The 56,225-nt window shown below is 56.0% G+C and carries 57 protein-coding genes and 1 tRNA gene (1 of these 58 running past the window's edge); 40 read left to right on the top strand and 18 right to left on the bottom strand.

The annotated features are described in order from the left end of the window. From secY to rplQ, 6 genes are all read left to right on the top strand, one after another. Window positions 1-181 carry the final stretch of a preprotein translocase subunit SecY gene (gene secY, locus AC2FH8_RS18160; RefSeq protein ID WP_271951986.1) on the top strand. The gene continues 1,184 nt to the left of window position 1, outside the view, so only the last 181 of its 1,365 coding nucleotides appear in the window; the start codon falls outside the window, past its left edge; its stop codon occupies window positions 179-181. Beyond that, the gene (locus AC2FH8_RS18155; RefSeq protein WP_496690417.1) at window positions 178-822 is read left to right on the top strand and encodes an adenylate kinase; all 645 of its coding nucleotides are present in this window, start codon (window positions 178-180) and stop codon (window positions 820-822) included. Before secY ends, AC2FH8_RS18155 begins: the two co-directional genes overlap by 4 nt. 200 nt (window positions 823-1,022) lie before the next feature. Beyond that, window positions 1,023-1,391: a 30S ribosomal protein S13 gene (rpsM, locus tag AC2FH8_RS18150; RefSeq protein ID WP_142639766.1), complete on the top strand. Its 369-nt coding sequence runs from the start codon at window positions 1,023-1,025 to the stop codon at window positions 1,389-1,391. Between the two features lie 14 nt (window positions 1,392-1,405). Next, a complete protein-coding gene (rpsK, locus tag AC2FH8_RS18145) occupies window positions 1,406-1,795 on the top strand; it encodes a 30S ribosomal protein S11 (protein ID WP_037311698.1) in 390 nt (129 codons plus the stop codon). A 115-nt stretch (window positions 1,796-1,910) separates the two neighbouring features. Beyond that, window positions 1,911-2,927 (top strand): DNA-directed RNA polymerase subunit alpha, encoded by a 1,017-nt coding sequence (locus AC2FH8_RS18140; RefSeq protein WP_142639763.1) that lies wholly within the window; start codon window positions 1,911-1,913, stop codon window positions 2,925-2,927. A gap of 117 nt (window positions 2,928-3,044) precedes the next feature. After that, window positions 3,045-3,467: a 50S ribosomal protein L17 gene (rplQ, locus tag AC2FH8_RS18135; protein WP_142639761.1), complete on the top strand. Its 423-nt coding sequence runs from the start codon at window positions 3,045-3,047 to the stop codon at window positions 3,465-3,467. Between the two features lie 104 nt (window positions 3,468-3,571). On the opposite strand, the gene AC2FH8_RS18130 is transcribed toward rplQ, so the two are convergent. After that, window positions 3,572-4,171 carry a TetR/AcrR family transcriptional regulator gene (locus AC2FH8_RS18130; protein WP_496690416.1) on the bottom strand — a complete coding sequence of 200 codons (600 nt, stop codon included), beginning with the start codon at window positions 4,169-4,171 and terminating at the stop codon, window positions 3,572-3,574. A gap of 657 nt (window positions 4,172-4,828) precedes the next feature. Between AC2FH8_RS18130 and AC2FH8_RS18125 the strand changes: the two genes are divergently transcribed. From AC2FH8_RS18125 to AC2FH8_RS18085, 9 genes are all read left to right on the top strand, one after another. Then, complete coding sequence (locus AC2FH8_RS18125) at window positions 4,829-6,211, top strand: trypsin-like peptidase domain-containing protein (RefSeq protein ID WP_281973751.1); 1,383 nt, start codon at window positions 4,829-4,831, stop codon at window positions 6,209-6,211. Between the two features lie 4 nt (window positions 6,212-6,215). Then, a complete protein-coding gene (locus AC2FH8_RS18120) occupies window positions 6,216-7,529 on the top strand; it encodes a replication-associated recombination protein A (RefSeq protein ID WP_496690415.1) in 1,314 nt (437 codons plus the stop codon). 109 nt (window positions 7,530-7,638) lie between these two features. Beyond that, window positions 7,639-8,682 (top strand): RluA family pseudouridine synthase, encoded by a 1,044-nt coding sequence (locus AC2FH8_RS18115; RefSeq protein WP_281973760.1) that lies wholly within the window; start codon window positions 7,639-7,641, stop codon window positions 8,680-8,682. Next, window positions 8,679-9,350, top strand: a complete 672-nt coding sequence (locus AC2FH8_RS18110; RefSeq protein ID WP_281995978.1) for an HAD-IA family hydrolase — start codon at window positions 8,679-8,681, stop codon at window positions 9,348-9,350. The genes AC2FH8_RS18115 and AC2FH8_RS18110 overlap by 4 nt, the downstream gene beginning before the upstream one ends. A gap of 4 nt (window positions 9,351-9,354) precedes the next feature. Beyond that, window positions 9,355-10,062, top strand: coding sequence for an ATP12 family chaperone protein (locus AC2FH8_RS18105; protein ID WP_281973748.1), 708 nt, complete (start codon window positions 9,355-9,357; stop codon window positions 10,060-10,062). Window positions 10,063-10,268: 206 nt separating this feature from the next. Next, window positions 10,269-11,285, top strand: coding sequence for an amino acid ABC transporter substrate-binding protein (locus AC2FH8_RS18100; protein WP_142639749.1), 1,017 nt, complete (start codon window positions 10,269-10,271; stop codon window positions 11,283-11,285). A gap of 127 nt (window positions 11,286-11,412) precedes the next feature. Further along, window positions 11,413-12,681: an amino acid ABC transporter permease gene (locus AC2FH8_RS18095; protein ID WP_142639747.1), complete on the top strand. Its 1,269-nt coding sequence runs from the start codon at window positions 11,413-11,415 to the stop codon at window positions 12,679-12,681. A gap of 1 nt (window position 12,682) precedes the next feature. Further along, window positions 12,683-13,987 carry an amino acid ABC transporter permease gene (locus AC2FH8_RS18090; RefSeq protein WP_142639745.1) on the top strand — a complete coding sequence of 435 codons (1,305 nt, stop codon included), beginning with the start codon at window positions 12,683-12,685 and terminating at the stop codon, window positions 13,985-13,987. A 12-nt stretch (window positions 13,988-13,999) separates the two neighbouring features. After that, the gene (locus AC2FH8_RS18085) at window positions 14,000-14,791 is read left to right on the top strand and encodes an amino acid ABC transporter ATP-binding protein (protein WP_142639743.1); all 792 of its coding nucleotides are present in this window, start codon (window positions 14,000-14,002) and stop codon (window positions 14,789-14,791) included. Between the two features lie 47 nt (window positions 14,792-14,838). On the opposite strand, the gene AC2FH8_RS18080 is transcribed toward AC2FH8_RS18085, so the two are convergent. From AC2FH8_RS18080 to rpmH, 12 genes are all read right to left on the bottom strand, one after another. Continuing rightward, window positions 14,839-15,336 carry a SixA phosphatase family protein gene (locus AC2FH8_RS18080; protein WP_271951999.1) on the bottom strand — a complete coding sequence of 166 codons (498 nt, stop codon included), beginning with the start codon at window positions 15,334-15,336 and terminating at the stop codon, window positions 14,839-14,841. Then, window positions 15,333-16,007: a ferredoxin gene (locus AC2FH8_RS18075; RefSeq protein ID WP_496690414.1), complete on the bottom strand. Its 675-nt coding sequence runs from the start codon at window positions 16,005-16,007 to the stop codon at window positions 15,333-15,335. Before AC2FH8_RS18075 ends, AC2FH8_RS18080 begins: the two co-directional genes overlap by 4 nt. 20 nt (window positions 16,008-16,027) lie before the next feature. Continuing rightward, window positions 16,028-16,891, bottom strand: a complete 864-nt coding sequence (gene argB / locus AC2FH8_RS18070; protein ID WP_142639737.1) for an acetylglutamate kinase — start codon at window positions 16,889-16,891, stop codon at window positions 16,028-16,030. 61 nt (window positions 16,892-16,952) lie between these two features. Further along, window positions 16,953-17,606, bottom strand: a complete 654-nt coding sequence (gene yihA, locus AC2FH8_RS18065; RefSeq protein ID WP_142639735.1) for a ribosome biogenesis GTP-binding protein YihA/YsxC — start codon at window positions 17,604-17,606, stop codon at window positions 16,953-16,955. Then, window positions 17,603-18,340, bottom strand: coding sequence for an MOSC domain-containing protein (locus tag AC2FH8_RS18060; RefSeq protein WP_496690413.1), 738 nt, complete (start codon window positions 18,338-18,340; stop codon window positions 17,603-17,605). The genes yihA and AC2FH8_RS18060 overlap by 4 nt, the downstream gene beginning before the upstream one ends. Next, window positions 18,337-20,166 (bottom strand): membrane protein insertase YidC, encoded by a 1,830-nt coding sequence (gene yidC, locus AC2FH8_RS18055; protein WP_496690412.1) that lies wholly within the window; start codon window positions 20,164-20,166, stop codon window positions 18,337-18,339. Before yidC ends, AC2FH8_RS18060 begins: the two co-directional genes overlap by 4 nt. Window positions 20,167-20,289: 123 nt before the next feature. Continuing rightward, entirely contained in the window at window positions 20,290-21,834 is a 1,545-nt protein-coding gene (locus AC2FH8_RS18050; protein WP_496690411.1) for a putative bifunctional diguanylate cyclase/phosphodiesterase, read from the bottom strand. A gap of 73 nt (window positions 21,835-21,907) precedes the next feature. Continuing rightward, complete coding sequence (gene ttcA, locus AC2FH8_RS18045) at window positions 21,908-22,801, bottom strand: tRNA 2-thiocytidine(32) synthetase TtcA (RefSeq protein ID WP_271952009.1); 894 nt, start codon at window positions 22,799-22,801, stop codon at window positions 21,908-21,910. A gap of 44 nt (window positions 22,802-22,845) precedes the next feature. After that, a complete protein-coding gene (locus tag AC2FH8_RS18040) occupies window positions 22,846-24,453 on the bottom strand; it encodes an acyl-CoA dehydrogenase family protein (RefSeq protein ID WP_496690410.1) in 1,608 nt (535 codons plus the stop codon). Window positions 24,454-24,519: 66 nt separating this feature from the next. Next, entirely contained in the window at window positions 24,520-24,756 is a 237-nt protein-coding gene (gene yidD / locus AC2FH8_RS18035) for a membrane protein insertion efficiency factor YidD (RefSeq protein ID WP_281973741.1), read from the bottom strand. Then, entirely contained in the window at window positions 24,753-25,178 is a 426-nt protein-coding gene (gene rnpA, locus AC2FH8_RS18030) for a ribonuclease P protein component (RefSeq protein ID WP_271952015.1), read from the bottom strand. The genes yidD and rnpA overlap by 4 nt, the downstream gene beginning before the upstream one ends. Before the next feature lie 25 nt (window positions 25,179-25,203). Beyond that, complete coding sequence (rpmH, locus tag AC2FH8_RS18025; protein WP_005632162.1) at window positions 25,204-25,338, bottom strand: 50S ribosomal protein L34; 135 nt, start codon at window positions 25,336-25,338, stop codon at window positions 25,204-25,206. A 296-nt stretch (window positions 25,339-25,634) separates the two neighbouring features. On the opposite strand from rpmH, the gene AC2FH8_RS18020 reads away from it, so the two are divergent. The 4 genes from AC2FH8_RS18020 (at window position 25,635) to AC2FH8_RS18005 (ending at window position 29,329) form a co-directional block, all read left to right on the top strand. Then, window positions 25,635-26,366, top strand: coding sequence for a TVP38/TMEM64 family protein (locus tag AC2FH8_RS18020; protein ID WP_282027691.1), 732 nt, complete (start codon window positions 25,635-25,637; stop codon window positions 26,364-26,366). 2 nt (window positions 26,367-26,368) lie between these two features. Continuing rightward, window positions 26,369-27,787: a dihydrolipoyl dehydrogenase family protein gene (locus tag AC2FH8_RS18015; protein ID WP_496690409.1), complete on the top strand. Its 1,419-nt coding sequence runs from the start codon at window positions 26,369-26,371 to the stop codon at window positions 27,785-27,787. 18 nt (window positions 27,788-27,805) lie between these two features. Next, a complete protein-coding gene (locus tag AC2FH8_RS18010) occupies window positions 27,806-29,188 on the top strand; it encodes an ATP-binding protein (RefSeq protein ID WP_281973738.1) in 1,383 nt (460 codons plus the stop codon). A 64-nt stretch (window positions 29,189-29,252) separates the two neighbouring features. After that, a tRNA-Arg gene (locus AC2FH8_RS18005) sits at window positions 29,253-29,329 on the top strand. Window positions 29,330-30,094: 765 nt separating this feature from the next. On the opposite strand, the gene AC2FH8_RS18000 is transcribed toward AC2FH8_RS18005, so the two are convergent. Continuing rightward, the gene (locus AC2FH8_RS18000; protein WP_142639713.1) at window positions 30,095-30,982 is read right to left on the bottom strand and encodes a LysR family transcriptional regulator; all 888 of its coding nucleotides are present in this window, start codon (window positions 30,980-30,982) and stop codon (window positions 30,095-30,097) included. A gap of 122 nt (window positions 30,983-31,104) precedes the next feature. On the opposite strand from AC2FH8_RS18000, the gene cuyA reads away from it, so the two are divergent. After that, window positions 31,105-32,118: a D-cysteate sulfo-lyase gene (cuyA, locus tag AC2FH8_RS17995; RefSeq protein ID WP_496690408.1), complete on the top strand. Its 1,014-nt coding sequence runs from the start codon at window positions 31,105-31,107 to the stop codon at window positions 32,116-32,118. 3 nt (window positions 32,119-32,121) lie between these two features. Then, window positions 32,122-32,823: a cysteate racemase gene (gene cuyB, locus AC2FH8_RS17990; RefSeq protein ID WP_496690407.1), complete on the top strand. Its 702-nt coding sequence runs from the start codon at window positions 32,122-32,124 to the stop codon at window positions 32,821-32,823. Between the two features lie 62 nt (window positions 32,824-32,885). On the opposite strand, the gene AC2FH8_RS17985 is transcribed toward cuyB, so the two are convergent. Beyond that, on the bottom strand, window positions 32,886-33,764 hold the full coding sequence (locus AC2FH8_RS17985; protein ID WP_246097333.1) for a LysR family transcriptional regulator: 879 nt from the start codon (window positions 33,762-33,764) through the stop codon (window positions 32,886-32,888). Window positions 33,765-34,038: 274 nt separating this feature from the next. Between AC2FH8_RS17985 and AC2FH8_RS17980 the strand changes: the two genes are divergently transcribed. The 5 genes from AC2FH8_RS17980 (at window position 34,039) to AC2FH8_RS17960 (ending at window position 38,924) form a co-directional block, all read left to right on the top strand. Continuing rightward, window positions 34,039-35,004, top strand: a complete 966-nt coding sequence (locus AC2FH8_RS17980) for an ABC transporter substrate-binding protein (protein ID WP_142639707.1) — start codon at window positions 34,039-34,041, stop codon at window positions 35,002-35,004. A 67-nt stretch (window positions 35,005-35,071) separates the two neighbouring features. Continuing rightward, window positions 35,072-36,127: a quaternary amine ABC transporter ATP-binding protein gene (locus tag AC2FH8_RS17975; RefSeq protein WP_271952026.1), complete on the top strand. Its 1,056-nt coding sequence runs from the start codon at window positions 35,072-35,074 to the stop codon at window positions 36,125-36,127. After that, window positions 36,124-37,665, top strand: coding sequence for an ABC transporter permease (locus AC2FH8_RS17970; protein WP_271952028.1), 1,542 nt, complete (start codon window positions 36,124-36,126; stop codon window positions 37,663-37,665). The genes AC2FH8_RS17975 and AC2FH8_RS17970 overlap by 4 nt, the downstream gene beginning before the upstream one ends. Then, window positions 37,662-38,381: an alpha/beta fold hydrolase gene (locus tag AC2FH8_RS17965; protein ID WP_271952030.1), complete on the top strand. Its 720-nt coding sequence runs from the start codon at window positions 37,662-37,664 to the stop codon at window positions 38,379-38,381. Before AC2FH8_RS17970 ends, AC2FH8_RS17965 begins: the two co-directional genes overlap by 4 nt. A gap of 276 nt (window positions 38,382-38,657) precedes the next feature. Beyond that, window positions 38,658-38,924: a hypothetical protein gene (locus tag AC2FH8_RS17960; RefSeq protein WP_281995970.1), complete on the top strand. Its 267-nt coding sequence runs from the start codon at window positions 38,658-38,660 to the stop codon at window positions 38,922-38,924. Between the two features lie 218 nt (window positions 38,925-39,142). On the opposite strand, the gene AC2FH8_RS17955 is transcribed toward AC2FH8_RS17960, so the two are convergent. Next, window positions 39,143-40,447 (bottom strand): adenylate cyclase, encoded by a 1,305-nt coding sequence (locus AC2FH8_RS17955; RefSeq protein ID WP_281995969.1) that lies wholly within the window; start codon window positions 40,445-40,447, stop codon window positions 39,143-39,145. Window positions 40,448-40,582: 135 nt separating this feature from the next. Between AC2FH8_RS17955 and AC2FH8_RS17950 the strand changes: the two genes are divergently transcribed. From AC2FH8_RS17950 to AC2FH8_RS17930, 5 genes are all read left to right on the top strand, one after another. Continuing rightward, window positions 40,583-40,861 carry a hypothetical protein gene (locus tag AC2FH8_RS17950; RefSeq protein WP_496679028.1) on the top strand — a complete coding sequence of 93 codons (279 nt, stop codon included), beginning with the start codon at window positions 40,583-40,585 and terminating at the stop codon, window positions 40,859-40,861. Window position 40,862: 1 nt separating this feature from the next. Further along, entirely contained in the window at window positions 40,863-42,500 is a 1,638-nt protein-coding gene (locus AC2FH8_RS17945; protein WP_496690406.1) for a sulfatase-like hydrolase/transferase, read from the top strand. 102 nt (window positions 42,501-42,602) lie between these two features. Next, window positions 42,603-44,270, top strand: a complete 1,668-nt coding sequence (locus AC2FH8_RS17940) for a sulfatase-like hydrolase/transferase (RefSeq protein ID WP_142639690.1) — start codon at window positions 42,603-42,605, stop codon at window positions 44,268-44,270. 60 nt (window positions 44,271-44,330) lie between these two features. Then, window positions 44,331-45,575 (top strand): DUF3179 domain-containing (seleno)protein, encoded by a 1,245-nt coding sequence (locus AC2FH8_RS17935; RefSeq protein ID WP_142639689.1) that lies wholly within the window; start codon window positions 44,331-44,333, stop codon window positions 45,573-45,575. Window positions 45,576-45,645: 70 nt separating this feature from the next. Beyond that, window positions 45,646-46,398, top strand: a complete 753-nt coding sequence (locus AC2FH8_RS17930; RefSeq protein ID WP_496690405.1) for an outer membrane protein — start codon at window positions 45,646-45,648, stop codon at window positions 46,396-46,398. A gap of 597 nt (window positions 46,399-46,995) precedes the next feature. On the opposite strand, the gene AC2FH8_RS17925 is transcribed toward AC2FH8_RS17930, so the two are convergent. After that, window positions 46,996-47,916 carry a LysR family transcriptional regulator gene (locus AC2FH8_RS17925; protein WP_496690404.1) on the bottom strand — a complete coding sequence of 307 codons (921 nt, stop codon included), beginning with the start codon at window positions 47,914-47,916 and terminating at the stop codon, window positions 46,996-46,998. 100 nt (window positions 47,917-48,016) lie between these two features. Between AC2FH8_RS17925 and AC2FH8_RS17920 the strand changes: the two genes are divergently transcribed. From AC2FH8_RS17920 to AC2FH8_RS17880, 9 genes are all read left to right on the top strand, one after another. After that, window positions 48,017-48,976: a tripartite tricarboxylate transporter substrate binding protein gene (locus tag AC2FH8_RS17920; RefSeq protein ID WP_496690403.1), complete on the top strand. Its 960-nt coding sequence runs from the start codon at window positions 48,017-48,019 to the stop codon at window positions 48,974-48,976. A 70-nt stretch (window positions 48,977-49,046) separates the two neighbouring features. After that, window positions 49,047-49,514, top strand: a complete 468-nt coding sequence (locus AC2FH8_RS17915) for a tripartite tricarboxylate transporter TctB family protein (protein WP_496690402.1) — start codon at window positions 49,047-49,049, stop codon at window positions 49,512-49,514. Window positions 49,515-49,520: 6 nt separating this feature from the next. Next, complete coding sequence (locus tag AC2FH8_RS17910; protein WP_496690401.1) at window positions 49,521-51,035, top strand: tripartite tricarboxylate transporter permease; 1,515 nt, start codon at window positions 49,521-49,523, stop codon at window positions 51,033-51,035. Then, window positions 51,028-52,134 carry a lyase family protein gene (locus AC2FH8_RS17905; RefSeq protein ID WP_496690400.1) on the top strand — a complete coding sequence of 369 codons (1,107 nt, stop codon included), beginning with the start codon at window positions 51,028-51,030 and terminating at the stop codon, window positions 52,132-52,134. Before AC2FH8_RS17910 ends, AC2FH8_RS17905 begins: the two co-directional genes overlap by 8 nt. A gap of 115 nt (window positions 52,135-52,249) precedes the next feature. After that, the gene (locus AC2FH8_RS17900; RefSeq protein ID WP_271952836.1) at window positions 52,250-52,840 is read left to right on the top strand and encodes a TetR/AcrR family transcriptional regulator; all 591 of its coding nucleotides are present in this window, start codon (window positions 52,250-52,252) and stop codon (window positions 52,838-52,840) included. Next, window positions 52,837-53,100 (top strand): hypothetical protein, encoded by a 264-nt coding sequence (locus AC2FH8_RS17895; RefSeq protein ID WP_496690399.1) that lies wholly within the window; start codon window positions 52,837-52,839, stop codon window positions 53,098-53,100. Before AC2FH8_RS17900 ends, AC2FH8_RS17895 begins: the two co-directional genes overlap by 4 nt. A 9-nt stretch (window positions 53,101-53,109) precedes the next feature. Continuing rightward, window positions 53,110-54,273, top strand: a complete 1,164-nt coding sequence (locus AC2FH8_RS17890) for an aromatic ring-hydroxylating oxygenase subunit alpha (RefSeq protein WP_496690398.1) — start codon at window positions 53,110-53,112, stop codon at window positions 54,271-54,273. An 84-nt stretch (window positions 54,274-54,357) separates the two neighbouring features. After that, window positions 54,358-54,843, top strand: a complete 486-nt coding sequence (locus AC2FH8_RS17885; protein ID WP_496690397.1) for a hypothetical protein — start codon at window positions 54,358-54,360, stop codon at window positions 54,841-54,843. Window positions 54,844-54,850: 7 nt separating this feature from the next. After that, window positions 54,851-55,909, top strand: a complete 1,059-nt coding sequence (locus AC2FH8_RS17880) for a 2Fe-2S iron-sulfur cluster-binding protein (protein ID WP_496690396.1) — start codon at window positions 54,851-54,853, stop codon at window positions 55,907-55,909. 23 nt (window positions 55,910-55,932) lie between these two features. On the opposite strand, the gene AC2FH8_RS17875 is transcribed toward AC2FH8_RS17880, so the two are convergent. Beyond that, a partial coding sequence (locus AC2FH8_RS17875) for a transposase (RefSeq protein WP_496690395.1) occupies window positions 55,933-56,225 on the bottom strand: 293 nt, incomplete at its 5' end.

The raw sequence follows: 56,225 nt of genomic DNA, 5'->3' as shown, positions 1-56,225 counted from the left end.
GTTTGCCATTCCGTTCTATTTCGGTGGTACTTCGGTTCTGATTATCGTCTCTGTGACCATGGATACGATCCAACAGGTTCAGAGCCACCTGCTGGCGCATCAATACGAAGGGCTTATCGAAAAGTCCCAACTGCGCGGGAAGGGTAAGAAACGCGGCAGGAAGGGACCCGCTCGTCGATGAACATCATTCTTCTGGGCCCCCCGGGGGCGGGTAAAGGAACGCAAGCGCGTCATCTTGTTGAAACACGCGGCATGGTGCAGCTGAGCACCGGAGACATGCTGCGCGAAGCCAAAACCTCGGGCACCGAGATGGGCCTGAAGGTCGCAGCCATCATGGATGCCGGCAAGCTGGTCACCGATGAGATTGTCATCGGCCTGATCGAAGAGAAGCTGACCGCCGAATCCGGTGCCGGTTTCATCTTTGACGGTTTTCCCCGCACATTGGCACAAGCCGACGCATTGGCGGCTTTGCTGACCAAGCTGGGCCAGTCACTACACACTGTGATCGAGATGCGGGTGGATGACGATGCCCTGGTGGATCGGATCACCGCACGTTCGACCTGTTCGGGCTGTGGCGAAGTTTATAATGACAAGACCAAGCCGATCCCGGCAGATGGTCGCTGCACCAACTGTGGTGAGCAAAAAGAGTTCACGCGTCGCGCCGACGACAACGAAGACAGCCTGCGCACGCGGTTGATGGAGTACTACAAAAAGACGTCGCCGCTGATTGGTTATTACTACGCCAAAGGCGATCTTCGCCCGGTCAATGGGTTGGCCGATATCAAGGAAGTGACTGCGTCGATCGAGGCCGTACTCGGCTAGCTCCAATATGGCCTTGACGCCAAGCGCAAAAGCCCATATCGACCCCCATCCCTAAAGGGAATCAAGATCGCAGGCAGGATTCGTCCTAACTGCCCCGACCACCTCGAATAATACTGGGCCCTCTGGCGTCACTGCCACGGTCAAGTGTTGTGAAAAAAGGTTCCGGAGCTACGGAACCGCAACAAAAAGGAAAGTGACACGTGGCACGTATTGCCGGCGTAAACATCCCGACTGCAAAGCGGGTACCTATCGCCCTCACATATATCACCGGTATCGGCAACACCTCGGCGCAGGCCATCTGCGAAGCCGTAGGCATTGAAGCGCACCGTCGCGTCAATGAGCTGTCGGATTCCGAAGTTCTGGCCATCCGTGAACATATCGACGCTAACTTCACCGTTGAAGGTGACCTGCGTCGTGAAGTTCAGATGAACGTCAAGCGCCTGATGGATCTGGGCTGCTATCGCGGTCTGCGCCATCGTCGTAACCTGCCCGTTCGCGGTCAGCGTACTCACACCAACGCTCGTACCCGCAAAGGCCCCGCAAAGGCCATTGCCGGTAAGAAGAAATAAGGGGGGTCTGACTGATGGCACGCGAAAAGACTCGTACCAAGAAAAAAGAGCGCAAGAATATCGCATCGGGCGTCGCCCATGTGAATTCGACCTTCAACAACACCAAGATCCTGATCTCGGACGTGCAAGGCAACGCCATTGCATGGTCGTCGGCCGGGACCATGGGTTTCAAAGGGTCGCGTAAATCTACTCCGTATGCTGCTCAGATGGCTGCGGAAGACGCAGGCAAGAAAGCACAGGATCACGGCGTCAAGACGCTGGAAGTCGAAGTTCAGGGCCCCGGTTCGGGTCGTGAATCGGCTCTGCGTGCATTGGCTGCAGTGGGCTTCAACATCACGTCGATCCGTGACGTGACCCCGATCGCTCACAATGGTTGCCGTCCGCCGAAGCGCCGCCGCGTCTAAGCGAATTAGAATTGAGCTGGGGCCCGCATTTTCGCACGGCCCCAGCACGTCATTTTGAACCTCGGGCGTCTGCACCTTGTTGGTCATGGGGCGCGGACAGGAATGGAGGGATTACATGATCCACAAGAATTGGGCAGAATTGATCAAGCCAACCCAGCTGGAAAGCAAGCCGGGCAACGACCCTGCGCGCCAGGCAACGCTGGTTGCAGAACCGCTGGAGCGTGGCTTTGGTCTGACTCTGGGCAACGCTCTGCGCCGCGTTCTGATGAGCTCGCTGCAAGGTGCGGCCATCACCAGCGTTCAGATCGACAACGTCCTGCACGAATTCAGTTCGGTTGCAGGCGTGCGTGAAGACGTCACCGACATCATCCTGAACCTCAAGCAGGTCGCTCTGCGCATGGAGGTCGAAGGCCCCAAGCGTCTGTCGATTAATGCAAAAGGTCCGGCAATCGTCACCGCAGGGGACATCAGCGAAAGCGCTGGCATCGAGGTTCTGAACCGCGATCACGTCATCTGTCACCTGGATGATGGTGCCGACCTGTTCATGGAACTGACCGTCAACACCGGTAAGGGCTATGTCTCGGCTGAAAAGAACAAACCAGAAGACGCACCTATCGGCCTGATCCCGATCGACGCGATCTATTCGCCGGTTAAAAAGGTCGCCTATGATGTTCAGCCGACGCGTGAAGGTCAGGTTCTTGACTATGACAAGCTGACCCTGAAGATTGAGACTGACGGTTCGATCACCCCCGAGGACGCGTTGGCCTATGCCGCACGCATCCTGCAGGATCAGCTGTCGATCTTCGTCAACTTCGATGAGCCGGAATCGGCTGGTCGTCAGGACGAGGATGATGGTCTGGAGTTCAACCCGCTGCTGCTGAAGAAGGTAGATGAGTTGGAACTGTCTGTCCGTTCGGCAAACTGTCTGAAGAACGACAATATCGTCTACATTGGCGACCTGATACAGAAGACCGAAGCCGAGATGCTGCGCACCCCGAACTTCGGCCGCAAGTCGCTGAACGAGATCAAAGAAGTGCTGTCCGGCATGGGTCTGCACCTTGGCATGGATGTCGAGGATTGGCCACCTGACAACATCGAAGATCTGGCGAAGAAATTCGAAGACGCGTTTTAAGCGCGTCTTCCCAATGCCCGCGCTTGCGGGGAATGCACGGGCATTCATGCCCCAAGGAGAGTCGGTGACACGCATCGCCGGCCAGACAAAGCAAAACGCTAAAGAAGGAACTAGAAAATGCGTCACGCACGTGGTTACCGCCGCCTGAACCGTACTCATGAGCACCGCAAGGCTCTGTTTGCGAACATGGCTGGCTCGCTCATCGAACATGAGCAGATCAAGACAACTCTGCCCAAGGCAAAAGAACTGCGCCCGATCGTTGAAAAACTGATCACTCTGGGCAAGCGCGGCGACCTGCACGCCCGTCGTCAGGCCGCATCGCAGCTGAAAGAAGACAAAGACGTCGCAAAGCTGTTTGAAATCCTGGGCCCCCGTTATGCCGAGCGTCAGGGCGGTTATGTCCGGATCCTGAAAGCAGGCTTCCGCTATGGCGACATGGCCCCGATGGCGATCATCGAATTCGTTGACCGCGATCTGGACGCCAAAGGCGCTGCAGACAAAGCGCGTACCGCCGCCGAAGAGGCCGCAGACGAAGAATAAGAATGCCTGGCTTTCATGTGAAAACCCCCGTGTCTCGGACGCGGGGGTTTTTCTTATGGAGCCAGTCGCAAGTCCGCTCTGCTCATGGTATGTGTCAGCTTTAGTCAGGGCCCGAGAAGCGTTTGCAAATGTCTGGTTGCTGCTTCTGCGCGCCTTGCCAATGTTCCCGGATCGGGCTTTTCTGTGCGCCCGATCGCGCGCTGGATCTGAAGATCACCAATCAACAATCCCAAATACAAATCAACCACGTCCGATATATCGTTGCTGACTAGCTCTCCATTGGTTCTGGCAGCTTCAAAAAGCTGTGCCAGGAGAGGGGAAATCGTTTCCCGACCTGCCTCTGACAAGGCTTTACCTAGTTGGCCGGTTGCGTCAGCTGCGGCCGCGCGATTCAGAGAAACTGCCTTCTCGCCCAATATGATTTCCAGCAATACCGGCCCAAAGGCGTCGAGTGTTTCGATCGAGGCTTCACGCTGTGCAAGCGCGTTTTCAAGCAACGTTTTTGCTTCCGCAGCGTTTCGTGACACCATGGTGCGGAACAAGCCAAGCTTATCGCCATACCAGTTGTAAAGCGTTTCGTTTGAGCAGCGGGCACGTTTGGCGATGCTCAGCATCGAAGTTCCCGCGAAACCTTTTTCTGCGAGCAGTTCATAAGCCGCTGTTTCGATCTGTTCCTGCCGGGCAGTGCGTAGGTGATCTTTCAATCTGGCCTCCTGAATGGTGTTGACACTCAGCCGTACATCGGGTTACGGCTTAACGCAACCGTACACTTTGTTACGGAAAAAGGAGGCGAATTTGATTTATGAGAAAGATCGGGCGGCCAATGCTGCTTTGTTGACACTTATCGTTTTGCAGATCGTTATGCTGAGTGCTCTCTATGCCGGAGTACCGCCACATCCGCCCACAGTTACACCACTGTTTGGGATCGCGCCTTTTATTGGGGCCGCACTCAGCGCAGCCTGCGCTGCGATCCTCCTTGGCGCCACGGAAACAAAGGCCGGCATATGCCTGACACTTTTAGCGGCACTTCTTGCTTCGGTTTCCTTCGGACCGCAAAAGTACGCAGACGCGCAGTTTCCCCTGATCTGGCCCGCAGTACTCGTAGGGCAGGGGGCCATACTTACGCTTGTCGTTTTGGCATACAGATCGGTTCGCTTGAAACCGAGACAGCTCAACTAATACCTATCCGTCTGACTATGAACGTCGTAGTCAGGCGGTCGGACATGTCAAATGTGGCTGGACTGGCTTTACCTCGTCAGGGTGGTGATGGCTGAAGTCTGGCAGAAACTCCAATACCGCGCTTGCAAACCCAGACATCGCGCCGCATATCCAAAACAGTCCAAAAATTTTCGGGAACTATGATGCTTCGCGCCACGGCCTTCGCTTTATCGCTTTTGTCTGCCTCTGCCGCGGCGGAAACCAGGGTGCCACGTTCTCAGGCCGAAATCAGCCTAGGGTTTGCGCCGGTGGTGAAACAGGCCGCGCCGGCTGTGGTGAATATCTACGCCAAGATCGTGCGCGAAGGGCGCTCGAATTCACTGTTCTCTGACCCGTTCTTTCAGGATTTTTTTGGCGGCGGCTTTGGCGAACCGCGACCACGCGTTCAGAACTCACTGGGGTCCGGCGTGATTCTGACGGATGACGGCTATGTGGTCTCAAACTACCATGTCGTGGGTTCGGCGACTGAAATACGGGTCGTCACGACGGACCGGCGCGAGTTTTCGGCTGAGGTGGTTCTGGGCGATCAGGAAAGCGACATCGCCATTCTGCGTCTGAAAGATGCCGAGGCGTTGCCTTCGATCGACATGCGGGATTCCGATTTGGTTGAGGTGGGTGAATTGGCTCTGGCCATCGGCAACCCGTTCGGCGTCGGGCAGACAGTATCATCGGGCATTATCTCGGGGTTGGCGCGGACCGGTACGGCCACGGGCAATGCGCGGGGCTATTTCATTCAGACGGACGCGGCGATCAATCCCGGCAATTCGGGCGGGGCGCTGATCGATGTGAACGGTGATCTGATTGGCATCAACACCTCGATCCTGACACGTTCTGGCGGATCGAACGGGATCGGTTTTGCCATCCCTGCCAATCTGGTTGCCGAATTCCTGCGACAAGCGCAGGCCGGCAATGACAGTTTTGTCAGCCCCTGGGCCGGAATGGCCGGGCAGCACATGAGTGCGGATATCGCTGAGTCTCTGGGCTTGGTCATCCCGCAGGGTGTGGTGATTTCGGATCTCCATGCGCTCAGCCCGTTGGCCGAGGCAGGGTTGCAGGTTGGGGACGTCGTGACCCATGTCGACGGGGATGAGGTGAACTCGCCGGCAGAGATGAAATTCCGCATGTCAGTGGCCGGTGTGGGCGGCACGTCGGTGGTGACGCGACTGCGCGGCGAGGACCGAGCTGAACTTGAGGTCGCTTTGGTCAAAGCGCCCGAGGTTCCGGCAGCGGAAGTGACGACGCTGAACGATGAAACCGTGATGCCAGGCCTGACCGTGTCGCGGATCAACCCTGCTGTTATCGCGCGGCTAGGGCTTTTGCTGTCGCAGACGGGGGTGGTTGTGGTCGACGCGGGCCGCTATGGCGGTCGGTCCGGGCTGCGTCCGGGCGATGTGGTCGATGGGATAAACGGCGCGCGGGTCGAGCGACCTGCTGATGTCGTGAAGGCGCTGACCGATCCGGGGCGTCGGATCAATCTGGATATCCTCAGGGGCGGGCGGCCGGTTTCCCTGCGGTTCAGGCTGTGACCGGATGAGTGACCTTTTCGATACCGGGTCATCTGACCCTGCGCCGCCTGTACATCGCCCGCTGGCCGACAGATTGCGCCCGCAAACGCTGGCCGAGGTGATCGGGCAGGAACAGGTGTTGGGCCCGGATGCGCCTTTGGGCGTGATGCTGGCCTCGGGCAGTCTGTCGAGCCTGATATTCTGGGGGCCGCCCGGCGTCGGCAAGACCACGATCGCGCGGCTTCTAGCGCAAGAGACGGACCTGCATTTTGTGCAGATCAGTGCCATCTTTACTGGTGTTCCCGACCTGAAGAAAGTGTTCGAAGCTGCGAAGATCCGGCGTCAGAACGGGCAGGGGACGTTGCTGTTTGTTGACGAAATCCATCGCTTCAACAAGGCGCAGCAGGACGGGTTTCTGCCGCATATGGAGGATGGTACGATCCTCCTGGTCGGGGCGACCACGGAAAATCCATCGTTCGAGTTGAACGCCGCTGTGCTCAGTCGGGCACAAGTGCTGGTGCTGGAACGGCTCAGCCCGGCTGATCTTGAGCGTCTGATGCAGCGCGCTGAACAGGAATTGGACCGCGGGTTGCCGTTGGACCCTGCGGCCCGTGATGCGCTGCAGGAAATGGCCGATGGTGACGGGCGCGCGCTGTTGAACCTGATCGAGCAGGTTGCCGCGTGGAAAGTTGAGGGCCCGCTGGACCTTGAAGCCCTGTCGACCCGGCTCATGCGCCGTGCCGCGAAATACGACAAATCTGGAGATGAGCATTACAACCTGATCTCGGCCCTGCACAAATCGGTGCGAGGATCCGACCCCGATGCCGCCCTGTACTGGTTCGCGCGAATGCTGACAGGAGGCGAGGACCCAAGGTATTTGGCGCGCCGGATCACGCGAATGGCGGTCGAGGACATTGGTCTGGCTGATCCGCAGGCTCAGGCGATCTGTCTGCAGTCCTGGGAAACCTATGAGCGGCTGGGCAGTCCCGAAGGCGAGTTGGCTTTGGCGCAGGCGCTGGTCTATCTGGCTCTGGCTCCGAAATCGAACGGGGCCTATGTGGGCTACAAGGCAGCGATGCGCCTGGCCAAGCAATCAGGAAGTGAGCCGCCGCCCAAACATATTCTGAATGCACCAACCTCTTTGATGAAAGATCAGGGTTATGGTGCGGGCTATGCTTATGATCACGATGCCGAGGATGGGTTTTCTGGGCAGAACTACTTTCCCGAGTCCATATCGCGCCCTGTTCTCTATCAACCTGTCGAGCGTGGGTTTGAACGTGAGCTGAAGAAACGGTTGGACTACTTTGCCAAGCTGCGTTCGCAACGGAAACCAGACTAGCACCGGCTTGACTCTTTGGCCGATGCGCGCGACAGACGCGCATGTTTTCTGGGACAATGTTTACAGCGTGGTCCGGGCGGGTCTGCCGCGCGGCGCAAGGGGCAATGGCATGAGTGGCGTGCAGATGATTACGGTTGCGGATGGGGATGGCGATCAGCGGGTGGACCGCTGGCTGCGGCGTCTGTTTCCGCATGTCAGCCAGGGGCGCATCGAGAAAATGTGCCGCAAGGGCGAACTGCGTGTGGATGGCGGACGGGCCAAGGCCTCGACCCGGCTTGAGGTCGGCCAGGTTGTACGCGTGCCACCTCTGCCGGATGCGGACCACAAACCGGTCGAGGTGAAACCGCGGATCACAGATGCGGATGCCGAGATGATGCAGGCTTGCGTGATTTATCGCGATGATCACGTGATCGCGCTGAACAAACCGCAAGGCTTGCCGGTGCAAGGCGGCAGCGGCCAGACCCGGCATGTGGACGGCCTGTCCGAGGCGCTGCGCTTTGGATATGACGAAAACCCGCGACTGGTGCACCGTCTGGACAAGGATACCTCGGGCGTGCTGTTGCTGGCCCGCACACGCGAGGCCGCCAAAGCACTGACCGCCGCTTTCCGCCACCGGGACACGCGCAAGATATATTGGGCCCTGGTCGCTGGGGTGCCGACCCCTTATCTGGGCGAGATCAAGACCGGTTTGGTCAAGGCCCCGGGCCATGGCAGCCAGGGCGAGGGCGAAAAGATGATCCCCGTTCATCTTAACGAAATCAACGATACGCCAGGCGCGAAGCGGGCCCATACACTTTACGCTACGCTATACCGCGTGGCCGGACGCGCCGCCTGGGTCGCGATGGAGCCGATCACCGGCCGCACTCATCAGTTGCGTGCGCATATGGCAGCGATTGGGCATCCAATCATCGGGGATGGAAAATACGGCGGTTCGGGTCAAGAGAACCTTGGCGATGGCTGGGGTGCGCAGTTGGGCGGTGTGATCAGCAAAAAGCTGCACCTGCATGCACGGCAGGCTTCGTTTCAGCACCCGGTGACGCGTAAGAAGATCACTGTTACCGCACCCTTGCCTGATCATATGAAACACAGCTGGGACACATTCGGATGGGCCGAAGACCTGGCTGCGGATGATCCGTTCGAGTCTTTGCAATGAGCAGACCCTTGCGTCTGGTACTATTTGATGTGGACGGTACCCTGGTCGATAGCCAGGGCAGCATTATCGCGGCCATGACCGCCAGCTTTGATGCCTTGTCTCTTCCGGTACCGGATAGGGCGGGGATCTTGTCCATAGTCGGATTATCTCTGCCACAAGCCATGGCACAGTTGGTGCCCGAGTGTTCTGCTGTGGATCAGGCGCGGTTGGTAGAGGGCTATAAACAGGCCTATCACGCACATCGGCTGGAACAGGGAATGGCCAGTTCGCCGCTCTACCCCGGAGCCCGTGAGGTTATCGAGGCACTGCATGCAATCCCCGAGATGTTGCTGGGCGTGGCGACAGGCAAATCGCAACGTGGTCTGGATGCTTTGATCGAAGGTCACGGTCTGCAAGGCTATTTCGTGACCCGGCAGGTCGCAGATCACCACCCGTCAAAACCGCATCCTTCGATGATCGACACGGCTAGGGCCGAAACCTGCGTCGATGCGGTTGATACTGTCATGATCGGGGATACCCGATTCGACATGGATATGGCCGCCGCCGCCGGTGTCACGGGAATTGGCGTCACCTGGGGGTATCACGAACGGCCTGCCCTGGCCGCTGCCTCTCGTATTATCGAAACGTTTGACCAGTTGCCGGGCGCACTGGACGATATCTGGACCTGAAGACATGAGTGACTGGAAACCGAAACGATTTTGGACTGCATGTCAGGTGGTCGAGGCCGATGGCGGATTTACGGTCGAACTGGACGGTCGTCGGGTCAAAACACCTGCGCGGGCCGGACTGATCCTGCCGACCTTGCCGATGGCTCAGGCCGTTGCGGCCGAATGGGACGCGCAGGAAGAACAGGTTGACCCAGGGACGATGCCCTACACGCGTTCGGCCAATGCAGCCATCGACAAGGTACTGATTCAGCACGCCGAAGTTGCAGACATGCTGGCCGATTATGGCGATTCGGATTTGCTGTGCTATCGCGCCGCTCACCCGCAAGAGTTGCAGCAGCGGCAAGCTGAGCAGTGGGACCCGGTGTTGGACTGGGCCGCGGAAGCCATGTCGGTTCGCCTGCAGCCCGTCACAGGTATCCTGCATCAGCCGCAAGACGTGGCGGCGCTGGATCAGTTGCGCCGGCGAGTGCATGATTTCAACAACTTCCAACTGGCTGCCTTCCACGATCTGGTCAGCCTTTCGGGCTCGTTGATCCTTGGGTTTGCGGCCACTTCCGATTGGTGTGATGCGCAAGAGATCTGGCGGATTTCGCGGTTGGACGAGCAGTGGCAAATCGAACAATGGGGCCATGACGACGAGGCGCATGAAGCAGCCGAAGTCAAACGTTCTGCCTTTTTACACGCTAAACGCTTCTACGACGTCTCTGATTGATCTTAGATTTCTGAATTTTTACCGCTCTGATGGACATCTGTGAGTTGATCCATCGTTTTCCCTGATCCGACCCTTGACGTTTGTTTATGAATGCGACCAAACTCGTGCGCACTAAAGGGGAGACACCTTTGGGGAAACCTTTCTGGTACCTGAGGTGCCGGATAGAACCGTCCCTGAACGGGATGGACAATCAGGAAGAGGTAAAAATGAAAAAATCCGTAATCTTGGGCGCGGCCACAGTTGCCGGTCTGGCCGCAGGCGCAGCCATGGCGGGAACCGTGGACGACGTCAAGGCGCGCGGTAAGCTGAACTGCGGTGTGACCACCGGTCTGGTCGGCTTTGCCGCGCCCGACGCAAATGGTGAATGGCAGGGCTTTGACGTTTCGTTGTGCCGCGCCGTTGCCGCTGCGGTTCTGGGTGACGCAAGCGCCGTTGAATTCGTTCCGACCACAGGTAAGACACGCTTTACCGCGCTGGCTTCGGGCGAAATCGACATGCTGGCCCGGAACACCACCTGGACCTTCAGCCGCGACGTAGACCTGAAGTTCGAATTCGTCGGTGTAAACTATTACGACGGTCAGGGCTTTATGGTTCCCAAAGCGCTGGGCGTAAGCTCGGCCAAGGAACTGGACGGCGCGACTGTCTGCATCCAGACCGGCACCACCACCGAGCTGAACCTGGCGGATTTCTTCCGCTCGAACAACATCAGCTACGAGCCGGTTCCGATCGAAACCAACGCAGAAGCGCAGCAGCAGTATCTGGCTGGCGCATGTGACGTCTACACCACCGACGCATCGGGCCTGGCCGCAACTCGCGCCACGTTCGAAAACCCCGGTGATCACATCCTGCTGCCCGAAATCATCTCGAAAGAGCCGCTGGGCCCGCTGGTCCGTCATGGCGACCACGAGTGGGGCGACGTTGTTCGCTGGACACTGAACGCACTGGTTTCGGCTGAAGAGCTGGGTGTGACCTCGGCGAACATCGACGAGATGTCTGCTGGCACCGACAACCCCGAAGTGAACCGTCTGCTGGGCAGCGAAGGCACTCTGGGTGAGATGCTGGGTCTGGACGCACAGTGGGCAATGCGCGCTATCAAGGCGGGTGGTAACTATGGTGAGGTCTTTGCCAAGAACATCGGTGAAGAAACGCCAATCGGTCTGGCACGCGGCCTGAACGGTCAGTGGACCGATGGCGGCCTGCTGTACTCGCCGCCGTTCCGCTAATATCCATTGAAGAGGGCGCAGTTCATCCTGCGCCCTTTTTCAATCCATAAGAAACAGTCCCGGTTAGATTGAACAGAGATCAACTCTGTCTGCGAATAACGGGATGACACGGGGATATACATAGGTCATGTCGACTCTCACTGACCCGCCAAAGGAGCAGTTCCGGCTGTCCATGCTCCTTTACGATACGCGGTACCGATCTGCGACCATCCAGGTCATTGCAATGATCGGTTTCATGCTTTTGGCAGCCTGGATCATTTCCAACACCATTCAGAACCTCGAAGCACTTGGTAAACCCGTAGAATTCGGGTTCTTCGGCGAACCTGCAAGTTACGATATCAACCAACGCCTGCTGGAATACGATTCTCGAGACAGCCACTTGCGTGCTGGGTTTATCGGATTGCTTAACACACTTGTTGTTGCAGTTCTCGGCTGTATCACGGCGACAATTATCGGTGTTTTCGTTGGTGTATTACGACTTTCCAACAACTGGTTGATCGCGCGGATCATGACTGTTTATGTCGAGATGTTCCGTAACGTGCCTGTGCTGCTTTGGATCGTTCTGGCTATGGCCATTCTGATCGAAGGTTTACCGGCACCCAATGCATTCCGAGGCGAAACCCCGACGGCCACGATGGATTTTTTCAACTCTGTCGCCGTCACCAATCGCGGTGTCTATATCCCAGAGCTCCTGTTTTCACGCAGTCTTGGCGATATCCACTTGTTTGGTGCGTCCAGCTTACGCTTCGACATTTCATTGGATCTGGTCGCCTTTCTGGTCGTTTTGGCGGGCAGCATTTTTGTGATGCGCAAAGTATCCGCTAATGCCGCTGCAAAACAGGAAGCAACTGGTGATCGCCCAACCATCTGGCACATTCAGTTGGGTATACTGTTTGTGCCGATGTTGATCCTGCTGACTGCGTTGGGATTCCATTTGGGATACCCGGAACTGAAAGGGTTCAACTTCAAAGGCGGCACCCATTTGCGGAACTCGCTTATCGCATTGTGGTTGGCCCTGTCCCTTTACACTGCAGCTTTCATCGCTGAGATCGTGCGGGCCGGAATTCTCGCCATTTCCAAGGGGCAGACCGAGGCCGCCGCCGCGCTGGGTATACGCCCGAGCCGGATTATGCGTCTGGTGATCCTGCCGCAAGCGTTGCGCGTGATCATCCCGCCAATGATCTCGAACTACCTGAACCTGACCAAGAACTCGTCTCTGGCGATTGCGGTGGGATATATGGATATCACAGGTACCCTGGGTGGCATCACCATGAACCAAACCGGCCGCGAGCTGGAATGCGTTCTACTGCTGATGCTGGTCTATCTGTGCATCTCGCTGAGCATCTCGGCAGTGATGAACTGGTACAACAATAGTGTCAAATTGGTGGAGCGGTAATATGAGTGATGTTTCATTTGTCCGCGCGGAAATGTTGCCGGAGAAAGCGCCACCAGCGTCCGAAGTGGGAATAGTAGGTTGGGTTAAGCACAATCTGTTTTCTGGTTGGTTCAATTCGATCCTGACTTTGGTTTCGCTCTATGCGATCTACTATGTGTTGTCGGGCGTTCTGCCATGGACGTTCCAATCCGTCTGGAATGCCAATTCACTGACTGAGTGCCGTGAGATCATGATGGCAACCTGGGGAGACACCCATGGTCATGCTTGCTGGGCTGTCATCAATGATCGCTGGCTGCAGCTGTTGTTCGGATTCTACCCGAGCCATCTGTACTGGCGGCCGATTCTGGCGCTTGTTCTGTTGCTGGTTGCGCTGGCACCAGTGCTGTATTCGGACCGTGTTCCGAGCAAGTTGCTGATCTTTAGCGCGATCTACCCCTTCCTGATGCCTTGGTTGATGTGGGGTGGTACCATCTGGGGGCCATTGTCGGCGGCACTTGGATTTGTTGCCGGCTGGGCCGTCTACACCGTCGTCAGCAAGCAACAAAGCGAATTGCTCGGGATGATCGGTGGTGCAGTGGCTGCATTGATCTGGTGGCTGTTTCTATCGAGCTACTTCGTTGGTGCCATGGATTCGATCCTGCCGATCGGTATCGAAGCCGTGCAAAGTCGTCAGTTCGGTGGTTTCATGCTGGCGATCCTGCTGGGTGTTGTGGCCATCGGTGTCTCGCTGCCGATTGGTATCGTGTTGGCGCTGGGCCGTCAGTCGGACCTTCTTATCGTCAAATACATGTGTGTGGGCTTTATCGAGTTCATTCGCGGCGTACCGCTGATCACGCTACTGTTCGTGGCCTCGCTGCTGTTGAACCTGTTCCTGCCACCAGGCACCAATTTTGACATCATCCTGCGGGTGATGATCATGATGACCCTGTTCTCAGCCGCCTATATGGCCGAAGTGATCCGGGGTGGCCTGGCTGCATTGCCACGCGGTCAGTACGAGGGCGCCGACAGTTTGGGCCTGAACTACTGGCAGGCACAGCGTTTGATCATCATGCCGCAAGCCCTGAAAATCTCAATTCCGGGCATCGTGAGCACATTCATCGGGATCTTCAAGGATACGGTTCTGGTGTCGATCATCGGACTGTTCGACGTGCTTGGCCTTGCCAACGCGATCCGCGCTGATACCGCTTGGAACGGCATCTACTGGGAACTGTTCGCTTTTATCGGCGCGCTGTTCTTCGTCGTCTGCTTCTCCATGTCCCGTTATTCCATGTATCTGGAGCGCAAGCTTCAGACTGGCCATCGTTAAGGAGTTCAACACATGTCTGAACTTGCAATAGACCGCGAAATCGACCGATCCAAGATGCAGGTGAGCGACGAGGTCGCCATCGAAATCAACAACATGAACAAGTGGTATGGGTCTTTCCATGTGCTGCGCGACATCAATTTGACCGTCAATCAGGGCGAGAGGATTGTTATCGCGGGGCCGTCAGGGTCGGGTAAGTCCACCCTGATCCGCTGTCTGAACGCGCTGGAGGAACACCAGCAAGGCACGATCATGGTGGATGGGACGGAACTGTCGAATGACCTGAAAAACATCGACAAGATCCGGTCCGAGGTCGGGATGGTGTTCCAGCACTTCAACCTCTTCCCGCATCTGACCATTCTGGAAAACTGTACGCTGGCCCCGATCTGGGTGCGCAAGACGCCCAGGAAAGAGGCTGAAGAGCGTGCGATGCACTTCCTAGAGAAGGTGAAAATCCCAGAACAGGCCGACAAGTATCCTGGTCAGCTTTCGGGTGGTCAGCAGCAGCGTGTGGCGATTGCCCGTTCGCTCTGCATGATGCCGCGGATCATGTTGTTCGATGAACCTACATCGGCGCTGGACCCTGAGATGATCAAAGAGGTGCTCGACACTATGATCGAGCTGGCCGAAGAAGGCATGACCATGCTTTGTGTGACCCACGAGATGGGTTTTGCCCGTCAGGTCGCCAACCGCGTGATCTTTATGGATGCCGGTCAGATTGTGGAACAGAACGAACCAGAAGAGTTCTTCAACAACCCACAAAGCGAGCGGACCAAGCTGTTCCTGAGCCAGATTTTGGGTCACTGATCCCGATCGGAAGAACCATGAAAGGCGGGGTTTTTGCCCCGCCTTTTTTACTCCGGCAACTCGCGTGGAATGACGAACCCCAAGACATCCCCACTGTGCCACCGAAGCGCGGCCCAGGAGTTGATCTCGAACTGTATGACTGTTGTTGCGCAGGTCGGGTAGTCATCGAAACGGCCGTGATCTGGCGCCTGCCGCACAAGCTGTCTGGCGAATTCAGCGATCCCGGGGTTGTGGCCCAGCATCAGCACGGTTTGGCCAGAAGCCTGCGACAGGGCCCGCATCATGAGATCGGGACCGGCCAGATACAGCGAGCGTTCGAACTGGATCAGATCGGCCTGCAGCCCCATTCGATCCCACGTCTCGCGGGTTCTGAGGGCGGTAGAGCTGAGCACCTCATTCGGTAGCCAGCCATTCCTGAGTAGCCAGCCGGACACAGCAGGTGCCGAGCAGCGTCCACGTTTGTTCAGTGGCCGATCATGATCGCTGAGCGTCGGCTCATCCCAACTGGATTTGGCATGGCGGGTCAGGATCAGAGTGCGAGTCATGACGGGTGAAAAGACCTCATGTGGTGGGCGGACTGTTCTGGGTCCCGCCTGGCCCCGGGGCTGAGAGGGCAGGCCAGGCGCGCAAGGCAGCCACCGGTCATGCAGGTTTGGCCCTGCTCTGTGTTCAGATGCCCGTGGCAGGCCTCAACGTCATAGAAGCTGTGGGTGTTCAGGGCCCCGACTGGGCAGGTCTGAGCGCAAGGGGCATCGCATGTAACACAGGGCGATGAATTATGGGCACCGGGAATCTCGAATTCCTGATCAAAATGCAGCGCGCCGCGATACGAGATCATCATACCGACCGTGTCATGCACCAAGGCGCCAACCGGGCTGCTGAATGTACGCCCCGATTTCAGCGCCCAGTCGATAAACGGCACATAGGGTGGGCCACCGAATGGGAAATAGGCTTGACCCCCCAAATCCTGCGCCATCTGATTGACGACGCGGTACGACCACCGGTCAACAGGGTCGGGACCTTGCCATTCAGGGGCTGATTTCAAAACAGGCCAGAACGTGGGCCCTGCACCTAGCAGGATCAGGGTGCCGCTGTCCAATTGCTTGGCATTAGCGCGCCCAGGATGTAACGCACCCATCACGATAAGCCCAACCTCAGCAGCCGCGCTGTCGACACGTTGATAAATGTTCGGGGAAGGTGCGGTTTGAACTGTCATGTCACCTCCGTCGCAGTCGATCAATCGGGTCGGATCAGCGACCCAGCTCCGTGTTCGGTGAACAGTTCCAGTAGCACCGCATTGGGCGCGCGCCCATCCAGAATGACTACGGCCCGCACCCCACTATGTAGTGCGTCCAGCGCGGTTTCGGTCTTGGGGATCATTCCGCCTGCGATGGTCCCGTCCAGGGTCATCTCGCGGATCTGACCGGCTTTTAGCTCGGTCACGACCTCTCCGGCAGCGTTCTTGACGCCTGATACGTCGGTCAGCAACAGCAGACGGTCTGCCTTCAAGGCCGAGGCGATGGCACCGGCGGCGGTGTCACCGTTGACGTTGAACGTCTCACCCTCGCGCCCGGCGCCCAGAGGCGCAATTACCGGGATCACGTCATGCGTAAACAGATCGTGCAGGATTTCGGGTTTCATCTCGGAAGGAGAGCCAACAAACCCCAGCGAGGCATCGGTTTGATCACAGATCATCAGGTTGGCGTCCTTGCCCGACAGGCCAACCGCAGTCCCTCCCTGTCCGTTGATGGCCTGAACAATGCGTTTGTTCACGAGGCCCGAGAGCACCATCTCGACCACTTCGACAGTTGCCTTGTCCGTCACACGCTTACCGTTCACGAAATCGGATTGGATATCGAGCTTGTCCAGCATCGCGTTGATCATGGGACCGCCGCCATGTACTACAACCGGGTTGATGCCCACCTGGCGCATCAGAACCACGTCACGGGCAAAGCTCTCCATCGCTTCATCGCTGCCCATGGCGTGTCCGCCCAGCTTGATGACGACAATGGCCCCGTCATAGCGCTGCAGATAGGGCAGTGCGCTGTTCAATGTGGCGGCGGTGGCGATCCAATCCCGGTTCATATCTCTTGTCTTCATGGCTAAAGGTCCCTCTGGCCCACCGTGTTAGGGCCTTTGAAAGGTGCTGCCAAGGGCCAAGCTATTCCAGATGCGTGATGATCGAGCGCAACGTTGGGATACCATCCCCTTTTTCGGACGACGTCAGCACGATTTCGGGGAAAGCGGCGGGGTGTTTTGACAGGGCCGAGCGGACCTGGTTCAGAACCTTTTCGCGTTCATTGGCCTTGACCTTGTCTGCCTTGGTCAGCACGCATTGAAAGGTTACGGCACTGGTGTCCAGCAGCTTCATGATCTCGGCATCAACAGGCTTTACCCCATGGCGCGCGTCAACCAGGACAAAGGCCCGGCGCAGGGTCTGTCGGCCACTGAGATATTGTTTCAGCAACCGCTGCCACTTTTCCACTACCTTAACCGGCGCATTGGCATAGCCATAGCCGGGAAGGTCGACCAGATACAGTTCTGGGCCCTGAGTGAAAAAGTTGATTTCCTGCGTGCGGCCCGGCGTGTTCGATGCACGCGCCAGCCCCTTGGTTCCGGTCAGCGCATTGATCAAACTGGACTTGCCAACATTGGAGCGGCCCGCAAAGCAGACCTCAAGGCGGTCAGGGTCGGGCAGCCCACTCATGGCGACGACACCTTTGACAAACTCGGACGGGCCAGCAAACAGCTTGCGCCCGCGCTCCAACGAGAATTCATCGGGATCTTGGGCCAGAGGGAAGGGTAGGGTGCTCATAACGGTATCACCTTGTCACCGACCGAGATTACCCCGCCGCGAACCACTTCGGTATAGATGCCGAAATCCTGATGGCCCCAGCTGTTCAGCGCGCCCAAAGTGTCGGCATCGCGGTCGCCGGTATCCGGGTTCGCAGTGGTCGCCAAACAGCGCACAATCCGCTCGCGGACGCGGAACACGGCCTCACCGATTTGCAACTCGCGGTCGAGCCAGTCGAATTCTTCCCATAGGGGCAGGCCATCGAACCAGATGTTACCGCGCCAGCGTTTGATTGACAGGTCTTGCCCCAGTTTTTGTTCAACCGCCCGGTGAGAGGCCATGTTGCACAGGCTGATTGACGGGAAATCGCTGTCTGTCATCCCACGCCCTGGTATCCGAACGATCCGGGCAGATGCCGCCCTGTCCGCGGGCATCAGCGGGCGCACCCAATCCAGAAACACGTCCTGTTCCCGATCTGGGTCAAAGGTTAGATCGGGGCGATTGGGATGGGTCAGGGTCAGCATATCCCCGTCCAGCTTGGCGGAAATGGCCATCAGGTCTGGGGCTTTTGATCCGCGACTGAAATTGACGCAGGGCACCCATTTCGTGCCATCCGCCTTGGACGCTTCGTGCGCAACCGCCCAAACGCGATCCCCGGGCATGGTCTGCCCGGGGGTCACTGTCACGGTCTGCACGGCTTCGCGGCCATGGCTTTTCATAGGATGCCGCCAAATATGGGTGACTTCAGCCGTCATTTCTCATCCGTCTTAGTGGCGCGCTTGAAGCCGGATTTGATGTTGCCAAATACATCCGGTTTATAACCCTGGCTGCGCATGATCAGATATTGCTGAGTGAAGGTGATCGTGTTGTTCGCGATCCAGTAGACCACCAGGCCGCTGGCAAAACTGCCCAGCATGAACATGAAAACCCAAGGCATCCAGGCAAAGATCATTGCCTGTGTCGCGTCTGTTGGTGCCGGGTTCAGCTTTTGCTGCAGCCACATCGAAATCCCCAGCAACAGTGGCAGGATGCCGATGAAGATCAGCGCCATAAGGGTGTCAGGTTGCGGTCCGGCCCAAGGCAGCCAGCCGAAGAAGTTCATGATTGACGTTGGATCCGGTGCGCTGAGATCCTGAAACGGGCCAAACCACGGTGCTTGACGCAGTTCGATGGTGACGAAGATCACCTTATACAGTGAGAAGAAGATCGGGATCTGCATCAGGATCGGCAAACAGCCCGCGGCGGGGTTAACCTTTTCCTTCTTGTACAGTTCCATCATACCTTGCTGCATTTTCTGACGATCGTCACCAGCGGCCTCTTTCAGGGCCTCCATCTGCGGCTGCAGTTCTTTCATCTTCGCCATCGAGACATAGGACTTGAACGCCAGCGGGAACAAGATCGCCTTGATGATCAGGGTCAGGCCGATGATCGACCAGCCCATGTTGCCGATCTGGGCGTTAATGTTGTGCAGCAGCCAGAAGATCGGCTTGGTCAGGAAATAGAACCAGCCCCAGTCGATGCTGTCGATGAACTTTTGAACGCCTTCGGCCTGATATTCACGAATGGTTTCCCATTCCTTGGCACCGGCAAACAGCTGGGTTGTGACCTCTTCAGTAGCCCCAGGTGCGATAAGCAATGTCGGCAGTACAGTTTCCGTCTGATAGATTTTGCGACGGGCATCGTATTTGGCTGCTGCCTTGAAGGTCGTGCCCTCAGCCGGGATCAGGGTGGTCATCCAATAGTGATCAGTAAAGCCGACCCAGCCACCGTCTTTGACCTGAAAGACCTCGGCTTGCGCCCGTTCGTTCGGATCAATGTCAAAGTCGCGCACATCGCCGTAGTCGATTTCATCCAGAACACCGTCGGCCATGACCATCACGCCTTCATGCAGGATGAAGAAATTCTTAAGTCCGGGCAGGTCGCCATCTTCGCCGATGCCATGGCGGGCGAGGATGCCATATGGCGCCATGCCGACCTCGGCTTGTGTGTTGTTTTCCACCGCTTGTGTGACTTCGAACATATAGTTCTCGTCTACCGAGATGGTACGGCGGAAGGTCAGGCCATTGCCATTCTCCCACTTCAACGTAACTGGAGCGTTCACCCCAAGTGTTTCACCATTTTCGACGATCCAGACCGTGTTCGGCCCGGGTACGTCCGTGCCGGTGACACCAGCGCCAGGCGCCCATCCGTAGAGCGCATAATATGCAGATTCAGATCCGACCGGAGAGAACAGTTCGACAATCGGTGCGTCGTCCTGGATCGAGACTTTATAATCCTTCAGGTACAATTCATCGATGCGGCCACCGGACAACGACAGGCTGCCCTCAAGGCGGGGCGTGTCGATCTTGATCCGCGCGGCCTCGGACCCGGGCAGCGTTTCTTCTGCGCTCGCCGTGGCTTCGCCTACGGTGCCCGCGCTAGAGGCGCTGGGGGTCTGAACCTCATCGCTTTCGATGGCGCTGATTTCAGCCTGATCAGTAATGGTGGTTTGCTCGGGCGGTGGAAACAGCACGAACCAAACCAGGATCACGACAAAGCTGAGCGCGGTTGCGAGGATGAGATTCTTGTTCTGATCGTCCATCTGGGACAGCCACCTTAAGCAGTGAAACACACCCGGTGGGTTCAACAGAGTGCAGCCCCAAAGGTCAAGCGGATTCGCCCGCCTTATGGTTCCAGATTGGGCTTTTGTGGTGAAAACCTGCGATCAGGAACCCGCTTGCCGTCCAATTTTGGGAATGCCTTTGACTTTGTTCTGATGGGCCGAGATCCAATCCATGGTCTTTTCGAACGGCATGGGCTTGCCAATGCCAAAGCCTTGAACGTGGTCACAACCAAGCTGTGCCATCAACGCGTGCTCACCGGTGGTTTCAACACCCTCGGCGAGTGTTTCTACATTCAACCTTTCGGCCATAGTCAGAATTGCACTGACCAATTGTTGTTGCGATGCATCACTGTCCGCCTTGGCCACAAAAGTTCGGTCTATCTTGATCCGCGTCACATCAAACCGTTTGATCGAGGCGATCGAGGCATGTCCAGTGCCGAAATCATCCAGATCAATACAACAGCCAAGTGCTGCAAGGCTGGTCACGTTGCGGGTAATCACATTGTCCGGACGTCGCGAAAACACGGTTTCCAGAATTTCGACAGCCAGTCGGTCGGGCGTCAGGTCGTTTTGGTCCAGTTCCCATTTCAATCGGTCCAGCAGAGCGGGGTCTCGTAGCTCATCCGAAGAAAAATTGATTCCGATTCGTGGGACGTGAATCCCGTTCCGGTCCCAGCAGCACATCGCGGAAAATGCATGATGCCGCATCGTTTGGCCAAGCCTCTCCATCAGCTCGGCCTGTTCGGCAAAAGGCAGAAATATCTGTGGGTTCAAGATGCCTTTTTCCGGGTGCTCCCAGCGGGCCAGGGCTTCAAACCCCGTAACCCGCCCTGTATCTGTGGAAACCTGAGGCTGAAACCAGGGGCGGATTTGTCCGTTGTCCAGCGCAGCCTCGAACTCTTTGCGAAGGTTGGCCCTGATATTGGATCTACGGCGGGTTTCGTTTGAAAAGGCGCGGATCGTTGAGGGCCCATTACGCTGAGCTTCGCATAGCGCAGCAGATGCGGCATCAATCCAATTTTCAAACCCGGATCCGCGAACTGCGGATTGCAGGCAAAAACCGATTGAACACGAGACATAGGCAGTGGTGCCGTTTAGGGTGATCGGCTCTTCAACGGCGGATTGGATGCGGCCCGACATCTGAATACAGGCTTCGAGATTGAGATGCTGTGACGGGCGCAGGCCGATGGCTATTTTGCACTCGTCTAATCGTGTTGCAATATCGCCGGTTCGAATGACCGAGAAGATGCGGTCACAAAATTGGCTGGACAGATGGGTCGCGGCCGCATTTCCGTGCAGGTCAACAAATTCAGTGAACCCGTCTAAGGCTATAATCATACAAGCCGATCCCATGTTATTGTGATCGGTACGGTCAAAGAAGTTTTCAAGTTCGGCGGCAAACTTATCCGTTGGCGCCAGTCTTCCGTGTTGGTGCAGTGGAGAGATGCGTGCAGTTTGCGTGCGTCTGACTGAGGCGAAGGCGACGATCAGCAACGGAAGGCTTAGTGCCACAACGACAAGCGCACGTTCTCCACCGATCCAGAAAGCCGCAAGCGAAATGGCGGGAGCAAAGGCCAGCACCGGCGGGCCACTCAGATACGTGGTGAGAGTATCGAGAAATTGATCAACGGAAACAGATTTCCTCATCGGTTCGTCTTCGCCTTTACCCTGAGCATCTTGCGCTCAGGTCAAACCGTAGAAAATCAGTCTGAGTCACTCGTTAACGCAGCTGTGGAATATCATCCGTTTTTTCAGTTTTTTCGCTCGAATTGATGGAAAGATTAACAAAATCAAACAATTTCGGGTCCAAAAGGTGCGAAGGGCGCGCATTGGTTAAGGCGCGGAACATCACTTGCCGCCGTCCGGGGCTGTTTTTTTCCCACTGATCGAGAATCTGTTTGACCTGCTGGCGTTGTAACCCGTCCTGGCTGCCGCACAGGTCACAAGGAATGATCGGGTAGTTCATCGCATTGGCGAATTTCTCGCAATCCGCCTCGGCGACATGGGCAAGGGGGCGAAAGACGAACAGGTCGCCTTCTTCGTTCACCAGCTTTGGCGGCATCGTTGCTAGACGGCCGCCGTGGAACAGGTTCATGAAAAACGTCTCAAGGATGTCGTCACGGTGATGACCCAGCACCACGGCCGTGCAGCCCTCTTCCCGCGCGATGCGGTACAGGTTGCCACGGCGCAGGCGCGAACATAGCGCGCAAAAGGTGCGGCCTTGGGGAACCTTGTCCATGACGACCGAGTAAGTGTCCTGATATTCGATGCGGTGCGGTACACCCATGCGTTCCAGAAACTCGGGTAGGACGGTAGCAGGAAAACCCGGCTGGCCCTGATCCAGATTGCAAGCCAGCAGATCGACCGGTAGTAGGCCGCGCCATTTCAGCTCGTACAGAACCGCTAGCAAGGTATAGCTGTCCTTGCCGCCTGACAGGCAGACCAACCAACGGGGTGGCTTGCCGTCTTTCTCATGCGCGGACGGGTCCACCATGCCATAGTGTTCGATGGCTTCGCGGGTGTGGCGCACGATGCGTTTGCGCAGCTTCTTGAACTCGGTGGTCGAAGGCGCGCCGGCAAACAGCGGATGGATATCGTCAGCTTCATCAAACATGCGCTGCCCCTACAGCAGATGGCGTATCCGGGCAAGTGTGCGGGTCAGCCCAACCGCGCAAGCAGGGCACCAGTGTCCAGCCCGGACACCGAACCGGGGATGCGGCCATTGTTACCTGTCAGCCGAGACGCCACAAATCCATCAGCGACCGGCCCGGGCGCTTGGCGTATCAGTTGAGAGGCAGTCAGCAGCAAAGCAGTGCGCTCCGCAAACCAGCGCGCCTCGGCTTCGGGTGGGATATTGGTCCAGCGGGCGCGGTGGTCCCTCAGCGCCGCATCATAGTGGCGGTTCACTCCGGTTGCCGCCTCAAGCTCGGCCTGCAGGACTTGGGCGGCCAAGGGGTCGCGGGTCAGGGTGCGCAGGATATCCAGACAGATCACATTGCCCGAACCTTCCCAGATGCCGTTCAAAGGGGCTTCACGGTAGAGCAGGGGCAGGGGGGTGTCCTCGACATAGCCAATGCCGCCCAACACCTCCATGGCTTCGACCACGACGACTGGACAGCGTTTGTTGTTGAGGAACTTGGCGAGTGCAACAGCGATGCGGGCAAAGGCTTTGTCCTCGGGTGTATGACTGTCAAAAGCCTGCGCCACACGCATTCCCAGTGTCAGCGCCCCCTCCCAGTCCAGCACGAGATCGGCCAGAACGATGCGCATCAGGGGTTGGTCAATCAACCGGCGCTGAAAGGCGCTGCGATGGCTGACCCAGTGATGCGCTTCGCTGAGGGCCGCCCGCATCAGACCTGCCGGGGCCATTGCAGTGTCGAGCCGTGTGTGATGCACCATCTCCAGGATTGTGCGCACACCCGCGCCCTCATCGCCAAGCTGATAGGCCAGCGCATCATGGTATTCAATCTCGGCCGAGGCGTTGGACCGATTGCCCAGCTTGTTCTTCAGCCGCATCAGGTGGATTGCGTTGCGTTCGCCGTCCAGCCAGCGGGGCACAAGGAAACAGGTCAGACCGCCGGGGGTCTGGGCAAGTGTCAGGAAACCGTCGGACATCGGGGCCGAGCAGAACCATTTATGCCCACGCAGCCGCCAGTGATCTCCGTCGCGTGTGGCCGTCGTTGTAGTGGCGCGAATGTCCGAGCCGCCCTGTTTCTCCGTCATCGCCATGCCCAGCGTGGCGCTTTTTTTGGAGGCGATAGGAGCGATAGAGGAATCGTGGTTCCATTCCGTCAATCTGGGAACCCAGATCGAGGCAATCTCTTCATTCGCCGCAAGTGCTGGAACGGCTGCGTAAGTCATGGTCAGCGGGCAGCAATGTCCGGGTTCGACCTGACTGGCAAGGTAGACCATGGCGGCGTGGGTGGCGTGACCATTCGGTAGGTCAGACCAGGCAACGGCTGCGTATCCGGATGATTGACTGAGTTGCATCAGGTGATGGTATGAATGAGTGAAACGCACTTCATCCAGGCGGCGTCCACCTTGGTCAAACAGAACAAGTTCTGGGGAGTGGAAATTGGCCTCGCGCGCCATGTCTCTCACTGCAGCACGCCCAAGGTCTGCACCATAGTTGCGAAGAATAGAGCTTCGCGCGCCTGCCACATTTTGCAGTACTGGGTCAGAGGCCCAAAGGTCTAAATCTCCGCGCACAGGCGGCTGGTTCAGAACGTCATGCGTGGGTAGGGAATGGCGCGCGTCAGATGTCATCTGGCCCTCGAATTGAACAGCACAACTGTTCAGCGAAGGTGCGCTCCGGTCAAGTCCGACGACGGGTCAGGAGGGATCTTCACGGTCCGGAACCGGATCATACCCGTCACCACCCAAAGGGTGGCAGCGCCCAATCCGTCGTGCGGCCAGCCATGTGCCTTTGATGGCACCGTGTTTTTCCAGTGCCTCCAACGCATAGGCCGAGCATGTAGGCTGATAGCGGCAGTTGAACCCGACCCAAGGGCTGAACAGCAACCGGTACGCCCGAATGGGTAAGGCAAGGATATGCGAGAGCAATGTCATTTCCGCGCAGCATGGACTTTACGCAGAGCATAGCGCAAATCATCCAGCAGCGCTGCATAGGGGCGTCCGGCTGTGACATCGGCGCGACCGATTAGCACGTAATCCCAGCCGTCCTGCCCCTTCTCAGGCAGTACCGCGCGCGCAGCTTCGCGCAGGCGTCGCTTGGCCCGGTTGCGAGCCACGGCATTGCCGACCTTTTTGGAACAGGTGAAACCGACGCGAATCCCGTCCGCCTCGCCCTCGGCGCGTTTGCGCGCCTGCACCATCATTGATGATGTGCCCTGCCGACGCGCACGCGCGGCGTTCAGGAAATCGGATCGTTTCCTGAGGATGATCAATGTTTTGGATGCGCAAACGGACGCCGCCGGGGGCGTATCCCCAGGTTGGTTCTTACCATCCTCAGGGGCCTCCGGCGGCGTCATGTTCATAACCTGATCGGTGAGCGGTTTATGCGCTCAGCGACTTGCGGCCACGTGCGCGGCGCGAGTTCAGGATCTTGCGGCCGGCCTTGGTGGCCATGCGCGCGCGGAAACCGTGGCGGCGTTTGCGAACCAGGTTCGAAGGCTGATAGGTGCGTTTCATCGCTCCGTCTCCAATCTATTCGGTCGGGTGCAGCGCGGATTCGCCTGCCCGTGGTGTTCGAAGCCCGTCCTCTACTGCCAAGCGGGGGGTAAGTCAAACCCCTTGGTGGGGGTTTTGCAGCCTTTTGCAACAATTCTATAATCCCGCGCGGTAAAAGATTTCAAAAATACGGATTTTAGGCACAAAACCCTCACATTCACTGTCGAAAAGATCAAGGCAGCGTGAGGCCCCTGTTGCCCGGGCGCGTGACGTCGCATGTTGAGGCCAGAATGAGACGCACAAAACCGGACACCACTATGAGCGATACAACTCAGGCCCCGCGCAGCGGGCTTGCGCGACATATTCCTTTGCTGGTGATTCTTTCCGTTGCCGCCGTGGGGTTCTTTACCTTGGGTGATTACCTGACTTTTGAGACCCTGCGCGACAACCGAGAGGACCTGTTGGGCTGGCGTGACGCCAATTACTGGGCAATGGCAGGCGCATTCATCGCGATCTACATTGCCATCGTTGCCTTTTCGCTGCCTGGCGCTGCGGTGGCCTCGATGACCGGCGGGTTCCTGTTCGGACTGTTCGCAGGCACGGTCTTCAACATCTTTTCGGCAACCATCGGCGCCTCGGCGATTTTTCTGGCGGCGCGCTGGGGCTTAGGTGCGTCGTTGACAGCACGGCTTGAAGCCTCGGAAGGCACCATCAAAAAGCTGAAGGACGGCCTGCGCGAGAATGAGATCTCGGTCCTGTTCCTGCTGCGCCTTGTCCCGGTGGTTCCGTTCTTTGTGGCCAATCTAGTGCCGGCGCTGGTGGGGGTGAAGTTCCGCAACTTTCTGTTCACCACGGCGCTGGGCATCATTCCCGGTGGCATCGTTTATACTTGGATCGGCGTCGGACTGGGCGGTGTATTCGACCGAGGTGAAACGCCGGATGTCTCACTGCTGTGGGAGCCGTTTGTCATCGGCCCGATCATCGGCTTGTGTGTGCTGGCGGCTCTGCCCATTCTGATCAAAACGCTGCGCGGCCAAAAGGACAGCTGATCATGCAAGAACTGAAATCCGATATCCTGGTGATCGGGGCCGGGTCAGGTGGGCTGTCGGTCGCCGCGGGGGCGAGCCAGATGGGTGCGGATGTGATCCTGCTGGAAGGTCACAAGATGGGCGGGGATTGTCTGAATTTCGGCTGCGTGCCGTCCAAGGCCCTGATTGCCAGCGGCAAGGCCGCCTATGGGCAGGCGCATGCCTCGGCGCTGGGTGTGGCGGATGTGGTGCCACAGGTGGATTACGCCGCCGCCAAAGATCACGTGCATGATGTGATTGCGCAGATCGAGCCGATGGACAGCCAAGAGCGGTTCGAAAGCTTTGGTGTCAAGGTGATCCGGGAATATGGCAGCTTTGTCTCTCCGACACAGGTTCAGGCGGGGGATCATCTGATCACCGCGAGGCGGGTTGTGATTGCAACAGGCTCTTCACCACTGATTCCGTCGATCCCCGGTTTGGACAAGGTGCCGTATTATACCAACGAGACTATCTTTGATCTGCGCGACAAGCCCGATCATCTGCTGATCATCGGCGGTGGCCCCATCGGGATGGAGATGGCGCAGGCGCATATTCGGCTCGGTTGCAAGGTCACAGTCATCGAAGGGCAAAAGGCGCTGGGCAAGGATGACCCCGAGGCGGCAGAGGTCGTGCTGGACAGTTTGCGCGCCGAGGGCGTTGCGATCCATGAACAGGCGATGGTGGCACAGGTTCGCGGCTCCGATGGCGCGGTTGAAGTGGTGACCGAGAACGGCGAGATCTTCTCGGGCACGCATCTGCTGCTCGCTGCGGGGCGAAAGGCCAATACCGACCGCCTCAACCTTGCCGCTGCCGGGATCGAGCCCATCCGAACCGGCATCAAGGTCGACGACACCCTGCGCACCACGAACCGCAGGGTCTATGCGATCGGAGATGTCGCGGGTGGGCTGCAATTCACTCATGTGGCGGGCTATCACGCGGGGATTATCATTCGTTCGGCGCTGTTTGGGCTGCCCTCCAAGGCGAAAACCGCACATATCCCCTGGGCGACCTACACCGACCCCGAGCTGGCGCAGGTTGGCCTGACCGAGGTGCAGGCGCGCGCCGAGCATGGCGATAAGATGGAAATTGCGCGGTTTGACTATCACCACAACGACCGCGCCATTTCCGAGCGTAAAACGAATGGTTTCATCAAGGTCATGGTCGTCAAAGGCCGACCTGTGGGTGCCACAATTGTTGGCCATCAGGCGGGTGAGCTGATCAGCTTGTGGTCGCTGGCGCTGGCCAATAATCTGAAGATGGGGCAGGTTGCCGCCATGGTTTCGCCCTATCCGACGATTGGAGAGCTTAACAAACGGGTGGCGGGCGCCTATTTCTCACCAAGGCTGTTTGAGAATCAAACGGTTAAACGTGTGGTCAGGTTCGTCCAGCGCTGGATGCCCTGACCTGGAAGGGAGAGCAATGTGAACTCGCTGTCAGGCCGATTTCTGATCCTGACGACGGTCTTCGTGATGTTGGCCGAGGTTCTGATTTTTGTCCCTTCGATTGCGCGATTCCGCGAAGATTTCCTGCTGAACCGGCTGGAGCGCGCTCAGATCGCCTCGCTCGCTTTGTTGGCCGATGATATGCTGGCCGAGGACCTTGAGGCTGAACTGCTGGCCAATGCGGGCGTCTATAACGTGGTTCTGCGGCGAGACGAGATGCGCCAGTTGATGCTGTCCTCTCCTATTCCAGGGCAGATCAGCAAGACCTATGACCTGCGCGACGCGCGACCATGGGTTTTGATCCGGGATGCTGTCGTGCGGTTGTTCACGCCGGAAAATGAAGTCATCCGTGTTATTGGCGAGCCTGTGAAAGGCGCAGGTCTGCTGATTGAGGTGACGACTGACAGCATGCCTTTGCGTATGGCGATGACGGATTATGGGTTACGCATTCTGGGCCTGTCATTTGTGATTTCGATCATCACGGCTTTTTTCCTGTTTCTTGCGGTTCGGGTGGTTCTGGTAAAGCCCATCAAAAGCGTTGTCGGATATATGCAGCGCTATGCCAGCGCCCCCGAAGATGCCCGTGGAATCATCTCACCGGATTCCAAAGTGACCGAGCTGCGCGAGGCCCAAGAGGCGCTGAAACAGTTGCAAACCGAACTGACCCAGGCCCTGAAACAGCGCGAGCGTCTGGCGCAGCTGGGCGGGGCTGTGGCTAAGGTGAGCCACGATCTGCGCAACATCCTGACCTCGGCCCAGCTGTTTACCGACCGGATCGAATCCAGCGAAGACCCGTTGGTGCGTCGCATGGCCCCTAAGCTGGTGAACTCGATCACCCGAGCGGTAACCCTGTGCGAAAGCACATTGGCATTTGGCCGCGCTGAAGAACCTGCACCGTCGCTTACACTGGTTCCGCTCCGCATTGTGGCCGAGGATGTGGTTGCGAGCGAGAAACTTGCCGTTGCCGATGCCTGTGTCGAGATCATCAATGATGTGCCGGAAGAGTTGGTCGTAAGAGCTGATCCTGAACAGATTTTCCGTGTCATGATGAACCTCGTTCGAAATGCCCGTCAGGCGCTGGTTGCATCAGGAAAGCCCGGTCGGATCACCCTGTCCGGGCAAGAGCAGGACGCCAACTGGTGTATTCAGATCAGCGACACAGGGCCGGGCCTGCCGGCCAAAGCGCGTGAAAATCTGTTCACACCCTTTCAGGGTGGCGTCCGCAAAGGCGGGTCGGGTCTGGGCTTGGCGATCTCACAGGAACTGTTGCGGGGCCATGGGGGTGACCTTGTTCTGACCGAGACAGGGTCAACAGGTACCACCTTTGAAATTCGCCTCCCGCGGGGCGATGGGGCTTTTTGAATTATTTTTACAGAATCGACTTGCACGTCCCGAATACCGGGTCTACATAGCGCCTCACCAACGCGGACCGATAGCTCAGCTGGATAGAGTACTTGACTACGAATCAAGGGGTCGGGGGTTCGAATCCTCCTCGGTCCGCCACTGGTTTCCTGTTGAACGTCACACGAACCTGACCCAACTGTCATAGTTGGACCACAAAAGCAGTGAATGTTCGACATCAGAAGGCGCCCCCAACGTTGGACATCAGTTGAATTTGACCTTTGCGTCATCAACTAGCACGCCGCCCCCATTTCATACTCCCGCAGACAGTTTGGTTTGATCTGATCCCCCCTCTTGGAAAATCAGAGCTGATTTGTAGGTCTGACAGCGAAGCTGCCTGTTCCTGCTAATCTGCCACGTGGCGAACGCGGGAGGGTGCGAGGCAATGCTATTCGACGGGGGTGGCGCGGCCCGCAGGCACGGTCGAGGACACGGTTCTGTCTAATAGGGTTGCCCGAGGGGGAAGGCAGCATCTTTCCCCTGATGGCCAGGGGCGTTTGGCTAGTCCAAATCCCGCTGGCCCCAAGACAAGTGCGACGGTGTGGGCTGCGCCGTAACTCTTTGCGCCAGAACACGTTGTTTTTCTAAAAAATGGGCGGGAAGCAGACGTTCGCCGCGTATTCGAATTTCAAAAACCACAACGGTCAAAGTGGCCACTCGCTTGTATCGCTTCTTTGGCAGCTGGGCATGTTCGAGAGACGACTGCTGCCAAGATCAGGTGCTTAGGATGTAGCAGTTTTTGCGATAACGAAGCGTTTTGCGTGTGGGCTTCGTTTTTTTCGGTCTGGCGAAGGGTGTGTAAGGGAAAATCAAGCCCTTCTGATTAGGGGCGGCTTGCCATTTGGGATAGAGAGTGCAGCGGGAAAACTAGAAACTTAAAATGTCTTCAAGTTGTTTCCATATTTGCTCCGCATGATCTGGCTGCGCTTTTGCCAAGCGGACCATCCTGATTGCCAGAATTTGAGTGGGCAGCACATCTTCGATGCACATAAGCCTGCCGTCAGAAAGGTGGGTCGCGACCAGCGAGTGGGGCAGCCAGGCAATTCCGATTTCATTCAGGGCGTATTCTAGAATGGCCAATGTAAGCGCGGTTTCGGCCTTGGGTATTGCGGTTTTACCTTCAGGCAAACGCGGGGCGATCATCCGGGAATAGACCTGCCCGAGAAAAACCTCGGGCGGGTAGCTGATTGTTGGAATTGCGGCTTCCGTCACTTGCGGACGCACAGCAGGCGCGCAGACGGGAATTAACGTATCCATCCCCAGCGTTTTGGTTTCAAATACGTTGACGGGTTCTTGCATCTTGTCATCAGGCACCGCGTACATGATGGCAAAATCGACCTCCTTCGAAATCAGATGCAGTAGGCACTCGTCTTGATTTCCTGACCGCACGCGAACCGAGGTTTCGCCATCTTCAGTCAAAACACGCACAATTTCGGGGGAAACCGTCGTTGTGAGGGCGTGTTGGCAAACGAAAGACAGCGACTTGCCGGCCTGATCACTCGCGGTTTTTAGGCTGTGCCGAAGCCCATGCAGCCGGGTGCTGAGTTCACGTAATTCAAATTCCAGTTCCCGCACGCCTGGCATCAAAGAGACTGGCTTGCGGCGGCGATCAAACAGCGTTGCGCCGATGTTGTCTTCGATAAGCCGCACCCGCCGAGTAAACGCAGATTGCGTCAGCAATCGCTTTTCAGCGGCGCGGGCGAGAGAGCCGCTATCAAGCACGGCCAATATATCATCGATCCACTCAAGACGCATGGCGGATCGATAGTGCAGTTCGTGACAACATGCAATTCCTGCAATTTATGTACCGAAGTTCGAATTAGGAATGCGCCTCAGCGCGTAGTAAGTTGATAAATGCAAATATTAGGAACCATGACATGCACCTTGTCCGTTTTCCCCGCCTGCATCTTGCCCATCTTCCAACACCGCTTGAACCCATGACGCGATTGTCAAAAGAACTGGGGGTCGAAATCTGGATCAAGCGCGATGATTGCACTGGGATGTCGACCGGCGGCAACAAGACCCGCAAGCTTGAATTTCTGATGGCCGAGGCCGAGGCGCAGGGTGCCGACATGGTGATGACCCAAGGGGCCACGCAAACCAACCACGGTCGGCAGACGGCTGCATTTGCCGCCAAACTGGGGCTTGCCTGTCACATCCTTTTGGAGGATCGCACCGGTTACCAAAATGGAAACTACAATACGAACGGTAACGTCCTTCTAGACCATTTGCATGGCGCAACTACCGAGAAGTTTCCCGGCGGCCACGACATGCCGGGTGAGATGGAAAAAGCAGCCGAAAAGAAGCGCGCGGAAGGGCACAATGTCTATGTCATTCCTGGCGGCGGATCGAACCCGACCGGCGCACTTGGCTATGTTAACGCGGCCTTCGAACTGTTGGCACAAGCAAATAACAGTGGTTTGCAAATTGACAGATTGGTGCATGCAACCGGTTCTTCAGGAACGCAGGCCGGATTGGTGACGGGCATGTGTGCTATGAATGCGCAGGTGCCCGTTCTGGGCATCGGCACAAGGGCGCCTCAGCCCAAGCAAGAACAGATGGTTTTTGACCTCGCCTGCAAAACCGCTGAAAAACTGGGCTGCGCAGGTATGGTCAAGCGCGAAGACGTGAAGGCCAATACTGACTATGTCGGCGAGGGTTATGGCCTGCCCACGAAAAGCGGCATAGAGGCGATCCAGATGTTTGCAGAGCTCGAAGGCATCCTCCTCGATCCGTGCTATTCTGCCAAGGGTGCGGCCGGTCTGATTGATCTTGCCCGCAAGGGTGAGTTCAATGGCGAACGGATTGTGTTCCTGCACACCGGGGGTGCCGCAGCCCTTGGGGGGTATGATTTTGCCTTTGATCATCAAAACCGCTGGGTGACTGTCTGAGCCATGACACTGCGCCCGGTTGGAATTCTTGGCGGTATGGGCCCCGATGCGACGATCCTCCTCCAGCGCAAGCTGGTGGCGGCCGTACCCGCAACTGATGACCAGGATCATATACCTTTGTTGATCGACATGAACCCGCAGGTGCCGTCGCGGGTTAGTCATCTGCTCGAGGGCGTCGGCGAGGATCCGGGGCCGACGCTTGCCGCTATGGCGCGTCGGCTTGAAGATGCTGGAGCCTTGGCGCTGGCGATGCCGTGCAACACCGCCCATCACTATGCCAAGGCGATTACGGACTCCGTGGAAATACCCTTGCTGAGCGTGGTCGAACTGACGGCTGATCATGCGGCTGGGACGCTCGGATCAGGGGGATGTGTCGGGATGCTTGCCTCGCCCGCCGTACGACATACGCAGCTATTCGAGACAGCGTTGCACAGGCGCGGGCTGTCGGTGGTTTGGTCCGCATGTGATGAAAAGATGCTTGCAGCGATCCGGAAAATTAAGACGGACGGTCCGTGCAATGAAGGGCGCGAAACACTAAGAGTTGCCTCGAAAGAACTTGTTGCCGCAGGGGCCGACCTGCAGCTTGTGGCTTGCTCAGAATTCTCGCTCATCGCTGATAGTGTTGCGGCCGAGGTCAATGCCATTGATACGATTGACCTGCTTGTCCAGGCGATTGTCGAATTTTCCCACGCAGGGCAAGTTTAGGCGATTGAATTAAGTGCGCCACAGCGTTCGGAGGCAATCTGTAAGTCAACAGATACCTTTGTTCATAATTGGTCCCAAAGCTGTTGCGCTGTCTGATCAAAGGTCGCCGGATTGGCAAATGCGGAAATCGTCAAGGTGGCACACCACGCGTCATCGCCGATTGGCACCAGCAATCCCGCGTCCAGCTCTGGCGAAATCGCAGTTTCGGGCATCCAGGCAAAGCCGCTTCCGGTAATCAGGCGTCTCTTGATTGTCTCAACCAGACTATCAACATAAATCGTCTCGGCGTTCAGGGGTTTGCGGTCTATGGTATTTTCTACAACCATGCCTAAAAACGAAGAACGATCATATGCCAGATAGGGGATGGGTGGGCCATCCTGCTCTGCGAGACTCCAACCCATGGCACGCGCTGAATCAGCTGTAGCCACTGGCACCAGACGATCCTTTAACAGGTCTTTTCGCTCAAATGCGGTTTCATCAATCATCGGTGAAACCGAGTGGTGATTGTAACACAAGAGAATGTCCACTGCGCCCTCGACCAACAGGTCACAGCAGGTGCTTAGGGAATCGGACAGTACACGAGTGCGCAGATCGGGAATTTGCATCTGCAACTCTTCGATGCGACTTGCCAAAAAATTAACCGCGATCGTGTGGAGGACCGAAAACCGGATGAAACGGCTATCCCCACGATCGGCATCCCGCAGCGATTGACGGGATTCTGACAGTTGTGAGATCGCCGCTAAAGCGACCGGCAAGAATTGTTGACCTGCTTCTGTCAATTGAACAGGATAGGTGGCGCGATTGACCAGAGGCAGCCCGACCCAGCTCTCCAACGCTTTGATTCTACGACTGAATGCGGATTGTGTGATGTTGCGTTCATCGGAGGCTCGGGTGAAGTTCAGTGTCCGGGCGAGGCATTCAAAGTCGCGCAGCCAGTTCAAATCCAATGTGTGTACCTGCATTTCCAAGGAAGCATTGGTCGAGCATACTCAAAACTATGCATTGCGGGAATAGTTTGATGAAATGTTCGAATTGGCCCTCAGAAAACCTCATGCTCTAGACTTTAAGCTAGGGCCTGGCGGTTTGTCCCCCTTTTCCCCTTCCGTCCGAAGTCGCAGCCCGAGACGACTTTGTACGACACCGCCGAGCGATGGGAATGAGATTGACTAAAAAAACGACGCCAAAATACGGCGCAATTCAACAGAGGAGACTATCATGAGAAACAAGCTAAAGGCATTTGGTATGGCAGCGGCGGTAGGTATCTATGCGATGCCCGCATTCGCGGCGGAAGAGGTTAAAATCGGTGTGCCGTCTTGGACCGGGGCGCAGGCAATCGCTCATCTTCTGGGTGCCGTTGTTGAAACGCGCATCGGCGGGACGGTTGAATATGTGCCCGGTAACAATGCAACCATCTTTCAAGCCATGGATCAGGGCAAAGGTGACATCGACGTGCATCCAGATGTGTGGCTGCCCAATCAGGAGAGCTTTACCAAGAAGTATGTCGACGAGGCCGGTACGGTAACATTGTCCTCGAACCCCTACGAAGGCAATCAGGGTTTTTGCGTCAGCAAGGACTTTGGTGAGGCCAACAATATAACCGACATAGCTGATCTGGGCCGCCCTGATGTCGCCGCCCTGATGGACAGCGATGGCAACGGCAAGGGTGAGATGTGGATTGGCGCCCCCGGCTGGGCTTCGGCCAATGTGAACGAGGTGAAAACGCGCGACTACGGTCTGCTTGATTTCATCGAGCCCGTGCGTGCAGAAGAAAGCGTGAAGACCGCGCGTATCAAAGACAGCATCGCCAAAGGCGAGGGCTATGCCTTCTATTGCTACAAGCCACACGCGGTCTGGTACATGTTCGACGTTCAAATGCTGAGCGAGCCGACGTTCGACCCGGCAAAATACGTGATGGTGCAGCCATCGGACGATCCGGATTGGTATAGCAAATCCAGTGTAGCCACCAAAGACGCCCTGAAGAACGTCCAGATCGCATGGTCTAATACGTTGCCAGACCGCTCACCTGCGATTGCTGATTTCTTCGCGAATTTCGCATTGACTGCGGATGATGTCAGCGGTTTCGCCTATGAGATCAGCGGCAAAGGTCGCGATCCGGCAGAGGTTGCCCGCGAATGGGTCGAAGCGAACCCGGATCGCGTCGACGCTTGGCTGGGTCTCTGATCCCACTTCCAGAAACAGGGTGGCGGCATCTGTTGGCGCCACCCAAAAGCAGATCTCTGGAGGACCTATGAGCGACGACACCGTTATCGAAATTTCGAATGTCTGGAAAATTTTCGGAGGCAGACCCGAGGTGGCGCTGCAGGCGATCCGCGACCGCGGGTTGGACAAGTCCCAAGTGCTGGCCGAATACAACTGTGTTGTCGGTGTCGCTGATGTCAGCCTGTCGGTAAACCGGGGTGAGATTTTTTGCATCATGGGTCTGTCAGGCAGCGGTAAATCCACCCTGGTTCGCCATTTCAACCGATTGCTGGAGCCGACAGCTGGTAAGATCGAAATCGAAGGCACTGATGTCATGGCCTTGGGGCCAAAAGAGCTTCAGCAGTTTCGCAACAACAAAATCGGTATGGTGTTTCAGAACTTTGCGCTGATGCCGCATCGGTCGGTGTTGGATAACGTGGCAATGCCACTGGAAATCCGACAGGTCAGCAAGAATGAACGCATGCGTCAGGCTGCTGCTATTCTCGATATTGTCGAACTGGGTGCCTGGGGGTCAAAGTTCGCACACGAGCTGTCCGGTGGCATGCAACAACGTGTGGGCCTGGCCCGCGCCTTGGCCGCCAACCCCGACGTGCTTTTGATGGATGAACCGTTTTCGGCCCTTGATCCGCTGATCCGGCGACAATTACAGGATGAATTCATCCGGCTGAGCAAGATTCTCAAGAAGACTACGATCTTCATTACCCATGACCTTGATGAAGCCGTCCGCATCGGCAATCGGATCGCCATCATGCGGGACGGCAAGGTGGTGCAGATCGGGACAGCCGAAGACATTGTCATGAACCCCGCTGATGACTATGTGGCTGATTTCGTTGCAGGTATTTCACGCCTCAAAGTGGTGCGCGCCCATGCGGTCATGCGGCCAATTCCAGAACATATTGCGGCCCATGGGCCGCTATCGGCGGATGCCCCGCGCGTGAATGAAGACGAAAATCTGAGCACGCTGATCAATCTGGCGATCGACAACAGTAGCGCAATCCTTGTGGAGGACGGCGGCGTGGATGTTGGCGTCATAACCCGTGCCGATCTGTTGCGCACCGTGATCGAAGGGACCGAAGTGTCATGAGCATTTCTGATGTGAACCCGCTGGAAGATACCGAAAGCGAAGCGGCCCTTGCCTATGCCGAAGAGCGGCGTGAAAGCATTCGCACATTTGTGCGCACCAGCCCTGACTACTATATCCGTAATTTCGACAAGATTGGTGCATCGTCCCGCTTTACACCAACTTTCAATCTGATGGCCGGATTGTTTGGTCCGGTCTGGTTCGGTGCGCGAGGTCTGTGGTCATGGGCGTTACCATTTCTGATCCTCGAAACTATAGCCTTTGTGCAGATTGCGCGAGGGTTGTTCGGCGATCTGGCAGCCGAGGCAATGGAGCGTATTGCATCGATTGAAGGGACGCTTGAACTGCGCCGTCAGCAATTGGCGGCGGCTATCGAAAACAATTCGGACAAGATCGATGTCTATCAGCGAACGGTGGACTCGCTTGAAGAAAACATAGGGGGTATCCGTGCCGAGGCCGAGGCGATGGCAGCTGAAGGTCCTTACATCATTCTAACCGGCCTGATCATACTGATCATCATCAAATTCATACAGTCGCAGGTGGCGAACTGGGCGCTTGAGGCGCGTTTCTCGGAGTGGCTATCGGATCGTTCGATCCGTTCGGCCATGCCGGTGTCGCAGATCGTGTTCAGCGCAATCTTCATGGCGTTAATCGTCGCCGCGGCAATGTTGCATTACAGCTTCCCAGGGCGCTTTTCACTGCTTAGCCATTTTCCGACAGACCCAAACATCCGCCTGACCAGTATCACTTGGGTAGAAGATTTCATCGCCTGGTGCGTACGCAACAGCGAGACCTTCTTTGATGGGCTGACATTCGGCATCCGCACTCTGTTGGATGCGCTAGAGGTCATACTGGTTCAGACGCCATGGATCGTGATTGCGAGCTTGATTATTCTGCTGACCTGGCTGACAGCGGGCATCAGCACGGCGATCTATTCGGGCGCATTTCTGGCCTATATGGGCCTGCTGGGTTTCTGGGAAGGTGCCATGACGACGCTGGCCTTGTTGGGGACAGCGGCGTGTCTGTCGATTGTTATAGGAATTCCGCTCGGCATGTTTGCTGCCCGTCGCCCACGGTTCTATGCGTTTATCCAGCCGATCATGGATTTCATGCAAACCATGCCAGCCTTCGTGTTCATGGTGCCTGTGATTGCGTTCTTCGGCGTTGGAAAGCCAGCGGCGGTTGTGGTCACGATGATTTTTGGCGGCACACCGGTGGTACGATTGACCGTTCTTGGTCTGCGTGGTGTACCAGAAAGCGTGCGCGAAGCAGCTATTAGTTTCGGTGCCAATAAGTGGTACTTGCTCACTAAGGTAGATCTTCCATTAGCAAGCCCATCGATCCGCGCGGGGATCAACCAGACGATTATGTTGTCGCTGGCGATGGTCGTCGTGGCCTCGCTGATTGGCGCCAAGGGGCTGGGTGAGGACGTGCTGGAAGCATTGCAATATGCCAATGTGGGCCAAGGCATCCTCGCCGGGTTTGCGATCCTTTTCTGCGCCATGATCCTTGATCGCATTGTACAGGGTGGGCGCAAATGACACCTGTCGTATTCGTCCATGGATTTTTGGGCGGCAGTCGACAATGGTTAGGGCAAGTCGAAGCCCTGGCCGGTTTCAACGTCGTAGCCTTGGACTTACCGGGATTTGGTGAGAATGCGCATCTCGAGGCCCCTACCAGTATTGCTGGATTTGCCGAGTGGGCGCTGTGCGAATTAACCGGGCGGGGAATTGAGCGATTTATCCTGATCGGCCATTCAATGGGCGGGATGATCGTCCAAGAAATGGTTACCCGCGCACCCGAACGTATCGACCGGTTGGTGCTTTACGGCACCGGAACGATTGGCATTTTACCCGGCCGGTTTGAGACGATCGACACTTCAAAGCGCCGGGCCAATACAGAAGGACCAAGAGCCACGGCCAGACGTATTGCGGCAACCTGGTTTCTTGATCGGGGAAAAGCTGCGGCCTATGAGGACTGTGCTATGATTGCAGAACAATGCAGCCTGCAAACCATGCTAATTGGGCTCGACGCAATGGAAAGTTGGAGCGGCGCCAAACATTTGGCGGATATCATGACCCGTACGTTGGTGATTTGGGGTGACCGGGATCGGACCTATCCATGGAGCCAAACCGAACAATTGTGGCAATCAATTCCCGACGCCAACCTCGCCGTGATACCTGGATGTGCTCACGCGACGCATTTAGAGAAGCCGGGGCTCTTTAATTCGATACTGCGAGATTTTTGTACCGCCTGACAGCTTGTCTGCAGCCAAAATGTTAGAACGACCGCTGTCGTGACCAATACCGGTCTTTCCCGGATAGTGTAGATATTGCTGCGAATGGGTATGCACGGGCAGCAAACGCCGGTTTGCAACGCTGTATTTCAGTAATCCGCTCGGTTGTAGAATGTCTCTTATGGGCCGTTCTGCCACGATGCTAGTTCTGCGAAACTGGCAGATGCCGCGCCGCATCTGAGGTCGGCTCTGAGCCCAAAGTCACGAATGCTGAGCTTTGCGTATCGGACAGCTCCCATGTCTACGACCCCGGAACTCACCGCCTATATTGCGGCAGGCGGGCAGTTGAGCGGCATCTGCGGAAATATAGATGGCGACAGCGCACCAGTGACCGTTGATTGCGAAGCTTGCCGCATCAGCAACACGTCCGTTCTGATTCAAGACAGTTGTCCACGCTTCGTACAGACCACAGCAACGCGAACTTTCGAATTTATCGCCAAGCGCGTTGCCGAGCGCAATGATCTCGATCCCGCGCGTTTGACCCGCGACCTGCCTCACGCCTGATTTCATTACCTTCTATTGAAATCAAAGATGCCCGTATCCCGCTGGATGCGGCGCGATTGTGCTTGGAGGCCACTAAATGACTATTACCGATACACCTGCGCTGTCCGAGGGCGGCGCAAACAAACTCTACTTCGCGGCATGGCGCTGGCATTTTTACGCTGGTCTTTATGTCATTCCAATCTAAGCAAATTGATTGTGACACATCCTACTGCGTAGAATCAGGGCCTGACGGTTCCTGACCAACCCGCAGCCTTCATTGCACTGATCAGCTCTTGAACTGGCTGCGGGTCTACAAACACTCGAGCCTTCAGTGCTTCGAGAGGGAAGCTTGGCCAAGTGTCCGAAAATACTTTTGCAAGCCGCTGTGCCTCTGCTTGTTCTCCGTTCCTCCAGTGGGCTGCCATAAGGTAAGCTGCGGAAATTGGTCCGAACGGCCCACCACGCGATATTGTTTCATCAAACGTCCTGATTGCGGCAGCATAGTCTCCCGTATGGAACTGAGCCGCACCCAATGCATTGTCAAATACAAGTCCCCCTCCTTGTGAGGCCAGGACTCTATATCGCGCTGATTGAGACAAAACTCGTTCGAAATCAGATGTATAAAGGGAAATCAAGGCATCGAATTCAGCAACATGTGAATCATCGGGTGCCAAACCTACGGCCCGTTGGGATAATCGAACTGCGCTATCGTAATTGCCCACCCCAAATTCAAACCAGGCTCGCGCTGAAAGCGGCCATGCTGCATCCGGAGCCAATTCCAAAGCATAAGCACTATTCTTGTCGGCCGCGTGCAAAAACTCATCAGAACCGGGATCGCCAGATTTCATGATGGCGAACATGGTTTCGACCTGAGAAGCGCCAGCATACCCCCCGTAATAAAACGGATCTCGTTCAGTTGTTGTTTGAAATATCAACAACGCTGGTTGAAGGCCTGCCAAATCTGTAACCGGAAAAATCAGATCCCGGCCAGCGTTGCTTAGGTTCATTGCTTCGACGCGGGCTGGCGACACGTCGTAGATCGCAGCTTTGCCAGTTATTGGAGCAACAGATTGCGAACCGCGGCCGATCAGAACACCAACTAGAATACCGGCTACTAGAAGTGAAAGCGAGATAACGACTGCGTAAGCCTGCCGCCTTCCGCGTAATGGTTGGCTGCGTCGATTGGAGCCTGGCAAAAACTCGGGTGCGTAACTTCCGACAGGCAATGAGATTACCAATTCGTCAGCAATCCCCTTACTTTCATAATAAGCTTGGAGTTTTCGCCGAACACGTCCCGCATCCACACGTACGACGCCTTCGCGTTTCAATAGCTCATCCGCGTCGTATCCATAAACATCCATCGCAATGGTTTTGGCGCGTATCTGTTCGGAACGACCCTCGAGCGATTCCATCACAACATAAGACAGAAAAGACCGCATGCGGGCGGACCCTTTGAATTCATCTGACTTCTGAACCCTATCCAACGCATCGCGCACCTGCTCGGCCGAGAACTGTTGAATGTCATTCTGTTCCTGATCGTCCATGCTGGCGGTCAAAGAACTATCCTTTCGCAATAAGGGTTTGGCGCCATGGTGCTACGGTAGCATGCGGCTTTGTACGTTCAATACATTTTCTGTTGGGTGCATGCTTGGCAAACGAATGCCTGAAGGGCGCTGCCAATGACGGATGATGAGTTCTTTGAATCCCAATTTCCCGAAGCGGGTCGCCTGCTGCGGGACCTGCGGGCAAAAGACCAAGAGTTTGATCGAATTTGCCGCGACTACAAAGAGGTCTTCGCCGAACTGGCGGTGCCGCCAAGGTCGCAGTCTGTTCTTCAGATGCGCTATCTCGCCGATCTGGCAGAAAGCCTTTCGGACCTGCGCAGCAGTATTGACGGACGGCTGGAGGCGCATGGCCTTGATTCGGAATCGGTACGGAACAAAGATTTGGAGGTTTGACATGAGACTTAGATACATTTTGCCTGCGTTGTTGATTGGTGCCGGCTCCGCGCTTGCTCAGGAAACCCCGATTGTTCATGACGGCGAGTTCGAATTCCTTCGCGCGCAGTTTGGTGAGGCATGGGATGCGCAAGACGTTGAAGTCGACGCAAAGCTGACCGAAATTCGTGCGGCCAATGGCGGCAAGCCTCCTAATTTCCTCTACATCTTGATCGATGATGTAAGCTTTGGTCAGATGGGTGACCGCAAGATGAATTACGTCATGGGGATCGAGACACCCAGCATCAATCGGTTGGCTACCGAAGGCATGTCGCTGATGCGCATGTATACCGAACCCTCTTGTACTCCCACACGTACCGCCATGCTGACAGGGCGCCACCCGATACGCGCCGGTGTCGAAGAGGTCAAAGTGGCTTTGGTCGGAGAAGGTCTTCCGACCAGCGAAGTGACACTGCCGGAGATACTGAAACAAGTCGGCTACAATACGGCGCATATCGGCAAATGGCACCAAGGTGACATTGAGCAATCGTACCCACACAATCAAGGATTCGATTGGGCCGCATTTCCACTACACCAGCAAGTGCAGCTGAGCCTCATGATCCCCGAGGCAATGAGGTCCAACGCCATGCTCGGTTACGTGCCCGAGGGGCAGAACAATCAGTTCCTGCTGGATGAGCGCTTCAAGCCATATGGTCTTGTCACCGGTGTCGAGGCCGAAGCCGGTGGGCCCGCCCTGGAAGTAGACATGTCAGCCGGTGAGGTTTGGACGCAGGCCAAATATGAAGAGATGAACGAACGATATCAACGGCAGGCGCTGGAGCAACTCGAACGTGTAGCCTCCGAGGATGCGCCGTTCTTCTTGCAATACTGGCCGCTGTACCCGTTGAACTTCGTCTACCCGGATCAGGCAATTTCACGAAATGGCGGGTTTCATGCTGACAAGCTGCAACTGCTTGATGGATGGATTGGAGATCTCTTGGCCAAGCTTGAAGAAACCGGCACGGCGGACAACACAATTGTTGTTCTGATGGCAGATAATGGTCTGATGTATCATTATGAAGGCTCATCCGGCCTGAACCAACTAATCTATCGCGGAGGCAAAACTCAGCATCTTGAAGGCGGAGTAAGAACCGACGCGTTCATTCGTTGGCCCGGTGTGATCGAACCCAACAGTGCAGCTGGCGACATCGTTCATGTTTCAGATATCTTCACCACAATGGCGCGAATTGCCGGAGCCACCGCCTTTATCCCAAGGGACCGTGTGATAGACGGCATTGACCAGACGGCGTTACTGTTGAACGGCGAGGGGAACGGTCGGCGCGACTATGTCTATGTCTACGAAGGTCCTGTCTTGCGCTCGGTCGTTAAACAAGAATTCAAGATGCACCTTCCTGCCCCTGGTCAACCCGGCGCGGCTGCTCCAACCTATAACATCTATCGGGACCCTCGTGAGGAACACCCGTTGGTTGGCTACTCGCTTTGGGCCGGTGCATCTTTTCAGGATATGATAAAGCGCCACCAGAAGATGATCGCCAAATATCCACATTCAGAGATCGGCAAAGGTACCCCCTATGAGGGCATCGAAAACCTGCGTCCGGAAACTGAACTGACCCGTGATGTATTCATGAGTTGGCAGTGACGTCGCAAATTTAAGTAAATATCTGAATATAACGATGTTACAATTGGTTAACGCATCAAAGATCAAACACCGAAGCTCGGCTTCAAACCTGGGGGAGACGGAATGAAACTACAATGGCTTCTGGTTTTTTGTGCAGGCGTTACGGCACCACCTTTGCAAGCGCAGGAAGACCCAATTCAACACGATGCCGAATTCTATATTCTGCAGGCACAACATGCAGAACAATGGGCACAGGATGATACCGCTGTTGATGATGCTCTGGCCGCTTTTCGTGACGGTAACAATGGGCAGCCCCCAAACATAGTCAGCGTTCTGATCGACGATATGGGCTTCGGCGACATGGGCATCCCCGAGCTAAACGCTGTGCGAGGTTATGAAACGCCGAATATCAACGACTTTTCCGATCAGGCGATGCGAATGGTGCGCATGTATACTGAACCTTCGTGCACGCCGACCCGCGTGGCACAAATGACCGGGCGGTTGCCCGTACGCATGGGTATGGGCGACACAACGGTGGACATTGCCGGGTTTGGCTTACCGGAAAACGAGGTCACCTTGGCCGAAATTCTGAAACAGGCGGGTTATGCGACCAGCCATGTCGGCAAATGGCACATGGGCGATATCGCCGAAAGCTGGGCGATGAATCAGGGTTTTGACTATGCCCAGCACGCCATCCACCAACAGGGCCAGCTGACGATCTTCAATGATGATGCGATCAAAGAACAGGTCTCGGTCGCGATCCGTGACTATGACGACAAATATACGCTGGACGGCTGGTTCCGGCCGGACTCTGCCGCGATGATGACAGTCATCGAAGGGGAAACCGGCGGGCCCATCCGCGAAATTCGCATGGAAACCGGCGAACGCTGGAACGCTGCGAAGTACGATGAGATGAACCAGGGGTTTCAGGACAAGACGATGGAAGAATTGGATCGCCTAGCAAGTGGTGAAGACCCGTTTTTCTTACAATACTGGCCGATGATCCCGCTGGACAACACCCGTGCCGGGCGGTCGGGGCCAGAGAGCGTTAATGGTGGCCTGTATGTGGACAAAATGCAGTTGCTCGATCAGTGGTTGGGCGACTTGTTCGCGCGGCTGGAAGAGTTGGGCTTGACGGAAAACACTGTGGTTGTGGTCATGGGTGACAATGGCCATTTCACCAAATACGCGCCGCAATCCGGGTTCACCCCGCTGATCTATGCTGGCGGCAAAGGTGACACGACCGAAGGCGGTATCCGAGTTGACGCCTTCATCCGCTGGCCCGGTATGATCGAGGCTGACGGGTTGCTTAACAGCATCATCCATGTCTCGGACCTCTATACCACTTTGTCGCGCTTTGCCGGAGCAGATCAGTATATTCCGCGGGATCGCCTTGTGGATGGGGTGGACCAGTCGGCCGCCTTGTTGTTCACCGATGAATCCAAATCTCGCCGCGATCACGTCATCGTCTATTCGGTGAACAAGCCCGAGGCGGTCGTGAAAGACCAGCTAAAGCTGAAACTGCCGGGACCAGGCGAAAGCGCCATTCTTGCAAAGTTCTTTGATCTCTATCGGGACACGCGCGAAGAATACTCGGTCTCGACCGAGGTTGGCGCCTGGGGAGGGCAGGAGTTCGCACGGATTTTGGGCCGCCACATGGCCCGCAAAGAAAAATTCCCCGATACCGCGCCCGCCTATGGCGTGCCCTATGAAGGGATCGAGAACATCCGCCCCGAAACCCAACAGGCAGTTGAGGCTTTCATGATCAAGCGCGCGTCACCACAGAAGTAAGCCTAATCCTTCGCAATAAACCTGTGAAGGACTGTGTTAATCAAGGTCGAGGGTCACAGCATGTTTGGTAGCATAATATTCGCACTGGGATTGATTGTGTCTCTCGGCATCGGGTTTGTCTATTTTCGCGATCTGGGCGACGTCTCTCAAATGCTGCTGAAGGTAAAGCGCGAGAATATGGTGCGCTTTATCCGCAATGAATATCGCCTGATCGGTATCGGACTTGGCGGGTTTGCAGCGGCAACACTTGCGCATTTCCTTTTGGGCGGTGGCCCTTTCTGGCTTTGGCTCATAGCGGCTGTGCTTACTCTTCTTCTTTATGGGTTTCCCTACGTTTGGGTGCATTTGGGTCTAAGGAACCAGCTCAATGACGCACAGTACTTTCCAATTGAAGAAGCCCGCAAATATGTCGGACCAACTGCGCCTGTCATAGTCATCGAAAACAACGGCCAAGCGCGCGCGCACCCGGATGCGCAGATTATGCGCCCTCATCTGGCCGGGAATGTAGATGGCTTGGGTGGCGAAGACGTGGTCATGACCTACTGCGCTATGGCCAATCTGGGTCAGGGTTACATTCCGCGAATAGAAGGACGACGGTTGAATCTCGAGGTTTTGGCCCAGCATGGCAATAACCTAATCCTGCGCGATAACGACACGGGCGAGCCGATCCAGCACATCTATGGTTTCCGCGAGGCGGACCGCGACCCTAACTCCGACGGTCCTGCCTGCCCCCTTCGACCCGAAGCGCAAATGGAGCCCTGGCCAACCTTTCGAATGACGTTCCGCGGGTTTCAGAAGGCCTATCCTGACGGTGAGGTATTTCTGAACAAGCCATCCCCGAACCCATTTTTGCGCCTGCTGGATATGATGACCGAGATCACGTTTGGCTGGGGCATCGGACGCCAGCATCAGGAAGACGCGCCCGTGATGGACAACATGGATCGTTCGGACGATCGGTTACCAAATAAAACCTACGTTTGGGGAATTACGATCGGTAAGGATGCGGTTTGCTGGACTGATGATTTCATCGTCGAGAACGAGTGGATCGTGAATTCCAATGTCGGCGGACGAGATGTCGTGGTCAGCTTGGATCCAAAGTATGAAAGCCTAGGCGTTTGGTACAACGACTTTGGTCAACCTGTGAGCCATTGCGATTTTTGGGGCCATTCAGATCAGGGTCAGCTAAAACGTGTCGAAACCCTGCGCGCAGGCGCATTCTGGCATGTCTGGTCCGAGTTCTTCCCGAACACTGATATTAATCGTGTCGGCAGCGGTTCCATGGCAACCGAAGGAGCTGTAGAATGAGGCCCATGGCTAAACAACCACAAACCAAAGACCATTTATTCAAACTTGATTGTTTGACGGGAGGGACAGAATGACTTCGTCAATTTGGGTGAAAAGCTGCGCTTGCGGAGTAGCTTTTTTTGCATCTTTGGCCACAGTGGCTTCGGCTCAACAATCCGATTGGTCATATGAGGCCACAATCTACCTGTTCATGCCGGAAACAGAGACTACATTGGACACACCTTTGGGCACTCTGGACGGTACGCTCAGCTTTTCGGATGCGTTGGAAAACCTCGATTTTGCCTTTATGAGTGCGTTCTCGGCCACCAACGGACGTTGGCTGATACTTGCAGATTACAACTACACAGACTTATCTTTCAGTAACAGCGCTCCTGGACCTGTCGGCTCGGGTCTGGAGACATCATTTACCACACAATACCTAAGTGGCTATGTTGGCTACAGAGTGTATGAAGCGCCAACTATCACCGTTGACGTCGCCGGGGGTTTCCGGTGGTTCAGCACTGAAACGGAATTTACCCTTCTACCCGGCGCGGCACCGGGGCGCACAACAACGGCAGATGATAGCTGGACCGACCCTGTCATCGGCGCCAGAGCACGGGTACAGTTCTCGGATAAGTGGTCGGGCTCCGGTTTTGTCGACTACGGAGGCTTCCGCAGCGACAGTGAAACCTGGCAGATTCTGCTGACGGCAGATTACGCAATCAACGACAGGTGGCTGATCCGCGGTGGCTATCGCTATATCTCATTCGATCATGAAATCAACGGCAACGATTTTACATTTGATCAGTCGGGGCCTGTGCTAGGCGCGACTTATCGGTTCTAAAATTCTTTGTTGGCGAACCCGAGACAAGGTTGTGATGTTACGAACGTCGTTTGATTGGCGCGATTCAATTGTAAAAAGGTTTAGAGAATCAAATTCGCATGTGCCCTCAGATTTGTTTTCGTGCCTGGCCCCAGATCTTGACCCCCGGCATCGATAGCTGGCTGGAGTTTGTTGTAGCCATAGAAATCTAGCAATGAATGAGACAAGTGTGAGGTAGCGATTCCACTGTCGACCGCGGAGTGAGAATTCACCTAGACTAGCTTTCGCAATCGCAGCGAATGTCTGAAATGCGGGCTGCTAACGCAGTATTTCAAAGGGCTGATGGATGTCGGCTATGGGCCGTTCAAATTGATGGCGAGTGGTTCTTGAACCGAAATGCTGCGCTGCACCCAAGGTCTTGAAAGAGCCCACACCTACCAATGCTGCGCACGCCACAAATGGGGGATAAGTTCACTAAGCTCCCATTGTCAATCAAACGAACAAACCTTGGTCGCCCTTCTCGACACTGCGATGTGGATCATTTCTGCAACTGCGTCAGCGTAGAGCCTGACGCATTCAACGGCGATTGAACCCCGAGCATCTGATCATCGAATGGTCCTAATCCATGGCCACTTCCAACGTTGGGCTTTGACCCGCCAGTTCCCTAACCACATCGCGCAAAACTGTTTCAAAGCGGCAAAGAGCTTCAGTTCTGTCCTGCGAGACGGGGTATAACAACCCGAATGTCATCCATTTTTCGGGAACAACCGGCACCAGGATCAAGTTTTCGAGACCAAACTGAGCTGAGACCAATTCATCTGCGATAGTTATACCTGCCCCTTCTGCAACAAGTGAACACGCCAGTTGGGAAGACGCAACTTCGCAAGACTGGCCAGGAGAAACGCCAGCAGAATGAAAGATGTCATCCAGTTGATCTCGCAGTAACAACCCCTGCATCAAACGGATGATAGGTTCATTCACAAGCTCAGTCGCTGAGAGTTCCTGTCGTTTGGCAAGTTTGTGATCTGCAGGCAGGATCGCCTGTGCCCGAACTCTCAATAACGGTTGTGTGCGAATTCCCGGATGTTCAACGGGCAATGCTCCAATACCGATGTCGTATTCGCGCCCTGCTAACCACTTTCCGGCTTCGCGCCGTGCCCGGACATCCAGGCTGATGTTGATGTCAGGATGTTCTTTGAAAAACCTCGCTACTGAGCGGGCCGATAAGGTTTGCGCTATTCTGGGCATCGTGACGATGCGCAGTGATTCCGTTCGCCCAGCACGAATTTCCGCCGCGATCCTGGGCACTTCATCCAGATTTTCCAGAATTCGACCTGCCTCGCGGTAGAATGCGAACCCTTCTGGCGTAGGGGTAAGGTTGCGGCCGCTTCGATCAAATAATGTAAGCCTTAGTTCTGCTTCCAATCCCGATATCAATCGGCTGACAGCGGGTTGGCTCAGGTGCAATATTTCCGAGGCGGCAATCAGAGAGCCTTCGGACAACGTGATACTGAATGCGCGCAAAGCTTTGATGTTCATTCACCAAGTCTTTCGTTTTTTGCAAGAGTAGATGTTATCTTTGCATTTTTATCAACACCCAAACTTAGATAGTTTAGGGTCGAGCTTATGGGAGGACCCGATGAAACGCAGAACACTACTTAACGCGGCCATTGCCGCCGTTGCCGTAGCGACAACAGCCGCAGCCAGCTTTGCTGCCGACTGGCCCAAGCGCCCCATCAACCTCATCGTGCCGTACAAGGCCGGTGGTGGTACAGATGCTTATGCACGTGCCATCTCGGCGGCAGCCGAGGGCATATTGGACGTACCAGTTGTAGTCGTGAACAAGCCCGGTTCGGGCGGTCTGAACGGCGCCAACTCGGTCGTCGGTGCGCGTCCGGATGGATACACGATGATGATGACGTCGGGTGGGTCGTTCCTTTTGTCGACCATGACGCGGGACACCGACATTGACGCATTGGAAAGTTTCAATTTTGTCGCTCAGGTCGGTAAGTTGCAGACATCGCTGATGGTGCCAAAGGACAGCCCATTCCAAAGCGTGCAAGACGTGATCGACGCGGCAAAGGCTGATCCAGGATCGCTTCGTTGGGCGCATTCGGGACGCGGCGGGTTTCACCATGTTGGCGGCCTGGGCTTTCTGGCCAACAACGGCATCGAGGCACAGGATGTACCATTCAAAGGTGGTGGTCCGACCCGTGCAGCACTAATTGGCGAACAAGCTGATTTCGGTTTCCTTGGCGTGCAGCAATTGGCTGGTTTTGAGGATCAACTGCGCGCGCTGGCGGTCAACAGTCAGGACCGCGACGGGATTATGTCGGACGTGCCATCATTTGGTGAACTAGGGATACCCTTCGCTGCCGTATCGTCCCCGGTGATTGTATTCGCACCAAAAGACACGCCGCCCGAGGTGGTTGCGGCCATGGAAGACGCACTGGAACAGATCGCAGCGAAACCTGAGTTTGCCGAACTTCTGGCCTCACGCGGAACCGGCCCGGTCTATCAAAACGGCGCAGATGCCAAGGCAACACTTTCGGCGATGAAAGAAGACGCCGCGCCTTTGGTGGATAGCCTGACGAACTGAGACTGACAGGATCAGGTGGCGATATCGCCACCCGATCTCTCTCAACGACCAATGTGTGACGGAGGGAATTATGCGTGCTTATGCCGAAGGGCTTGTTCTGGCAGCCATTTCATGTGTTGCCATCTGGAGTGCCTGGCAAGTGCCAGCGGCCTCGCCCGGTGATACATGGGCTGGCATTGTGCCTATTGCTGCAGCTGTTGCGCTGCTTGCTCTGTCCGGATTCCTGATCATCGGGGCCACACGTCAGAACGCAGGTGAAGCACAAGGCGAACCCGACAATGGGGCCACGCTTGAGATCATCGGCCTTTTCATCATTGCGCTGATCTATCAGCAATCTTTCCGATGGTTCGGATACCTTGTTCCGACTGCGATTGTTGCTCCGCTGGTTCTCTACATTTTTGACGTCCGTAGTCGGACCGGATTGGCGCTATCAGTCATTCTGTGCCCGCTGGTCTTTCACATCATTTTCTTTGTGCTGCTCGGCGTATTCCCACCCTATGGCGAGGTCTTTGATCTGCTGAACTGGATTCAGGGGTAACAAAATATGGAAATCTTTCCCGCTCTTCTTTCGGTGATTACAGATCCGATGCTGCTTTTCGCCATCGTATTGGCGGCGTTTGTTGGCATGATCGTGGGTGCGACCCCCGGACTGACCGCATCAGCCGCCATCGCAATGCTGTTGCCGATCACTTTCTATATGTCGCCCCTTTTCGCCTTGGCGTTTCTTTACGTGATTGGCAAATCCGGACGCTATGGTGGATCAATCGCGGCCATTCTGTTCAATACGCCGGGCACAGCTGCCAGTGCTGCCACCCAGATCGACGGCTATCCGCTGGCGCGCGCGGGAAAGGCAGGAAAGGCGATGAAGGTCGCCACCATCTCTTCAGTCATTGGCGATCTGATGGGGGATATCATGTTGGTCATCGGTGTAGGGTTCATCGCGTCCATCGCATTGAAACTGGGACCGCCGGAAACCTTTGCAATCTATTTTGCCGCTTTTGTTGTGATTGGATCGGTAATCGGCAAATCCGTAGTCAAAGGACTGGCGTCGGCCCTTATGGGAATTCTGGTCGCCATGGTTGGGCTTGATCCGATTTCGAGCGAGGAACGCTACACCTTTGGCTCCTTCGACTTGTCCAATGGCATTGGACTGGTTCCCCTGATGATCGGTGTCTTTGTTCTAGGCGAAGTATTTGCCCAATTGGAAGAACGTCGGAAAACCCATGGTGAGACTAAAGAGAACGACAGCACGCAAGACGGCAATGATCTGACCTGGGAGGAATACAAACCCTGCCTGCCGCACGCCTTGCGTGGTGGCTTTATCGGGGCAGGTATCGGCGTCCTGCCGGGGCTGGGCTCAGCGATTGCCGCTTTCATATCCTACGGTGAAGGGAAGCGCCGGGCGAAGAACCCCGAGCAATGGGGCAAGGGCGCATTGGAAGGTGTCGCAGCACCCGAAGCAGCAAACAATGCGGTTTCCGGCCCATCTATGGCTCCCCTGTTGACGTTGGGAATACCGGGGTCGACCATTGGCGCCATTCTTCTGGGTGTCTTCCTGATCCATGGCATTCAGGTTGGACCAACACTTTTCCTGACCGACAAGGAATTGGTCTATAAGCTGTTCGCGTGCGGTATGCTGGGGATCATTGCGTATGGCGTGATCGGCTATTTCGGGGCGACGCAAGTGGCCCGGTTGATCCAGAAGATCCCGACCAACGTCCTCTATCCGATGATCTTCATGACCGCCTTTGTCGCCGCCTATTCGGCACGCGGGTCGATGTTCGACGTGACCGTGATGACCGTGGCAGGGTTTGTTGGTTGGCTGATGCGAAAGCACGACTTTAACATCGCCGCCTTTGTCATCTCATTTGTACTGGCAAAAGGCGCCGAAGAGACCTTTCGCCAATCGCTTTTGATGTCGGATGGGGGCGCACTGATTTTTGTCGAGCGCCCAATCGCGCTGGCTTTCATAATCATCGGTGCAGGCGCGATAGCATTCCGCATCCGGGGTATCCTGAAAGACCGAAAGCTGACGCAGGGAGGGCTGGGTGATGCTTGATTTTGGCCTTTACCGCGACTGTTTCTCGACCCTCGACATGCGCGTCATTTGGTCAGAACACAGCACGATCTCAGCCTGGTTGAAGGTTGAGCAAACCCTGGCTCGATGTCAGGCCGAGGCGGGGCTTATTCCTAATGATGCAGCCCGTGCGATTGAGGCTTTGTCGCCTCAGATGCTCGACAAGGACCAAATGCAGGCGGACTTGTTGATTGTGGGTCGACCTATTGTTGGGCTTATTCAGCAGATGCGCGAAGCGCTTGGCGATCATGCGAAGTACTTTCATTTCCGTGCAACGACGCAAGACATCATGGACACAGCTCTTGCAATGCAAATGAAGGCTGGACTCACAGAGGTCGGTCTGGACTTGCAGCGGCTCCTTACATTGCTGGATCAGCAGATCGTTCATCATGGGGGCACGATGATGATGGGGCGCACCAACGGCCAGCACGCCGTTCCGATGTGCTTCGCCACCAAACTGCAGGTCTGGAAATCTGAGCTGGTGCGTCGACAGAACGCAATCGATGACGCTGCGTTGCGAGGGGTGAATGTTCAAATCGGAGGACCAGTTGGGGATCTGAGAGCCTATGATAATGATGATGGGTCACAGATCAAACGTGCTGTTGCACATGCGTTGGGACTGGGCGTCATCGACCCGCACTGGCAAAATGCGAGGGATGGAATAGCGGACATCGTGACAGCGCTTGGTGCACTGTGTGCAACCATTTGCAAAATCTCACATAACGTGAATTTGTTGTCCTCAACCGACATTGCCGAAATCGCGGAAACTCATGAAACGGGTCGGGGTGCCTCATCTGCAATGGCGCATAAGCAGAACCAACGGGCGTCAGAATTTGGCGAGGCTGTCGGAAGACTGGGACGTCAACGCGCCGAGCAGATTGGTGAATTGACTTTGCACCAGCATGAGCGTTCCGGCGGTGTGTGGATTGGTGAGTGGATTGTGGTGCCAGAGGTTTTTCTTTTGACATCCGGGGCCGTCCATTGGGCCGAAAAACTATTTGGCAAACTTGAAGTCGACACCGATTCAATGCGGCGAAAGCTACCGGAAGCGACAACAAACACTGAAACCTTAGTGCATTGAAGTAACCTCTCGGGGTTGTGGGCGCACCGGCTCTTGCAGAGATTTATTAATTGTCATTATTGACAATATACTTTGAATAGTTATTTGTCAGATGTGACAATAAACGAGAGAAGCGATGCCCCGTCCCAGTCTTAAAGACCAGCGATCAGAACAGATTCTTGATGCATATCTCACATGTGTGTCCCGTTTCGGATTGGAGGGGGCTACCCAAGAGCGCGTCGCGACTGAGGCAGGTGTCAAACGACCCATCCTGCGTCATTATTTGGGCAACAAGGACGAGATGACCGGGGCCCTTATAAGCCATGTCGTAGACAGGTTTGCGCAGGCGACAACCGCCCTTCGGGACGCGTTGGAACCAACGGGCACAACAGCTGATCTGATCGATCTGCTGTTTGATAAATCTGTCCCTAATGATCCGCGCGTAATGCTGGCCTACCAGTCGCTTGTCACATCCGTCGCCAATCATCCGTCAATGCGACAACCCCTTGTCGACAGCTTGGAGCAGTTCTTTGAGGTGATTGAAGTCGTGTTGAAACGCGCCTTTCCGAACGCCCCTCCTGCCCAGATCCGTGCCGTTTCGCAGGGGATTTCCGCAACATATGTGAACCTGGATTCGCTGACCCCGCTAAATCCGCCCGAGGTCTGGCGCGAAGAGCTGAAACAGGCTGCAACGATCCTTGCCGCCAGTTTGGAGCCGAACGTATGAGCACCCGACGCCTTGTCAATCATATGGCATTACCAGTTCTTTTGGTTGCGGCTGTGCTGGGGCTCTACTGGGTTTGGGGCCTGCTGTTTCTGTGGTGGATGGTGCCATCAGTTATGACCGGCCAGACCGCACTTGTATTTGATATATCGCGCGAACACGATCCGATCCTTTTCTGGGCGGTAGCTATCTTTTGGGCTGTGTTCGGCCTGATGATGATCGCGGCCAGCCTATTTCCGACCTACGCCATCTGGCTTGTTTAAGAGGTTGCCATGACCCAAATGTACCACCGCCTTCCAGTTGACGCCTATACGTCGCAAGACTGGTTCGACCGCGAGCAAAGGCAGATCTTCTCGCGCACTTGGCGCTATGCCGGGTTGGCCGAAGACGTGCCAGGGCCCGGTCATTTTGTGTCGGTTCAGGCGGGGCTTAACAACATCTTTATCGTGATGGGGCGCGATCACCGTTTGCGGGCGTTTCATAACATCTGCCGTCACCGTGGCACGCAATTGATCCGGGCCGTTGGGAAAACACAAAAGGCGCTGACGTGCCCCTATCATGACTGGACATACGACCTGGAGGGCAACTTGATTTCTGTTCCGGATGAGGCAAAGGAATACCCCAATGGTGTCGACAAATCCTGCCTCAGCCTCAAACCCGCCAGTGTGGATATCTGGCGCGGTATGCTCTTTGTGCATCCTGATCCGAATCCGCCAAGCCTTGCTGAATGGTTTGGTGCGGTTGATCCGCTGTTGGGGCCACACACGCCGGAAGACCTGATGGAATATTCCGATGCGCGGCAAAGCTATGAGATCAAGGCCAACTGGAAGATCGTGGTTGAAAACTATATCGACGTCTATCACCTGAGCCATCTTCATTCGAATACGCTGCACATGTATGATCATGCGCGGGCGGAATACGGCTGGAAAGGTCCGCACTATCACTTCTGGGAACCGCCAGCGCCAGATTATGCCAAGGATTTGGAGAAAAACCTGCCTACACCACGGGCAATACCAGAACCCCATATTGGGGCCTGGGTGCCAATGCTGTTTCCCGGTATCGGGCTTGGCGCGGGCGAGGATAGCTGGAACATTTTCATTATCACGCCCTTGGGTCCTGATCTGACGCGCGTGGAAAACCGCACCAAACTGGCGAATGCCTCAGGGTGGGAATTTCAGAAACAGGAATGGAGCAGTTGGAGTTTCTGGAAGGATTTCGGCGGCCCAAAATATCCTGACAGCGACGCAATCGGCGAAGATGATCCTATGGCGTCAGGTGATTTCACAGCCGAAGATATTTACGCCTGTGAGCAACAGCAAAAGTCTTTGACCAGCCCGTTTTTTGAAGTCGGTCCTGCCGCCAACGGAGAAAGCCCGGTTGTCAGACACCAACAAGCAATCCTGGACTTCCTTGCGACACAAGAAGCCGAAACTTAGCCAGATGCCTTGGGTCAATATCGGATCACTCCTTCAATTGCCCGGTCGTACACTTCCATCCACTCCGCCAAATTTGGAAAGTAAATGAAACGCATTCTTGCAACCTTGATCGGTACGATCCTGGCAACCGGACTGGTCTTGGCCAACCCGTCAGACGAACCCAAGGACCTGGCGGCGCGCTATCTCAAAGCTACAGATGAGGCAGCGATCGCCGCAACGTGGAAAGACTGGCACCCGAAGGCAGTACATACTGTCACAATCAAATTCGGGCTTGGACAGCCAGATGAGACGTTTTCCTATCCGGTGGCCGATTGGGAAACACTTCCTGATTGGCATCAGGATACCACATTGGCCGACGCGATGCAGGGATACAGGGAAACAAGGCGCGGTGCGCCCACGTTTTCCTCGGAATCCACCGAGGGCGGCACGCGTGTCATCGCCAAGACCAGTATTGATTACATCTGGGACGACACAACTGGAACGATGAACCAGACGGATAGGTTTTTCATCGTCTCCCAAGCTGGTCGGCTGGCAATCCGAGCACTCGACACCACGTTTGATTATCGTTGAGGAAACCATGAACCCAGATTTCTTTTCCCTGAAAATTTCTGAAATCCGGCCTGAGATCAACGGCAAAGCCACAAGCGTGACCTTTGATCTACCGACCAGTCTGGCAGAAACCTTTTGCTGGCAAGCCGGTCAGCATGTCACTCTTCGATTCCACCTCAACGAGAAAGAGCAACGCCGCAGCTACACCATTTCCAACCCGCCGGGTGCCCTTTTGCGCATCACGGTAAAACGGGTGGCCGGTGGGCTGGTGTCCAATCATATCGGAGACCATCTAAAGCCCGGCGATACGGTCGATGTCATGCCGCCATTCGGTCAATTTTCCCTGACGCCGGACCCGTTGAAGCGTCGCACCCACTATTTCTTTGGCGCAGGCAGTGGCATCACGCCGCTTTTTGCAATGATCAACTCTGTCCTCGAAAAAGAACCTCATTCAGTGGCTCATCTGATTTATGGCAACGCCGATGGCGATTGCATCATCTTTGGCGAAGAATTAGACATATTGAAAACTGATCATGTCGTCCGGTTCACATTGCGCCATGTCCTGTCTGCACCCTCGCTGTGGAGTTGGTCCAGCTCGTGGCGAAAAGGTCGCGTGGATGCAGATGCCATTGAGGTCGCCATGACGGAAACCCCGCCTGTGGCGCAAGATGTCCAATACTGGATTTGCGGACCCGGAGCTATGAATACGGACGTAAGCAACGCGCTGATGGCACTGGACGTACCTGCGAGCCGAATTCATATGGAAAGCTTCGGCGGGGCTACAGTCACAGCCTCCAGTGTGACGGGTATCGCCGCCAATGCACAAGTTGAACTGGGCGGGGCGACACACGAGGTTCCTGTGGCCGCAGATCAAACGCTACTGAATGCAATATTGTCGGCGGGCTTAACACCACCTTTCAGTTGCCAGTCCGGAGTATGCGGCGCCTGCAAAGCGCGTCTAACAAAAGGTCAGGTCCATATGCATGCTCGAATGGCCCTTGAAGACAGCGATGTCACCCGAGGAGATATATTAACCTGCCAGAGTATCGCTACCTCAGATAAACTGAGCATTAGCTTCGACAATTAGAGGCGCGGTTCTAGGGTCAGGACTCATAGCCAATAGATGACGAGAGCTGCGATGGCGATTGCTGAGAGGAAGACCTTCGGGCACCTGTCGTAACGGGTTGCCACACGGCGCCAATCCTTGAGCCTGCCAAACATGATCTCGATCCGGTTGCGGCGTTTGTATCGGCGCTTGTCGTACTTCACCGTTGTCTTGCGCTGCTTCCGACCGGGGATACAAGCGCGTATCCCTTTGTCTTGCAGCGCTTCTCGGAACCAATCGGCATCGTACCCGCGATCTCCGAGTAGCCAATCGACATTCGGTATGCCGCTGAACAGAG

It is taken from the genome of Ruegeria sp. CDSC025, assembly GCF_059610805.1.
This window is presented reverse-complemented; position numbering and strand designations above follow the sequence as displayed.

What these genes read in the sequence shown, in the direction of transcription:
- AC2FH8_RS18155 (WP_496690417.1), top strand. Translation starts at nt 178, where the DNA reads ATGAACATCATTCTTCTGGGCCCCCCGGGGGCGGGTAAAGGAACGCAA.
- rpsK (WP_037311698.1), top strand. Translation starts at nt 1,406, where the DNA reads ATGGCACGCGAAAAGACTCGTACCAAGAAAAAAGAGCGCAAGAATATC.
- AC2FH8_RS18140 (WP_142639763.1), top strand. Translation starts at nt 1,911, where the DNA reads ATGATCCACAAGAATTGGGCAGAATTGATCAAGCCAACCCAGCTGGAA.
- rplQ (WP_142639761.1), top strand. Translation starts at nt 3,045, where the DNA reads ATGCGTCACGCACGTGGTTACCGCCGCCTGAACCGTACTCATGAGCAC.
- AC2FH8_RS18125 (WP_281973751.1), top strand. Translation starts at nt 4,829, where the DNA reads ATGCTTCGCGCCACGGCCTTCGCTTTATCGCTTTTGTCTGCCTCTGCC.
- AC2FH8_RS18120 (WP_496690415.1), top strand. Translation starts at nt 6,216, where the DNA reads ATGAGTGACCTTTTCGATACCGGGTCATCTGACCCTGCGCCGCCTGTA.
- AC2FH8_RS18115 (WP_281973760.1), top strand. Translation starts at nt 7,639, where the DNA reads ATGAGTGGCGTGCAGATGATTACGGTTGCGGATGGGGATGGCGATCAG.
- AC2FH8_RS18110 (WP_281995978.1), top strand. Translation starts at nt 8,679, where the DNA reads ATGAGCAGACCCTTGCGTCTGGTACTATTTGATGTGGACGGTACCCTG.
- AC2FH8_RS18105 (WP_281973748.1), top strand. Translation starts at nt 9,355, where the DNA reads ATGAGTGACTGGAAACCGAAACGATTTTGGACTGCATGTCAGGTGGTC.
- AC2FH8_RS18100 (WP_142639749.1), top strand. Translation starts at nt 10,269, where the DNA reads ATGAAAAAATCCGTAATCTTGGGCGCGGCCACAGTTGCCGGTCTGGCC.
- AC2FH8_RS18095 (WP_142639747.1), top strand. Translation starts at nt 11,413, where the DNA reads ATGTCGACTCTCACTGACCCGCCAAAGGAGCAGTTCCGGCTGTCCATG.
- AC2FH8_RS18090 (WP_142639745.1), top strand. Translation starts at nt 12,683, where the DNA reads ATGAGTGATGTTTCATTTGTCCGCGCGGAAATGTTGCCGGAGAAAGCG.
- AC2FH8_RS18085 (WP_142639743.1), top strand. Translation starts at nt 14,000, where the DNA reads ATGTCTGAACTTGCAATAGACCGCGAAATCGACCGATCCAAGATGCAG.
- AC2FH8_RS18080 (WP_271951999.1), bottom strand. Translation starts at nt 15,336, where the DNA reads ATGACTCGCACTCTGATCCTGACCCGCCATGCCAAATCCAGTTGGGAT.
- AC2FH8_RS18075 (WP_496690414.1), bottom strand. Translation starts at nt 16,007, where the DNA reads ATGACAGTTCAAACCGCACCTTCCCCGAACATTTATCAACGTGTCGAC.
- argB (WP_142639737.1), bottom strand. Translation starts at nt 16,891, where the DNA reads ATGAAGACAAGAGATATGAACCGGGATTGGATCGCCACCGCCGCCACA.
- yihA (WP_142639735.1), bottom strand. Translation starts at nt 17,606, where the DNA reads ATGAGCACCCTACCCTTCCCTCTGGCCCAAGATCCCGATGAATTCTCG.
- AC2FH8_RS18060 (WP_496690413.1), bottom strand. Translation starts at nt 18,340, where the DNA reads ATGACGGCTGAAGTCACCCATATTTGGCGGCATCCTATGAAAAGCCAT.
- yidC (WP_496690412.1), bottom strand. Translation starts at nt 20,166, where the DNA reads ATGGACGATCAGAACAAGAATCTCATCCTCGCAACCGCGCTCAGCTTT.
- AC2FH8_RS18050 (WP_496690411.1), bottom strand. Translation starts at nt 21,834, where the DNA reads ATGAGGAAATCTGTTTCCGTTGATCAATTTCTCGATACTCTCACCACG.
- ttcA (WP_271952009.1), bottom strand. Translation starts at nt 22,801, where the DNA reads ATGTTTGATGAAGCTGACGATATCCATCCGCTGTTTGCCGGCGCGCCT.
- AC2FH8_RS18040 (WP_496690410.1), bottom strand. Translation starts at nt 24,453, where the DNA reads ATGACATCTGACGCGCGCCATTCCCTACCCACGCATGACGTTCTGAAC.
- yidD (WP_281973741.1), bottom strand. Translation starts at nt 24,756, where the DNA reads ATGACATTGCTCTCGCATATCCTTGCCTTACCCATTCGGGCGTACCGG.
- rnpA (WP_271952015.1), bottom strand. Translation starts at nt 25,178, where the DNA reads ATGACGCCGCCGGAGGCCCCTGAGGATGGTAAGAACCAACCTGGGGAT.
- rpmH (WP_005632162.1), bottom strand. Translation starts at nt 25,338, where the DNA reads ATGAAACGCACCTATCAGCCTTCGAACCTGGTTCGCAAACGCCGCCAC.
- AC2FH8_RS18020 (WP_282027691.1), top strand. Translation starts at nt 25,635, where the DNA reads ATGAGCGATACAACTCAGGCCCCGCGCAGCGGGCTTGCGCGACATATT.
- AC2FH8_RS18015 (WP_496690409.1), top strand. Translation starts at nt 26,369, where the DNA reads ATGCAAGAACTGAAATCCGATATCCTGGTGATCGGGGCCGGGTCAGGT.
- AC2FH8_RS18000 (WP_142639713.1), bottom strand. Translation starts at nt 30,982, where the DNA reads ATGCGTCTTGAGTGGATCGATGATATATTGGCCGTGCTTGATAGCGGC.
- cuyA (WP_496690408.1), top strand. Translation starts at nt 31,105, where the DNA reads ATGCACCTTGTCCGTTTTCCCCGCCTGCATCTTGCCCATCTTCCAACA.
- cuyB (WP_496690407.1), top strand. Translation starts at nt 32,122, where the DNA reads ATGACACTGCGCCCGGTTGGAATTCTTGGCGGTATGGGCCCCGATGCG.
- AC2FH8_RS17980 (WP_142639707.1), top strand. Translation starts at nt 34,039, where the DNA reads ATGAGAAACAAGCTAAAGGCATTTGGTATGGCAGCGGCGGTAGGTATC.
- AC2FH8_RS17975 (WP_271952026.1), top strand. Translation starts at nt 35,072, where the DNA reads ATGAGCGACGACACCGTTATCGAAATTTCGAATGTCTGGAAAATTTTC.
- AC2FH8_RS17970 (WP_271952028.1), top strand. Translation starts at nt 36,124, where the DNA reads ATGAGCATTTCTGATGTGAACCCGCTGGAAGATACCGAAAGCGAAGCG.
- AC2FH8_RS17965 (WP_271952030.1), top strand. Translation starts at nt 37,662, where the DNA reads ATGACACCTGTCGTATTCGTCCATGGATTTTTGGGCGGCAGTCGACAA.
- AC2FH8_RS17960 (WP_281995970.1), top strand. Translation starts at nt 38,658, where the DNA reads ATGTCTACGACCCCGGAACTCACCGCCTATATTGCGGCAGGCGGGCAG.
- AC2FH8_RS17955 (WP_281995969.1), bottom strand. Translation starts at nt 40,447, where the DNA reads ATGGACGATCAGGAACAGAATGACATTCAACAGTTCTCGGCCGAGCAG.
- AC2FH8_RS17950 (WP_496679028.1), top strand. Translation starts at nt 40,583, where the DNA reads ATGACGGATGATGAGTTCTTTGAATCCCAATTTCCCGAAGCGGGTCGC.
- AC2FH8_RS17945 (WP_496690406.1), top strand. Translation starts at nt 40,863, where the DNA reads ATGAGACTTAGATACATTTTGCCTGCGTTGTTGATTGGTGCCGGCTCC.
- AC2FH8_RS17940 (WP_142639690.1), top strand. Translation starts at nt 42,603, where the DNA reads ATGAAACTACAATGGCTTCTGGTTTTTTGTGCAGGCGTTACGGCACCA.
- AC2FH8_RS17935 (WP_142639689.1), top strand. Translation starts at nt 44,331, where the DNA reads ATGTTTGGTAGCATAATATTCGCACTGGGATTGATTGTGTCTCTCGGC.
- AC2FH8_RS17930 (WP_496690405.1), top strand. Translation starts at nt 45,646, where the DNA reads ATGACTTCGTCAATTTGGGTGAAAAGCTGCGCTTGCGGAGTAGCTTTT.
- AC2FH8_RS17925 (WP_496690404.1), bottom strand. Translation starts at nt 47,916, where the DNA reads ATGAACATCAAAGCTTTGCGCGCATTCAGTATCACGTTGTCCGAAGGC.
- AC2FH8_RS17920 (WP_496690403.1), top strand. Translation starts at nt 48,017, where the DNA reads ATGAAACGCAGAACACTACTTAACGCGGCCATTGCCGCCGTTGCCGTA.
- AC2FH8_RS17915 (WP_496690402.1), top strand. Translation starts at nt 49,047, where the DNA reads ATGCGTGCTTATGCCGAAGGGCTTGTTCTGGCAGCCATTTCATGTGTT.
- AC2FH8_RS17910 (WP_496690401.1), top strand. Translation starts at nt 49,521, where the DNA reads ATGGAAATCTTTCCCGCTCTTCTTTCGGTGATTACAGATCCGATGCTG.
- AC2FH8_RS17905 (WP_496690400.1), top strand. Translation starts at nt 51,028, where the DNA reads ATGCTTGATTTTGGCCTTTACCGCGACTGTTTCTCGACCCTCGACATG.
- AC2FH8_RS17900 (WP_271952836.1), top strand. Translation starts at nt 52,250, where the DNA reads ATGCCCCGTCCCAGTCTTAAAGACCAGCGATCAGAACAGATTCTTGAT.
- AC2FH8_RS17895 (WP_496690399.1), top strand. Translation starts at nt 52,837, where the DNA reads ATGAGCACCCGACGCCTTGTCAATCATATGGCATTACCAGTTCTTTTG.
- AC2FH8_RS17890 (WP_496690398.1), top strand. Translation starts at nt 53,110, where the DNA reads ATGACCCAAATGTACCACCGCCTTCCAGTTGACGCCTATACGTCGCAA.
- AC2FH8_RS17885 (WP_496690397.1), top strand. Translation starts at nt 54,358, where the DNA reads ATGAAACGCATTCTTGCAACCTTGATCGGTACGATCCTGGCAACCGGA.
- AC2FH8_RS17880 (WP_496690396.1), top strand. Translation starts at nt 54,851, where the DNA reads ATGAACCCAGATTTCTTTTCCCTGAAAATTTCTGAAATCCGGCCTGAG.